Origin of the sequence: Paraburkholderia sp. WS6, assembly GCF_030464835.1 — a bacterium.
Classification (GTDB): domain Bacteria; phylum Pseudomonadota; class Gammaproteobacteria; order Burkholderiales; family Burkholderiaceae; genus Paraburkholderia; species Paraburkholderia madseniana.
Genome location: NZ_JALQCK010000004.1, coordinates 1 through 57,671, shown reverse-complemented (window position 1 = coordinate 57,671; position 57,671 = coordinate 1). Strand labels below are relative to the sequence as shown.

The following is a 57,671-nucleotide window of genomic DNA, read 5'->3' as shown; positions in this document are numbered from 1 at the left end:
GACATCGATACGCCGTTTCGCTTTAGCGCATCTGGAGCGCTCGTGATTGCGCTGATGCGTCTCATATTCGGGTAAAGGCCGCCCGTCTATCGGTTGACAGCGAGGGCAGATTCGTAAGATCATGCATGTAAGTGCATACGCACATATTGGGTGGGTCGCTGTGCTTCTACCTGTATAGCAGGCGAAATGGATAGGCAATTTTTCTACGGTTCGCGTCCTAAAGAGTGACGAATGGAGCAACAATCGTGAGCAAGCTTTTTGATCTTAGTGGTCGCGTTGCCGTAGTGACAGGTGCAACCAAGGGAATGGGTCTGGCGATCGCCCGCGCACTAGGTGCGGCTGGGGCGAAGGTCGTGATTTCCGGACGTAGTCAGGAAGTAGCCGATGCGGTTGCCATTCGACTGCAGAAAGAAGACGGCATCGCAATCAAGGCAATTTCTTGCGACATTACGGAACCAGAGAGCGTCGATCGCTTTGCGTCGCAGGCGCTAGCAGCATTTGGACGGGTCGATTCGCTCGTGTTGAACGCGGCAGGTACTTCGCCGGATGGATCGATACTTGATCATACGGTTGCGCAGTTTGACACCGTCATGGCTGGCAACGTACGCGGTAGCTTTGCACTTGTGAAGGCACTCGCTCCGCAGATGATTTTACGCAAGGATGGATCGATCGTCTTCATGTCGAGTCGGGCAGCAAAGCGCGGGTCGACAATGCTGGGTTTGTATGCAATGTCAAAGGCGGCCGTTGACCAACTGGTGCGTAATCTTGCGCTCGCACTCGGGCCGTCGAACATCAATGTTAATTCTATTAATCCTGGCGCCGTGCGAACCGATTTCTCAAGGGTGCTTTGGGAGGATCCCGAGCGTGAAAGAAAGATTGCCTTGGGTATCCCCATGGGTCGCATCGCCGAGCCGGACGACGTCGCTGGACTGGCCCTGTTGCTGGTTTCCGCGGCTGGTCACTACATTCACGGGCAAAACATCAGCGTAGACGGTGGTGCTACGGCCTGAATGTCCTGATTGACATCATTGGCGGGAATGCCACAGGCAGACGTCGCGTTGGCCATGTGGGTGGACCACGCACATTGACGTGCCAGCAAAAACCGCAACGTAGCATAGATCGGAGAGTCAAGATGACCAACGAAAACGCCCAAAGAATTGTCTTAGCGTCCCGTCCGAAGGGAAAACCAACCGAGGGCGATTTCCGCCTTGAGCAGTTACCTGTTCCGAAGCCAGGTGCCCAGGAACTGCTGCTCAGGACACTCTACCTGTCTCTCGATCCCTACATGCGGGGACGGATGGACATCGCGAAATCATATGCCCCGTCTGTTGCTATCGGCGATGTCATGACAGGTGAGTGCATCGCCGAGGTAATCGAATCCCATCATGCCGGGTACGCCGTCGGAGATATCGTTCTCGCTCACTCTGGCTGGCAGACACATGCCATTTCCGATGGCGAAGGCGTTCGAAAGATCGATTCCGCTGACGCGCCCTTGACAACACGTCTCGGAGTACTTGGCATGCCAGGCTTCACTGCCTATTCCGGCATGCGTGTCATCGGCCAGCCCAAGCCAGGCGAAACGGTGGTTGTAGCGGCTGCCAGCGGTCCAGTCGGGGCTACGGTCGGGCAACTGGCTCGCATGGCGGGCGCCCGCGCCGTCGGCATCGCAGGTGGGCCGGAGAAATGCGCTTTCGTACGAAACGAGCTCGGCTTCGATTCATGCGTTGACCATCAGGCGCCCGACTTCGCAGAACGTCTTGCCGAGACATGTCCGAACGGCGTCGATGTCTATTTCGAAAATGTCGGCGACGCCATTTGGCGCGCAGTGGCACCCTTGCTCAACAGGTTTGCAAGGGTGCCAGTATGTGGTCTCATTAGCCAATTCGGTGTATCTGAATTTCCGGGACCAGATCGACTGCCCGGCACCATGCGCGACGTCCTGAGCAAAAGCCTCACCATCCGCGGATTCATTAACTACGATTTCGCAGAGTTATACCCGGACTTCCTTCGCGAAATCGGCGCCCGCGTCAAGAGCGGTGAGATCAGGTACAAGGAAGACATTGTCGACGGATTGGAGAACACGCCGACCGCCTTCATCGGCATGTTGAGCGGTCGAAATTTCGGCAAGCTGCTGGTTCGGGTTGCGAGCTGATCTCAGGCTTATCGTTCACCGCACGCCCAGATTGAATCTAGTCCCGATGCTTGTGAGCATCAAGGGATTCAGTTATGGGAGTGAACCGTCCGGTCGCGACCCCGCCAATCGATTCATGATTGTTACCGCCAAGATTATGGATGACACGACCTTGATTGATGTCACTAAACCTACACTAGGATCAAGAAGATCTCCCATGAATGTCGGTTATTCGATTTCAATGTCATTCAGGCGACAACAGTGCACGTTTGATGTATCACTGCCAGTTATCCGAAGACTCGTCGGCCATCCTCTTTCGAATGGACCTCGTGGTCGGTCATGAAAGTAGGTACGTGTGCACCGGGACGCGTGCGCGTATCCGATCGATGCCAAGATTTTCTGGCGATTTGTTTGGCAAAGACAGGGCGACGAACATGACCGATACAGAACATTATCCGCACCGCGGGACAGGCGTGGATACCTCGGCCGGAATCGAGCGACGCCGGTGGCAGATGATTGACGGCACCTGGGTGCTGTTGCGTCCGATTGAGCCAGGCGATTTTGAACTCGAACGCAATTTCGCCGACGGCTTGTCGCGGTCGACGAGGTACATGCGGTTGATGTCCGGAAGGTGGCCGTCTGACGACGAGATATATCGTTGGACCCACATCGACCGGCAACGTGAGGGTGCTCTCATCGCGACTATCTCAGTCGACGGACGGGAACAGCAGATTGGAGTTGCGCGATACGTGGTGGATTTGGGTAAGAGCGAGGCCGAGTTGGCGATCGTCATCAGCGATGCTTGGCATGGAAAAGGCCTTGGCATATGTCTACTCTCCAGCTTGATTGATCTTGCTAAGCAATCAGGTGTGAGGCGGTTGTACGGTACGACGTTGAGCGAAAACAACGCGATGATCGGCTTGGGGCGACGGCTTGGGTTCATGCTGTCTTACGAAACGGGGGCGGAGGCCATCACGAAGTTGTCCCGTGACCTGCATTCGCGCGACTAGATTGAGTTGACTTGCGCGATCGAGCCAGCAGCGCCACCGATGCCTGACACCAGCGTTAAATCGCACATTGCGTCGAACTAGCGCAGTCCTGCCATTCATTGTTGCGCGGTGGCTGGCGCTTACGGCAGCCGCTTTATCCTTGGAAGAGGTAACACATGTCTAGCCCATCCCATATCAGAGTCGCCGTTCTCGACGACTATCAGAATGTCGCGCTCGACGTGGCCGACTGGTCTCCGCTGAAAGACCGCGCGGAAATCACGGTGTTCAACGACCACGTGACGGAAACCACGCAGGTTGTCGAACGTCTAAAACCATTCGAAGTGTTGTGTGTGATGCGTGAACGCACGCCACTCACACGTCAGATTATTGAGTGCCTGCCCAGTCTCAAGCTGATTACCTCGACGGGCACGGGCAACGCGTCAATCGACACGGATGCGGCGGCTGAGCACGGCATCAAAGTCGTCCACACGGGATACTCGTCCACGCCGACCATCGAATTCACCTGGGCGATGATTCTGGCCATGGCCCGCAATATCCCTGCTGAGAATCAATCCGTGCGTGAAGGCGGTTGGCAGCTCAGGCTCGGAACGCAACTGGCTGGCAAAACCCTGGGCCTTCTCGGGCTTGGGCATATTGGTTCGGCGGCCGGTGTGATAGGCCGCGCGTTCAGGATGAATGTGATTGCCTGGAGCCAGAACCTGACGGCAGAGCGCGCGGAATCGAAAGGCGTTGAACTGGTCGACAAAGATACGCTGTTCTCCACTTCTGACTTTCTGTCGATCCACACCCGCCTGAGCAAACGGACCCGAGGTCTTGTCGGCGCTGCGGAGCTTGCCAGAATGAAGCCCACGAGCCGCATCGTCAATACGTCCCGCGGTCCGATTGTCGATATGGTGGCGTTGCTCACCGCACTGGAGAGCGGGCGGATCGCAGGCGCCGCCATCGATGTGTACGATTCCGAGCCGCTCGAACTGACGCACCCGCTGCGCTCGCTGGACAACGTGCTCGCTACGCCGCATATCGGCTATGTGACGCGTGAGATGTACCAGACGTTCTACGGCGATACGGTGCGCAACATAGTGGAATGGCTCGATGAGCCGCAACGGCCCGCCCATGCATAACACGCTGCAAAGCCTTGTGCGCAAAGTGGCTGGGAGCGCGCATTGAAGCTCGATCCTGTTTCTCTCAAGCTTTTCGTACGCGTAGTGGATGAAGGCACGATCGCCGGTGCGGCCGAGCTCGAGCATATTGCCGCGCCCGCTGTCAGCAAGCGCCTCAGAGAACTCGAAGAGGTCTTCGGCACGCCGCTGCTCACGCGGACAAACAAGGGTATTGCGCCGACGGCGGCCGGCGTCAACCTGTCGATACTCGCGCGCGACGTGCTAGACGACTTACGCAATATCGCTCTGCAGATGAAAGCATACTCGGACGGTCTGCGAGGATCCGTGCGCGTGCTCGTCAATATCTCGGCGATTTCGACCTTCATGCCACCCATCGTCAAATCGTTTAGCGAGCGCTATCCGGACGTCAATATCTCGCTGTTGGAACGCGATAGCCTTGCCATCACCGAGAGCGTGGCAGAAAACGTTGCGGAGATCGGCGTCTTTACGCGCCTGCCGCGTAGCGCCGACATCGAAGTTCATCCGTTCCGCACCGATGAGCTAAAGGTTCTCGTCCCGTCCGCTCATTCGTTGGCGAAGCGCCGGCATGTCACGTTCTCGGAAACGCTCGACTATGAACATGTGGTGCTCCGCGCAGGCACGCATCTGCGCTTCCAGATGATGACGGAGGCGAGCAAGGCAGGAAAAACGCTGCGGGCGAAGGTCCAGGTATCGTCGTACGACGCGCTGAGCAGGATGGTGCAGGTCGGCATGGGAGTCGGCATATTACCCGCGAGCAACGCGGACCTGTACCGCTTGCCGGGTACGCGCGTATTGAAGCTCGATGAGACGTGGGCGAAGCGGGAACTTGTCGTATGCGTGCGCCGCGCGGATGCTAGTGATAGGGTTATTGAAAGGTTGTTCGGAGAAACCTGAACACGCTGTAAATCAGACGCAGCCGCTTTCCCGCCAATGTACTGAGGATGTGTTCCATAGGGGAGGTCGACGGACCCGGCGGTAGTCATCCACGATATCCGTCAGAGAGGCATCGTTTGAGGAATCCGCTAGCCGGCAGTAGTGCGGGCGTGTGCATCGTGATGCCGGTTGTGTCATGTAGGCGTGGCGTGCACATTCCGTGGGAACGTCCGCGCTGTCTTGGAGGACGACACTATTATGTGCTCCACTTCGATCGGTCGCCTTGCTATCTCCAGTTCCACGTCCACCGCCGCTGGATTTCGACGCGCTTATACAGTCACGACGATCTTGCCGAACTGACCGTTCGATTCAAGGTAGCGGTGCGCCTCGACCATTTCATTGAACGTGAATGTCTTGTCAATCATCGGCTTCAACGCGCCGGATGCGAGACCAGCGAGGATGAAGTCAACTGCAGCCTTTTGACGGACTGGGTCGCTACTGGTGTTCCAGATCGTGTAACCGACAATAGTCGGCAGCTTAATCAGCAGATCCAAGTAGGACAGCTGCGATGGCTCCTCGCTCAGCGCGCCGTATACGAGCAGAATACCGTTCGTCGTCATAGCCTCGATCAGCTTGCCGAGGCTAGGGCCGCCGACGGGATCGAACACTACGCGCGCGCCAACACCGTCAGTGATGCGCAGCACCTCGGCCACCATGTCTTGTTCTTCGGTGGCGATGACGAAGGCGGCACCGGCGTCGAGGAGTTGTTCGCGCTTGGCGCCGGTGCGGGTCAGCGCGATCGGTGTAGCCCCGACCATATTTGCCAGCTGAATTGCGGCTAGGCCCACGCTACTCGATGCCGCCGGAATCAACACCACGTCGCCCGCACCCAGCTTGGCTGCCTCGATGAAGGCACCGTAGACGGTGATGAACATCATCCAGATCGACGACGCCTGCTCGAACGTCAGCGATGGCGGATGTGGCACGACGGCCGACACCGGCGCGAGGACCAGTTCACCGTACATGCCGTACTGGTTCTGCGAAAACGCTGGCACTGTGTTGACGGCGTCGCCAACTGCAAACTGCGTGACGCCAGGACCCACGGCATCGACGATACCGGCCGCCTCGTAACCAAGTCGGGCCGGCAGCTTGACTTCCTCGATATATTCGCCGGCGCGCCACATGGATTCGGCGCGGTTCAAGCCGATGGCCTTGACGCGGATGCGTACTTCGCCGGCTGCCGGCTCCGCGACGTTCACGTCCTTGTAGGAAAGCACTTCAGGGCCGCCGGTGGTGGCAAATTGAATAATACGTGACATGGTAAGCCTGTAATTTGGTGGTATGCCGCAGCTAATTGCACGAGCCGAGCCGGAAGCAGGGGCGCTTCCATCACAGCCATCTCTTTCTCGATCAAGCTGTTGGCCCGATGAACCAATGAAACAGCGGGTTATATTGGACCTGCTCCATCAACTGCCGCTCCGAGCGAACGCTGTAGAGCACTTGCAGCAGCATCGCGCGCAGTGGATGATCGGCCGGAACAAAGTCCTTCAGCTTGCGCAAGGTGAATAGGTTCTCGGTGAAGGTGGTACCGCGCATGCTTCGCTCAAAGTGGTCTGCTCAACAGTAACAACGTTTGAACGGACCGTTCGGGTGATTTGGTGGGGAGGTATTTCCGCAGCCTGCTAGGTGAGGCAACGGTAATGCGTTCAGGCAGCATCTGCGTAGAACGGATAGTCCGTGTAACCAACTTCCGTGCCGCCGAAGAAGGACTCGCGGTCATATGGATTGAGCGGCCAGCCTTTGCGCAGGCGCTCCGGCAGATCGGGATTGGCGATGAAGTGGCGGCCGAATGCGACGAGGTCAGCGTCACCGGCTTCCAGAATGTCATTAGCAGATTGCCCGTCGAAGCCACCAGCGACGATGATAGTGCCGCTGAAGTACTTTCGGAGCAGGCGCGCCGCCGCAGGCGTTTGACTCCATTTTTCGTCCTCGATCACCCCCAGGATGCGCGGCTCGATCAGGTGTAGGTACGCGAGATCCAGCTTATCCAGTTCGCGCGCGACGTGGGTGAACAGCACTTCCGGATCACTGTCGCCCATGTCGCCAAACCTGCCACTCGGACCGAGGCGCACTGCTACGCGATCGCTGCCCCAGACCGAAATCACAGCATTCACGATTTCCAACAGGAAGCGGCTACGGTTTTCAATTGAGCCACCGTAGTTGTCAGTGCGCTTGTTGCTACTATCTTGCAGGAACTGATCCAGCAGATAGCCGTTAGCACCATGCAGTTCAACACCATCAAAACCAGCTAAAATGCCACGCTTAGCCGCTAAGCGGAAACTTTCCACCAACTCCTTGATTTCAGCGATGGTCAGTTCTTTGGGGGGAGTGTTTTCCATCCAGCCCGCTTTTCCAAAAGCGACTCCACCATGCTCGACGACGGAAGGCGCCACCGGCTGACCGCCCCCTGGCTGCAGTTCACTGTTGGACTGACGACCTGCGTGATAGAGCTGCAGGAAGATCTTCCCACCTTTGGCATGAACTGCATCGGTCACGAGTTTCCAGCCTGCAATCTGGCTATCGTCGTAGAGTCCGGGAGCACCCAAGTAGCCATTGCCGTTGGGCGCGGTAATGGTGGCTTCGCCAATCAGGAAGCCGCCTTCGGAAGTACGTTGGGCATAGTATTCAGCCATCAGCTTGCCTGGAATGGCGCCTGGTTCGGCGCGCATGCGGGTGAGCGGTGCAAGGACTACGCGATGGGCGATTTTGTGTGGGCCTACTTGGACGCTGGTATGCAGTTTCGACATGACGTCGGTTCCTCAAAGTGATTCGTCTTGTGCAATGTAGGGCTTCGGCCTACTTAGAAAAATACCCTGCGATGCCGAACACATCGGAAAAAATGTCCGCAATGTTGGATCGCAATACACTGGATGCGCTAAAGCAGCCGCCATTTCGGACAGGAAGTGCTTATGGACAGCATGAGTGGAATTTCGATGTTTGTGCAAGTTGCTGAGACGCGCAGCTTTACCGCAGCGGGGCGACAGCTGGGTGTTTCATCCTCTGCGGTTGGCAAGGCCATCGCCAGGATGGAAGAACGGTTACGCGTGCGATTGTTCAACCGCAGCACTCGGAGCATCACTCTGACCGCAGAGGGAACCGTTTTCCTGGAACACTGCCGCCGCATCCTGAGCGAGGTTGATGCTGCCGAGGCCGAGCTGTCGGGTCTGGCTGGCAATCCGCGTGGGCGCCTGCGCGTGGGCACGCCCCAATTGGCCGGTTTGATGATGCCGGTCTTCGATGGCTTCATGGAACGCTATCCGGAAATTGAACTGGACATCGAAATGTCCGACCGCATGGTTGATGTCATTGAGGATGGCTTCGATGCCGTTATCAGGACCGGCGAACTAAACGACTCGCGCCTGACGGCGCGCCGTTTGGGTTCTTGTTCGTATGTGCTGGTTGCATCGCCCACCTATTTCAAGCGTCATGGCGTACCTACCGGACCGCGCGAGCTTGAGGGCCACTTCTGCTTGCTGCACAAATGGACTTCCACGGGAAAGCTAGACCGCTGGCACCTCCGGTTTGATGCATCCGAGTCCGAGTTGGTCCTTCGCGAGACCATGACGTCGAACACCATCGAGCCACTTGCTCACGCCGCCATTCTGGGCAGGGGCATTGCGTGCCTGCCAGCCTTCCTGGTGCATGATGCGTTGCAATGCGGTCAGCTAATAACAGTGCTGGATGACTATGTGGATCGCGAAGTTGTCTTCTGGATACTATGGCCGGCTAGCCGCTATGCTTCGCCCAAGCTGCGCGTTTTCATTGAGTACATAAGCGAGCACTTGCACATCTGATGCCTTTATGGTGCGAGTTGGATACGCACGCGTTCACGGTTGGACTTATCGGTGCCGTCGATGCGCATGTAGAACCGGATTCCGCGCGCCTGAAGTGCAGCCATCAGCCACGAGGCGGGATAGCCGCGGTCAAGCACGAGCAGATCATTTTCGCCCAGCAGTTCGAGATGCTCGAACAGCATCTGCCGCTCGCCGGTATCGGTGCCATACAACGTCGCCCGCAGTATCATCTCGATTAGTTGAAATGTACGGATGTTTGGTCCGCAAGGTGAAAGGTTGGATGTTGGTTTGGTTACCAAAAGGTTGCGTGGGGACGTCGTCGACAATGCTGATACGTTTCTGACTTGCGGACTCGTAGGCCTTGGTCTGATTCAGGGATTACGCCCGGCACTGCAGCCGTACATTCACTCGGGTGGGGTTACGGAGATCCTGCACCAAGTAAAGGTTCCGCCGAAGCCCATCTCGGTGGTAATCACAGACCGACGGCACAGAACGCCGAAAGTCGATGTCTTCATGAGATGGTTGGAAGAATTGCTCGCTGAGCAAGAGCTCAGCTGATGCAATTGTTATTGCCTAGGAAACAATGTAGTTCCTGACCGCCCGTTTACCGTGGCAGTGGTCGCACATAAAGTAGTCGCATCACAAATCTCGCGCGCAGCAGGTCCGGGCCCGCTGCGCGCATCTTGATCCGGAGGGTTAGATGAATATCAGCATTATCGGTGCAGGCAATATCGGCAAGGTGCTCGCGGGCCGCTTCGTTGAAAAAGGGCACGCGGTACGTATCACCAATGCGCGCGGCGGCGCATCGCTGCAAGCCGTCGCGCAGGAAACGGGCGCGACGGTAAGCAACGTGCAGGACATGATCGAGGACGCGGACGTGATCGTCGTCACGATACCTCTCGTCAACGTCCCGCAACTGCCGAAGGGATTCCTCGACAAGGCGAAGCCTTCGGCCGTCGTGATCGATACGTGCAACTACTATCCGCGCCATCGCGATGGGAAAATCGAAGGAATTGAGGCAGGCACCACCGAAAGCCGTTGGGTCGAGGAACAGATCGACCATCCCGTCGTCAAGGTGTTCAACAACATCTACGCCGCGCATCTCGAAGGCATGGGCAAGCCGGCGGGTGCGCCTGGGCGCATTGCATTGCCCGTCGCGGGCGACGACCCGAAAGAGAAGCAGATCGTGTTCAAGCTTGTCGACGACATGGGCTTCGACGCGGTGGACACTGGCACCATCGCCGAGTCATGGCGTCAACAGCCGAACACGCCGGTCTACACGGGAGACTTCGACGCGCAAGGCGTAAAGGACGCGCTCGTACGCGCATCTAAGGAGCGAACCGTGGACTGGAAGGCGACGCCGTCCAGTCCCGGCACGTTCGATCGCCCGGCCTGAACGTCGTGGAGTAGAGCAGGCGCGGCTTTCAATTCGACGTTGGGTCGCGGATCATCCGCACTCAAGCCAGCGCATTGCCGCGCTTGCCGACAGGCAATTCGCGCGCGACGACATACTCGGGATCGCGCGACTGCTTTGCGAAGATCGTCGGTTTTGTTATTGCCCAGGAAACAATGTAGTTCCTGACCGCCCGTTTACCGTGGCAGTGGTCTGTATCGGTCAGCGGAGCCCGTGTTGACGGCGCGCGCGGTTAGATGTCAACAATCTTCCGCAGCAGAGCGTATGAGACCCGCCAATGGCCTTCCGAATCATTGACGGCGATAGACGCAGTTTTCGCGTTGAGCCGGACGATGATGCCGACTCGCTCGCTCAGATGTTTGTCGGTGAAGCCAACGGTGTCTCCAACGAAGAATTCCTCTCGCTGAGCTCGCGGTGGCGGCGACGGAGGCGCGTGAGTCGGACCGCGCGCAGTGTCAGGGACAACTGCCTCGTATAGTACCGACCAACGCTGACGGCTCTGGTTGTCTTGGATCACTGCCTGGGTTTGCCGTAGCTCCACCACGGTTCCATGCGAAAGTGGTGCGAGCGGGTCGCCCCCGATATAGCTGACTCAATGCAATGTGACGTCGGACGTGGCCATTGCGTTTCGCGTTACGGGCAATGCGCCTGCCACACAGCGTTTGCTTGACCTGTGCGGCGAAGCCGGTCAGCGAGCCGTAAAAGAGCGTCGGTCGACGTCCCGATAAGACGAGCCGCCGCCCGCTTCGAGCAGGTATCGCGCGTGCGCCTGCCGGCGTTTTGAGTGGCACGCGCACCTCCAACCGATTTCCGCTTGCTCGCCGAACGATCCACGCAGTGTTCCGAGTGCAGCATCGTGGACCGTGCATTGGAAATGCGAATGGTGATTGCTGACGCCCTCACTGTCGCGTACAGGTACCGTCGGGACGCGGCGATTCCATCGCTTATAGAGGAAATCGGATAGATTGCGGATACCCGTATGGGATGACCTCACCGCAGAGCAGGTATATTTCGACCGACTTTGATCCGGATCGGCGCTCTCCGTGAATCCAGCATGGCGGTGAGGCGGGTGGCAACGTATCACGGAGTGACGGTTGCGAGTCCCGCATACTTTGCCCAGTACGGCACGCTATAGACACTTGAAGACTTGGGAATGCACGTACATTCGTGATTAGTCTCGAGCGAAATTGACGGAGTAGTGGACTAGCCTTGCCGTCGTTGAGCGGTCGCGCGGTCCAGTTCGCAAAATTCACGGTCAGACAAAGTAATCGCGCCGGCCGCCACGTTCTCTTCCAGATGCGTGACCCGGGAGGTGCCCGGTATCGGCAGTATCACCGGACTGCGCTGCAATAGCCACGCGAGGGCGATCTGCCCGACGCTCGCGTGATGGTTGCGCGCGATTGTGTCGAGTAGCGATCCGGGGCGGGTCAGCTCGCCCGCAGCCAGCGGAAACCACGGGATAAAGCCAATGCCGTGGGCCGTGCAGTAATCGAGCACGTCTTCACTACCGCGGTCACCGAGGTTGAAGCGGTTTTGCACGGTCGCCACCTTGAAATATTTCGACGCAGCCTTGATGTCGGCAACCGAGACTTCACTCAGGCCGGCGTGCCGGATCACGCCGCTGTCGATCAGGTGGCGCACTGCGCCAAACTGCTCATCGCGCGGCACTGCGGGGTCGATGCGATGCAACTGCCATAGGCCGATCTGTTCGATACCGAGGCGCTGCAGGCTGCCGTGCGCTTGCTGAATCAGGTACTCAGGCCGGCCGTGCGGGGTCCACTGGTTGGGACCTGTGCGCACGAATCCCGCCTTGGTCGCCACGAGCATCTCGGCGCTATACGGATGCAACGCCTCGCGGATCAACTCCTCCGAAACGTTCGGCCCATACGAGTCCGCCGTGTCGATGAAATTCACTTCGAGTTCGGGCAAGCGGCGCAGCACGCGAATGGCTTCGGCGCGATCGGTGGGTGCGCCCCAGATACCCGGGCCAGTGATTCGCATTGCGCCAAAGCCGAGCCGCCTGATTTCCGTGTCGTCGCCAATTTTGAAAGTAGGATTTTGGATATTCATGTTCGCCTTTACTGCTTGTGTTAGACCGATTGAGGGTGCACTACCCGCCGGGACAGGGATAGTGCCGGTTTGAAGCAGGCTGTCCCGGCGCCAGCATTTTCGTCGTGGACATCTAAGACATCCGAAGCACTTTCCCCTGACTTGACGATGTGGCCGATAAGTGACCGATAAGCGCCCCGTGATCTGTGGCAAACGTCTGCCGCGCGGTAGCGGTACCTTATGCGGCAGTGACCGCACCGTTTTGCACCCGAACCAACTGCTTGCCGACGCTGGCTGTCAGGATCAGCGCCGCGACCTCGCAGAGAGCGGCGGTCCAACCCAGGTTGTTCACCGAGGTGAAACTCAAGGTCAGGGAACCGAGTGTGGCGCCGAGCGAAAAGCCGAGATACATGAACGAAGCGTTCAGTGACAGGGCAATTGGTGTGCCGCGCAACCCGGTGAGATTGATCAGTCCTGCTTGCTGAGCAGGGTAGAAGGACCAGTGAGCAATGCCCCAGGCCACGACACCGATCAGGATGGGGACCAACGCCAATTTCTTAGGTAGCCAGTGCGCGCTAGCCGACATGAGCGAGAACGCGAGGATCGACACGCTCAGGCACGGGATGATCACGCGGCTCGGACCGAGGCGATCCACTGCCTTGCCGCCGATGAACACGCCGATAGCTGCCGCAACGCCCCAGGTGAACAGCACGTAACCGATTTGTGCCCCGTGCAACGGCGTGGTCTTCGCAACGAACAGTGCCAGGTACGTGTAGATCGTATAGGCGCCCGTCGCCCAAAGCGTGGTGACGAGCAAGGTCATCAGAATGACCGGCTGGCGCGCGACCTGGCTACGCTCGCGCAGCGTGGCAACCGGCAATCCTGCGCCGATGCTGCGCGGCAGGCCGAGCAGCAGACCTGCCGTGGCCGCGGCCGACAGGGCGGCGACGCCCGCGAAGGTCATGCGCCAGCCGAGCCGATCCCCGATCAATGCGCCCAGCGGCACGCCAAAGGCAACCGCGATCGTGATGCCGCCGTTGACGATGGCGAGCGCCTTGCCACGCTGTTCCGGGCCGGCAATGGCGCCAGCCAGCGCGTTGGCGCCGGGCACATACAGACCGGCGGCTGCGGCGAGCAGGACGCGCGCCGCCATCAGTTCCCAATAGTTCTGGGCAGCCCAGGCGAGGATATTCGCCACCGTGAAGGCAGACAGCGACAGGATCATAAGCGTGCGCCGATGGAGCGTGCCGGTCAGTGCCGTCAGGATCGGCGAGCTGAGCGCGTAGGCCAAGGCAAACACCGTGACGAGCTGGCCCGCCGCGACAATGCTGATATGCAGGTCTGTGGCAATGTCGCGCAACAGACCTGCAATCATGAAGCTCTCTGTGCCGACCGCGAATGTCCCTAACGCGAGCCAGAAAAGCGGCGAGAGGGACGTAGGCTGGGCCGTGGCGGTCATCGCGTGCTCCGTTTACGCTGCTACCGTTTCGTCGCTATAAAACGGATAGTCGGTATAGCCGACGTCGGTGCCGCCAAAGAAGGTGGGGCGGTCGTACGGGTTCAGCGGCAACTGAAGGCGCAGGCGCTCGGGCAGATCCGGGTTGGCGATGAAGTCGCGTCCAAATGCGACCAGGTCGGCGTCGCCAGCCTGCAGGACGGCTTCGGCGGTAGCGGCCTTGAACCCGCCGGCGGCGATGATGACGCCCTTGTAGTGCTTGCGGATCAGTTGCGCGGCGACCGGGTTCGGATCCTTGCTGTCGTCGTCGACGTTGCCCAGCACACGCGGCTCGATCAGGTGCAGATAGGCCAGGTTCAGTTTCGCCAGTTCCTGTGCTACGTAAGTGAAGAGTGCCTTCGGGTTGCTGTCAGACATATCGCCAAAACTGCCGCTCGGGCCAAGGCGCACGGCGACGCGGTCGCTGCCCCACACCGAGATGACGGCTTGCGTCGCTTCCATCAGGAAGCGGGCACGGTTTTCGAATGAACCGCCGTAAATGTCGGTGCGCTTGTTGCTGCCGTCCTGCAGGAATTGATCGAACAGATAGCCATTGGCGGCGTGCAGTTCGACGCCGTCGAAGCCGGCCTGTTTGCCGCGAATCGCGGCCGTGCGGAAGCGCTCCACCAGTTCGGCGATTTCGGGGATGGTCAGCGCGCGGCTCGGCGTGTTCGGAATCCAGCCCGCTTCAGTGTAGGCAACGCCGCCATGCGGCACGGCGGAGGGCGCCACCGGCTGCCCGCCACCTGGTTGCAACTGGCTGTTGGACTGGCGCCCGGCGTGATACAGCTGCAGGAAGATGCGCCCGCCTTTGGCGTGCACGGCGTCCGTCACCTGTTTCCAGCCGACGATCTGGCTGTCATCGTAGAGGCCGGGCGCACCGAGGTAGCCGTTGCCATTGGGTGCGGCGATGGTGGCTTCACCGATCAGGAAACCGCCTTCTGACGCGCGCTGCGCATAGTACTCGGCCATCAACGGGCCGGGCCGGGCGCCTTGTTCGGCACGCATGCGGGTGAGCGGTGCCAGCACGACGCGATGGGCAAATTGGTAAGGACCGACTTTGACTGCGGAATGAAGTTTGGACATGACTGCCTCGAGATTGGGTGGCTGGTGACGCTTGATCATCAGCGGGCTTTCGACCTTGAGGAGCAGTGTATGGACGAACGGGGATAAGAAAAATGGGCTAAGGTTCCGAATATATCGGACAATGTAGTCCGCAATCGGCTCGTTCGCTGCTGCAGAACGAGTCGCAGTTGGGTTTCGAACGCTCGCGTGCATCGCCTGCTGGCACAAATCGGCCTCAGGCCTCGGGATGCGGCAATGGATAGCCTCAGCGGTATTTCGGTGTTCGTGCAGGTGGCGGAAACCCGCAGCTTTACCGAGACGGGACGGCTGCTCGGCGTATCGTCTTCGGCGGTCGGCAAAAGTGTTGCGCGCACTGAGGAGCGCCTCGGCGTGCGGCTCTTTCACCGCAGCACGCGCAGCATCACGTTGACGGCCGAGGGGGCATTGTTCCTGGAACGGTGCAGGCGCGTCCTCGGCGAGCTCGAAGCGGCGGAAGCCGAACTGTCCGATGCCGCTGGCAGTCCGCGCGGCAGATTGCGGATCAGCACGCCGCAACTGTCCGAGCTGATCATGCCGGCGCTGGACGGCTTCATGCTGCAATACCCGGACATCGAACTCGACGTCGATCTGTCCGATCGCATGGTGGACATCATCGAAGAAGGCTTCGATGCGGTCATACGCACGGGCGAGCAGCACGACTCGAGGCTGGTGTCGCGGCGCCTCGGTTCCTGCGGTCAGGTGCTGGTCGCTTCGCCCGGCTATCTTGAGAAGTACGGCGTACCCAAGCATCCGTCCGAACTCGCTAAGCACGCCTGTCTGCTGCATAAATTCCCCGCGAGCGGCAAACTGGAACCTTGGCCGTTTCAGCTCGCTGCGTCGGAAGCGGAGCCGGAGTTGCCGCAAACCTTCGTCGCCAACACCATTGAAGTGCTGGGCTTTCTGGCGCTTCAGAACAAGGGGCTTGCCTTCGTGCCGACCTTCCTCGTGCGCGACGCGCTGGCGAGCGGTGCGTTACAGATCGTGCTCGACGATTTCATCGACCAGACCGTCACCTTCTGGATCTTGTGGCCGGCAAGCCGTTACGCTTCGCCGAAGCTGCGCGTCTTTATCGACTACGTCAGCCAGAATCTGCGGATTTGACCCGACAGGGGCGGCAAAGAATCGGATAAAAGTCTCGACACAGGACTGAAGTGTCCGAAATGATCGGAACCTCAGCCAGTTTATCTCCAATCTCCTGAACTCTACTATCGCCCTGTCGCTGCACAGATGGTCTGCCCAGCGTCAAACTGGAGAGTTCTTGTGAACAGTATCGTCAGTCGAGCTACAGGCTCCGGTAAAATCAGGGTCGGCGTCGTCGGGCTGGGCAACTGGTCGGAATATGGGCACCTGCCTTCGCTGCAACTGCTGCCGGAATATGAACTGACGGCCGTGTATAGCCGCAGCGCGGAAAAGGCGGCAGCGCTGGTCGCGCGTCATGGATTCAAATACGCCGCAGCCTCGTTGCAGGAACTGGTATCGCATCCGGAAGTCGATCTCGTGCTCGTGTTGACGCCCGCGTTCCAGCACGAAGAGGGCATCCGCGCGGCCATCGAGGCCGGCAAGGACGTCTACTGCGAATGGCCGCTGACGCCGAGTACAGCGTTGTCGAAGGAGTTGCTCGCGTTGGCCGACAAAGCAGGCGTGCGCACCATCGTGGGCCTGCAACGGCGCCTCAATCCAGGCTACCGCTATGTGCACGATCTACTGGACCAGGGCGAAATCGGCGAAGTCCGTTCGGTGCGCCTGCATGTGAGTGTCGAGTACTTCCAGCGCGAACGGCCCGCTTCGCTGTATTTCACGATCCCCGAAAAGAATTTCTCCAGCCTGCTGTCGATCTACGGCGGCCACTTCCTGGATGCCTTGTTCACGACGATGGTTGGCTATCCTCAGAGCTTGTCCGCGCTGACTGTCAACCAGTTCAAGGAAGTCACGCTGGTTGAAACCGGAGAAACATTTCCGCATACGAGTGCCGACCAGGTCGTGCTGGCAGGGACTTTCGCCAATGGCGCCGTGCTGACGGTCCATATCGAGGCGGGGAAGCGCAATAACTTCGGTATGCAGCTCGACGTGACAGGCAGTAAGGGCGACCTGAAAATCTGGAACACCACCAGCTTCGGCGACGCCTTCAACCGCTTCGAAATCGCGCAGGGCGACCGGCAGCCGCTTACTCAACTGACGATTCCTGCGGAATATGACTGGCTGCCGCCAAGCGAACTTGGCGCGAGTGTGCTGGAATTGGCGAACCTGTACGCCGCCCATGCACGCGATGTCAAAACTGGTTCGACGCTTGCGCCCACTTTCGCGGATGCGATCCGGATGCATGAACTGATGGACCAGATCGCGGAATCGAATCGCACGGGCCAGCGTGTCCCGCTTTCGTTCAGCAGGCCTGGTTAAGCGGGGCAGCCGGCTCAGGCGCTGACGCCGGTTTCAGTCTTTGAGCGGCTCCGTCGTCCGTTTTCGCAAACTTCACTGAGGAAACACAATGTCTACCCATCCCGTTGTTCTGATCACTGGTGCGTTGACTGGAATTGGCCGCGCCACCGCGCTGGCTTTTGCCCGTGGAGGCGCCCATGTCGTCGTCTCCGGACGTCGCGCGGACCAAGGCCAGCAGCTGGCTGAAGAGCTTCGCACGCTCGGTGCAGAAGCCGAGTTCATCCAGTCCGATGTCCGGTTCGAAGACGAGGTACGCGACCTCGTCGACAAGACGGTTACGCGCTTTGGCCGGCTCGACGTCGCTGTCAACTCCGCGGGCACCGAAGGTCAGAACGGACCAGTAACGGAGCGCACGCCTGAGGGCTATGCAGCCGTCTTTGATACTAATGTGCTCGGCACGTTGCTCAGCATGAAGCACGAGATGCGCGTCATGCTGGCGCAGGGCAGTGGCAGCATCGTCAATATTTCATCGACGATGGGTTCACGCGGCGCGGCAAACGCCTCTCTTTACGTGGCAAGCAAGCACGCGGTGGAAGGTCTGACAAAGTCGGCGGCGATCGAGGGTGCCGCTTCAGGCGTGCGCGTCAACGCCATCGCTCCGGGTCCGGTCGAGACCGCGATGCTCGAACGGCTAACCGGCACCGCGGAGCGAAAAGCCGCTTTTCTCACGAACGTTCCGCTCAAGCGCGCGGGAACGCCCGAAGAGATCGCCGACGCGATCGTGTTCGTCGCGTCTGACAAGGCGAGCTTTATCACCGGCGAAATCATCAGGATCAACGGCGGAAAAACGGCCTCCTAAGGCTAGTTATTCATCACCAGACTGTTCTGTCCATGAACAAGGCGCTGATTCTTGATGTGTTCGAAAGACGCTTCAATAGGGCATGCGTTAATATCAACGACGTGGGGAAGCCCGCGGCATCATTCACGAGGTGAAACTTGTCCACTACACTCTTTGATAGCCTTCCCGCACCACTTAAAAGTGTGCAGACCCGCCCATTGTTTGTCATGCGACTCGACGTCAAGCCGATCGTTGTTGTCGGCGCTACCCCGGGACCTTTTCGTCGTGTGGGTATCGTCCCATCGGGGTCGTTCGAAGGCGACCGATTGTCCGGAAAAGTGCTGGATGGGGGCAGCGATTGGCAGGCCGTACGTAGCGACGGCAGTACTACGCTTGACGTACGCCTTCTTCTGCAGACTGACGACGATGCGACGATCACCATGTCGTACCGCGGCGTTCGCCATGGGCCAGCCGAAGTGATACAGCGACTCGAGAAAGGTGAGGTTGTTGATCCATCAAGCTACTACTTCCGGATCAACCCCATCTTCGAAGCGCCGCCCGGTCGATACGAGTGGCTGAACCGCATCATGGCTATTGGCACCGGCCATCGGTTCGCAAACGGACCCACGTACAGCGTGTTTGAAGTTCTGTGAGCTGAAGTCGCGACTGACCTCCGCAGCGTTGTTCGAACTAATGCGGGCCCTGCCGGCCATCAGTCAAGGTTTGTAGCCAGGGCCGTCTATCAAAGTCCAGTCTTCGACCGGGATGCGCGGCAAATCGACGATGTCGGAGGTGCGAACGTATGCGCTCGCGTGCATACGCCCCACTAGATGAAGCTTGTCCGTATCGATCCAGGCACGCTCGGCGTCAAGCACAGCTTCATCATCAACGTGCATGGCCAGTACTTCGCCGAGGACTAGAGAACGCATATCGCCGAGCGGAATGATCTGCATGAGCCTGCACTCGAACGCGACGCGGCTCTGCGCGATACGCGGTGTCTTGATGTGCTCGGATGGAGCGGGGATCAGTCCCGCCTCAGTGAATTCGTCGATCTCGGGGGGGAACTCGATGGCAGAAATGTTCATCTGTTCGAGATTTTCGTCACTCACCAGATTCACGACGAATTCCTGCTGCATCCGGATATTCTGCCCCGTGTCCTTTAGGTCGCTTGCCGAACGGTGAAGAATGGAAAATCCCACAACGGCTGGCGCTTCGCCAAAGACGTTGAAGAATGAAAACGGCGCGGCGTTCAAGGTGCCGTCAGCGTTGAGTGTCGACACCCACGCGATAGGGCGTGGTACGACAGTCGCGCCGAGCAGCTTGTATCGTTGTTGTCGGTCCAGTTTTGCAAAATCAAAATGCATTTCAGCCTCAATTCGGTGATTTGTGTCGATACAGTATCGGAACGAATTGCAGTAGAAAACACACTGCGGTGAATTCACAATTCAGGTTGCGCCAACAAATTCACGTAGCTCAGTCGTTGTTCGCGCCGGGCGAATAGTAGGGTAGCATTCTGTTTTTGCGTATTTGGCGCAGCCGGTATACATCGGCTTGACGAGTTACTTCCCTAACCATGACTTTGCGTATGACTCCAAGCAAGCAGGAAATTCTTTCGGTCGCGGCCGAGTGCTTTATGGAGCAGGGCTACCATGCCACCAGTATCGACGACGTAGCGCGCCGACTCGGTGCAACCAAGGGGCGGGTCTATCACCATTACGCGTCGAAGATCGACTTGTTCTTCGATGTACACCGTGAAGGGATGGCAAGGCTGTTCGCCGCGGTCGAGCCCGCTCGCGAAACCGAAGGTGACGGCGCGACCGTTCTTGCGGCCATGCTTTACGCGCACGCGCTGGCAGTTCTCGAGAATCATACGTTTGAAAGCGTCGTCGCGCAGGGTGTGCAAATGCACCGGTTCGGCGCAACCACGCCCGGGCAGCGCTCGACACTTGACGAACTGATCGCGAGCCGGGACCACTTTGAAGCCTTGTTCAAGAATCAGGCGGCGATTGCGAAGAAAGATGGTTCGCTGGCGGACGTCGACATTTCCATTGCGGTCAAGACGATGCTCGGCGGCGTTCAATGGTCGCTCATATGGTATCGACCCAACGTCGATTCCTCGGCGCGCACACGCGCCAATCTCGCGAAGCAGATGGTCCGCACACTGATTGACGGTGTCCGGACGAGGGCAGCTTTGCAGCAGGATAAGCCTGAGCGACGGCCGTCTCGCGCAAAATAAGTCGGCCGCCGGCTAACCTCCTAGCGCGGGAAATCCGTGCGCTGACGTGCCTGCTATGCCGAGGGCGTGTGCATCCTGATGCCTCCTGTTTCTGCGTTTCAATGGCGACCACGTGACGCATCATCACCGCACAATCGGCCCGAAATTAGAAAAGATCTAACCATTTGGCCACTTGGCGCCGCGATTGTCTTGTTTGTACAAACAGTGAATTCGGAAGTTAAGTATTTACCCTAGATATCCGGTTCTCTACACTTTACGTATGGGCTGCGAACAAAAGTGTTCGCAGCAAACACCATCGAACCAGACAATCTTTGCAGGTAGTCATCATGAAATCGCTTATCAAAGTTGCGGCATTCGTCGCCGTGCTCGCTGCTCCAATCGTTTCGTTTGCGCAGTCTAGTGAACCTGTTAGCCGCGCGCAGGTTCGTGCCGAACTAATTCAGGTTGAGAAGGCAGGTTACAACCCCGGTGACTGGATTCACTACCCGGAAAATATCCAGGCGGCTGAAGCGCGTGTTGCTGCGCAAAACGGCACAGTGCAAGCCGACCACGCTGGCTATGGGGAAGGCGCTACCGGCACTTCGGAGTCGGGTCGACGGGGTGATATGACCGAGAGTACCTACTCGCCGCCGGTTTCTGTCGTCCGTTAATTGACTGGCAGATTGGGGCGACATGTCGCCCCGTTTGCACTTCCTTTCAAAGTCTCCCGCGTCGTGAATTCACAGGGCAGCAGGATCGGTCATTCAACCGCTCTTGGTCGAGGCGAGGAGAATTCGCCTCCGACGAGAGGCATCGCCCCATCGACAGTTGCTTTGCGTTCTGCATAAGCACTTCACCGCAAAGAAAACAACGCGGCTGCACAGCCCAGCCGGCTTTGACGAGACATCGGTTGCGGCGCTCAAAGCTTGGCTTTGCAAGTGCCGGCACTCCCGGCACTTTGTCGACTCGACTTGAATGATGAGAGGCAAACCAGTGATTCTCGACATGAGATCAATATTCCTGATCCGTTCCATCAGCCAACATCGTAGCTAAGCAAACGTCTAGGTCATAAGATCAGTAATCGAAATCTGATGCCAGCTATCGAGCGACGCACAGGCTTACGGACTGGAGCAGCTAAAAATGACCTATCGTCTTCTTGTCGATGGCGAACTTGTCGCGGGCGCAGAGACGCTCGACGTCATCAATCCCGCCACGGGTAGGGTATTTGCCACCGCGCCCCGCGCGGATATGCCCCAGGCTGAGCAAGCAGTTGCTGCTGCGAAACGTGCTTTCCAAGTCTGGTCGAAACTCAGCTTCCCACAACGTCGAGCATATCTTGATCAGTTCGCTGATGGGATCGAGGAGCGCTTTGACGAATTTTCGCGCGTTTTGACGCAGGAGCAGGGCAAGCCACTTGAAGAGGCGAAGTTCGAAGTTGGCGGGGCTGTCGCTGCGCTGCGCTACTTCGCGTCTCTTAAACTGGAGTTCCGCGTGCTGCGCGAGACCCGGAAGGAACGCATCATTGAGCAGCGGTATCCGCAAGGTGTGATAGTGGCGATCAACCCGTGGAATTTCCCGCTCATTCTGCTGATGCAGAAGTTGGGGCCGGCGTTGATCACTGGCAACGCAGTAATCGCGAAGCCTGCACCTACCACACCGCTCACTACACTCATGCTGGGAGAGGTTGCATCAACGGCATTGCCGGCCGGTGTGTTCCAGACTATCGTAGACCAGAATGACTTGGGACCATTCCTGACCAGTCATCCAGACGTTGCTCACGTGAGCTTCACTGGCTCGACGCCGACCGGGAAGAAGGTGTTGCACAGCCTCGCGGATACATTAAAGCGCTTTACCCTCGAACTCGGTGGCAACGACGCTGCAATCATTCTCGACGACGCGGATCTCGACAAGGTCGCGCCAAAGGTGTACCGATCGGCAACAGTCAACGCAGGTCAGGTTTGCTTTGCTACCAAACGAGTCTATGCCCCGCGCGCGATGGTTGATGCGCTGTGTAACGCGCTTGCCCGCCTGGCAGGCGAGTCCAAGGTCGGGGACGGTCTCGAAGACGATACGACGATTGGCCCGATCCAGAATCGAGCTCAGTACGAAAAAGTGCTTGCCTTTATCGAAGATGCGCGGACCAACGGAACGATCGTCGCTGGCGGCGAACCGATCGCAGGCGATGGCTATTTCATTGCACCGACAATCGTGCGCGATTTGCCGGACAACGCGCGCCTTGTGCGGGAAGAGCAGTTCGGACCGATTCTGCCAGTGCTTGCCTACGACGATATCGATGAAGTGATTGCACGCGTTAACGATAGCGATTATGGCCTCGGCGGAACGGTGTGGACCTCAAACCCGCAGCGAGGTATTGAGATCGCTTCGCGCATTGAGACCGGCACAGTCTGGGTCAACCAGCATCTGGCGCTGCCTTTCGATGTGCCGTTTGGAGGTGCCAAGCAGTCTGGCATTGGTCGTCAGCAAGGCGTCGAGGGATTGGAAGACTTTACCCAGATCCGAATAATCAACGCCGCACTCGTCTGATTAACCGGCAACCGGCGGTGCGTGTACGGATCTCTCCTTCGATCCTTGATGCCGACAGACAGAATACAGACGCAAAGAAACCTACTTACACCCGGGCGTGGACCCGGGTGCGCCGCTTGATCGCGCGGTGACTCTGTTTCACAGTGTTGTTCGGAAACTTTACCTGGCTGATCTTGATAAGTGTTCCGCGCTCGGCTGTTATGGCTTCGAGCGCGGTGGCCAAATTGCAACAGAACTGAGCCTTGCGAATCAGAACAGCTGTTGAAGGCCAGCCATCACACCCAACTGTCCTTCTCCGCGAGGCGGCGTAGTGCCGCCCGCGCCGGAAACCGCATAGGCGGCGTGCGCACTGTTGCTGAGATAGGCCGACTGCAAATAGACGGCCGTGCGCTTGGAGAGGTGATAGGTGCCACGCAACGTGACCATGGTGGCGCGCGCGTCCTGAACGTGATTGATGATCCGGAACGCCTCGCCGTCGAGCATGAACGCAGGTGTTGCCTGCCACGACGCGCCGACAGAATAGATATTGGAACGCACATCGGGCCCTGCCGCCACGGTCGTCACGCTACGCCCTACAAACCCGGCGGAGACCTTAACGGAACCCAGCACGGCGTACGTGCCTAACCACGTATGAGTGTCCTTGTCGGCACTGCTGGTGAGCGGAAAAGCCGCATTCCCGTCATAAAAAATTGCCGAGGCATTGGTGCCGCCGCGCTGTTCGTCGTATGCTCCTGCAACGCCGAACCACGAGGTGTCGTATTTCACCATGCCAGACCATTGTCGACACTGAGTCGGCTGTCCGGGTACGGATCCCGCACAGGTGCCCTGCCCAGGCGTATTGCCTGTGCCCGTCGAGTCACGACCGAACGAATAGGTGGCGCCGAGGGTGAGCCCATGGAACTTTCCGCGATAGGAAACCGTATTGTCGCTTCGATCGGATGCGAGGTAAGGATCAAGGGCCGCCATCCCGTAGATATCCGGTCCAAGGATGTCACTGTCCGCCATCGCCCAAAGCAACATGGTGTATTGACGCCCGAAGGACAGCAAGCCATACGGCGAGTTGATTCCGACCCATGCCTGGCGACCGAACAGCCGACCGCCTTGCCCTAAACTTCCGTTTGGCATGTTGATGCCGCTTTCCAGCACGAACTGGGCTGACAGTCCGCCACCCAGATCTTCATTGCCACGAAAGCCCCACCGCGACGGCAATTCGCCAGTGATACCTGGCATGCGAAGCACGCTATTGCCGTTGGCATTGGCGTGCGTGACGTATTCCACGCCGGTGTCGACGATGCCGTACAGCGAAACGCTGCTCTGTGCATATGCTGTAGCTGCTGCGAGAGAAAACCCTAAACCGAACCCAGCGGATATCAGATTCCGAAATTTCACGAAAATCTCCTAATTTTTTCAATATGCTTTTGCAAGCAATATAAATACGGGATGCTAAGTTTTATTCCGAAATTTCTATTCTGCAGACGGAATAATTCATTCAGGGTAAAGATCGCTTTGTCAGCGCTACCCAAATTTTCGTACCGTTTCAGGTTACCAATCTGATGTAGGCGATCCTCCGCCAGACACTGGTCGTGAACGCCAGCCGGCCGGGAGGTCAGGCGGACCAAGCCACTCGCCGGCCTGTGCGCACAGTTGCAAGCTTGATTGCGTGAATATTGTTGTATTTCGGCCAGCAGGAATGCCGCGAATTTCGCTAATAAGTTGGTTTTGAATCTTCGTTTAAGTCTCTTTTTCGCGCGCTAACTCAAGCGACCCTTTCGAGCCGCAAATGACCCTGAGGACGTCCATCTTTTAGCATCAATGACCCGAGGAAGAACAAACCTTCGACACAGCAGATGAACGCAAACGCTGCATGAAAGTCTCCGCGGTAAATGTCGACGAGCCATGCGAATATCGTCGTTGCCGCTGTTGCGATGACATAGCTCACCGACCAGAAGATGCTGAAACGGACGGAGACGCGAGCCCAAGTCATTCCGGGTTGATCCTGTCCGAGTGTGAATACCGTGGCCAACGGCAGAATCAAAAAGATGCCCAGCATAATGGCGCTAAGGAACACGATTGTCGGGTTCTTCGAGAAGCTCAGGAGGCAGGCGAAGAGTACCTGAAATGCGCCACTTATCCGGAGTAGTCGCATTCTGTCACGCACCCGACTGGCTACGACCATGCCTGCTATGCCTCCGCCGAGTCCGGACAACAAGACGGTATGCGTCTCGTTGATGCCGGCGGCAGGGTAAAACGTGAACATGACGATGTAAAACGAGAGCATTCCCGAATAGATCGTTGCCAGCTTCCACGTGAACGGATCACGCAGGCCCTTGCTGAACGGATAGTGCTCATCTTTCACGGCTACATCGTCAGCTTTGACGGGACCTGCTTGCCCGAATATCAGCCACAGGAGTGTCAGAAGTACGCTGGCAAAAGATATGGCAGTCAGTACGTGCCCCCAACTTCCCAGCACGGAAACCGCGGGCTGAAGCAGGAACATGGTCAGGACGGCACCCAGATTGAACGTGATGTTGTTCAAGCCGTTTACCACGGGGCGTTCCGAGGGCGCGAACCAACTGACCACGATGGGGTTGAAGTAAACGATCATCAGTGCTCCACCAAGGCCCATCAGAAAACGAGATGCAATCAGCAAACTGAAGTTCGTCACAAGGGGCGTGCAGATCCCGAAGCAGACTAGCAATCCCGCTAAGAACACAGCGCGGCGTAATCCGATCTTTCCGACAATCGCCGCCGCAATCGCCGTACCGACAATCTTTGCAATCGTGACCGCGGTACTGAGACTACTTGCCTGCGTCAGACTGTGGATTCCCACCTGTTTCATGATGTCCTGCATGAAGGTGGACGCACCGACCCACGACATAGCAAATGTCAGGTAGCTGAAGAAAATAATCGCCTCGATGAGGTACTTCTTTTTCACCGTCGTCTCCAGTAATTTTTGTTTGGTGCTTGTCGATATCTTCGATGCTGGACGTTATCGCTCCTCTCCTGGCAGGCGCAATATCCACCTGCACCGACGAGGACTGAGGTGCGGATTCACCGATCACCCAGTTTCTGACTTCACGATTCGTTGACTCGTTCATCGTAAGTTCCGATTGGGGAGCGGCCCGTGACGTCATGTTCAGGTGTGAATCTAAGGCCGGTCGAGGCGATCCTGCAGCGACATACAGTGATGGACCGCATTAGGAATACTGATACAGGTGGTCAGCAGGGCGATCGATAACTCCTCTCCAGACTGGCGGCGCCATCCTGTCACCCAAGCAGAGTCAGGGCTTGAGGCTAGTCGGACCACGCCCGTCCCGAGAAATACAAACGACTACGACGGGTGAGCAATCGCCCGTGGTATAGGGGTAAATCGGGATAGGTAAGCTTTCCTGCGACGAGAAAATTGAGCGTTTCTGTGAATGAAGGCGACCAAGTTTTGCTCTCTTTGCACGCAATGAGGATTGCACTTCATCGGACCGGACAGATTGAGCACCGATTGACCAGAGGGATTGGCGACGACGCAAGTAGTCCTTGCGGGAAATAAACATACCGAGTAGTATGTTTTCCATCGACTGACAAATCCGATGTCATAGCAGCGGCAATGATACGGTGATGAGGGATTGAGCACTGGTGCCAAGCCCAGCTAGTCGAAAAGTAGTGCACAGATTTCGCGATCTTTACTGGACTGGTGAGGTTGAACCATGCGGGTACTGCTTACGGGCGCGGCGGGATTTCTCGGGAGGGCCCTAACCAAGGCGCTGCTGACCACGGGACATTTGACCTTTCCCGACCGAGGCGATAGCGCCATAACAGAACTTATCCTCGTCGATCGAGTGTCAACGCCCGCGCCAGTTTCACCAGATTCACCGATACGGGTGCGCGTACTGACAGGCGATCTGGCCGATGCTGGTTTCGTCGACCATCTGGCGTCGCTCGACAGTGACAGCATCTTTCACCTCGCTGCTAGTCTTACTCTGGACGCCGAGCGCGATATGGAGTCTGCCTACCTGATCAACGTCGAGTCGCTGCGGCGTCTGGTCGAGAGCTCGACCACGTCAGCTAAATTCGTGTTCGCCAGTTCGATCGCGGTGTTCGGTGGGGACCTGCCTGCATCCGTTGACGACTCGCTTCGGTCTGAGCCGGACACGACCTACGGTGCGCATAAGGCGATTGCCGAACTGATGGTCGCCGACTACAGCCGTAAGGGCAGAATTGACGGCCGAGGTCTGCGTTTGCCCATTGTTCTGATCCGCGATGGCGCACCCACACCGGCCGTTTCCGATCGGATTGCGGCGATCGTCCGGGAGCCATTGATGGGCAGGGACGTCGTGTCGCCGCTTGCTCCGGACACGCGGCTTCCTGTTGCTTCGGCGCAGGCCGTGGCAACGGCGTTGATCGCGCTGCATAACCTCCCCGAAGACGCTCTGCCGCACGGACGTGCAATGAATCTGCCCGCACTGACGGTGAGCGTAGCTGATATGGTCGCGACGGTTGAGCGGCGGCGCAGCGGCGCCGCAGTGGGCCGCATTCTTTTCGATGTGGATAGCGAACTTCAGCACATCGTCGATAGTTGGCCCAAGGAATTCACCTCGGCGAATGCAGTCCGACTTGGCCTACGCGCCGATGCTAATTTCGAGTCCATCGTGGAAAACTACCTCGCCGGTTTGACATAGGGGACTCGTGGTCGGAGCAAGCAGAGTTCGATCAAGACTATTTTATTTAAAATATATAATTAATACTACATACTATTTGGAAACGTGTGGAGATCGATAATCCGCCACGGAGACTCGAGTTCCGCGCAGTGAGTAACTTCATCTATTCATTAGATAAGGCAATGAAAGAAATCATGAAAAATCCATCGAATTCCTCGAGTCATCTCGATCAACTTCCCGTGTGCATCATTGGTGCCGGGTCATCGGGGGTTACGGCTGCAAAATCGCTGAAGGAGAAGGGCGTCGCATTCGAATGCTTCGAGATCGGTTCGAATATCGGCGGCATGTGGCGATATGAGAACGACAACGGGCTTTCGTCTGCGTACCGCAGTTTGCATATCGACACGAGCCGCAATAACCTCGGCTACTCTGACTATCCCATTCCGGATCACTATCCGGACTTTCTCTCTCACTTTGAAGTTCTTGACTATCTGGAAGAATACGCAGAGCACTTCGGCGTACGGCCTCATATCCGGTTCAATTCTCGCGTGGATAAAGTCGAACAGGAATCTGACGGGAACTGGCGGGTAACGCTGGCGAGCGGGGAATCCAAGCGTTTTCGTGCGGTGATCGTCGCCAACGGTCACCTCTGGGATCCGCGCTGGGCCGATTTCAAAGGCGACTTCGAGGGGGAGCAGACCCATTCACACCATTATCGGACAGCCGATCCATTCAAAGGCAAGAATGTGCTTGTCGTTGGCATCGGAAATTCGGCGGTTGATGTCGCGGTCGACCTGTGTAAAAGCGCCGCAAGCACCTTGTTGTCGACACGGCGCAGCGCGTGGATTATGCCGAAGTACATCATGGGCATTCCGACTGACCGTTGGTCTACGCTTTTCTCACGACGCTTGCGTCTACCGACACGCGTCTCGCGCACGTTGGTTCGCTGGCTCGCCTTTATGGTGACGGGGGACCAGGCGCGATTCGGCGTTCCTCGTCCCAAACATGCGGTCTGGCGGGAGCATGCCACGCTCAGCCAGGAATTGCTGCCTTTTTGCGGTCATGGCTGGATTCGCGTGAAGCCCAATATCAAGGTATTGGACGGAACACATGTCATCTTTGAAGATGGCAGCAGAGAGCCTGTCGACGTAATCATCCACGCAACTGGGTATCGAGCCAGCTTTCCGTTCCTGGACCGTACCGTTTTCGAAGTGGCCGATGGGCAGGTCGAACTCTATCGACGCATGGTGGCGCCGTCCCGTCCCGGTCTCTATATGTTGGGGCTCGTTCAGCCAATCGGACCGACCATCCCGTTGGTGGAAATTCAGGCGCGTTGGCTCGCGTCCGTACTGGCGGGGGACACAGTTTTGCCCGGCGAGCGTGAGATGAAGAATGAAATTCGCGCGCATCAGGCGGAGATCAGCCGTCGCTATGTCGGTTCTGCCCGCTACACCCTGGAGGTCGATTACCGGAGCTACGCGAAACAACTGTTCGGCGATATTGCGAACGGACGAGCTGCAGCGTGACGTCGCAGAAAGCACGGTCAGAAGTGACGTTTTTATCAGATCGTTGAGCAAAAGCTACGCATCCAGCGCCGGCTATCCGGATCCACGAAGCGATATTCGGGAGATTAGAGGAGGATATAGATGGACCGCCTGCAGGCAATGAAGGTTTTCACGAGGGTGGTGGAAACCAGCAGTTTTTCGCGCGCAGCGGAGGCGCTGGATTTACCGCGTGCATCGGTTAGCAACCTCGTCCAAAACCTTGAGGCGTACCTCAAAGTGCGTCTCTTGCAGCGTACTACGCGCCAGGTGAGATTGACATCAGATGGGGCCGCGTACTACGAGCGGTGCGTGAGCATCCTCGCGGACGTCGAGGAGACAGAAAGTTCGTTGTTAAACTCATTCGCTTCTCCGCGCGGCAAACTGCGGGTCGACATACCTGTGGCGCTGGGAAAGCTGATCGTGATGCCGAGACTTTTTGAATTCCATGCACGCTATCCGGACATCGAGTTAATGGTTGGCTTCGGAGACAAGCGGGCCGATCTGATTCAGGACGGTGTCGATTGCGTGATTCGCATCGGCACGCTGCAGGACTCAAGTTTGGTAGCGCGCCGCATTGGCATCTTTGAACGTGTAACGGTGGCGAGTCCGGCATATTTGCAGCTCAATGGCACGCCTCAAACGCTCAAGGATCTGGACGATCACGTTGCGGTGAATTATTTCCTCGGTCGAACGGGGCGCATGATGGACATGACCTTTGTGGTGGACAGCCAAACCGTCGGGGTGAAGATGCGCGGTAATATTGCGGTCAACGATGCGGAGGCATATGTTACGTGTGGTCTGAATGGCGTAGGCCTGTTGCAGGCGCCGCGTTTTATGGCGCTGCCGCATTTGCGTTCAGGCGAACTGGTCGAAGTGCTGTCGCAATGGAAGCCATCGCCAATGCCTATCTCGGCAGTCTATCCCCACAATCGGCATCTGTCTCCGACCCTTCGCGTGCTCGTCGACTGGCTTAGCGGGCTTTTCGGAGAGTACCCGCTGTTCTCGGGCCGGCAGGATTCGGAAGAACAGTGTTTGCCAACTGTCGCATCGACATCGTTCACCCGACGCATCATCGGCAAGTCAACTGAAGCAATCGATCCGATTGCCTGATATCACGGTATCCAGACGATCCGCTATCCCGCAATCACAGGGTGGTTCGCGATAACCAACTTAAAGTAGAACCTCGCTCTTCACGCACAGCCGCGGTCGGATCAGAAACGCTGATTCGGCGCATCAGGCGATATCGCACCTCGGCCTGCCATGACCTTCTATATTGGTGGCTGCGTTATCCTGCAACGGTCACATTTCTGAGGCGTTCTGAACAGGGCGATGACCAGTCTGTAGAAACAGCGCGTGATTTAACGCACGACCACAAAATCAATTGAAGGAAAGGGCGGCCTGAGGCTACTTGGCGCAACTGGCAGAGTATGTGAATTTCGCTCAGGGTGCAGCGCCGTCGCTGATTGACGTTGTGGTTGTTGCGAGCGACTACACGCTGGCGCCTGGCATTCACATCGATTCTATGCGTGAGTCGCAAGCGACTCAATTCACTAGCCGTGCGATTTGGACGACACGCTATTGTCGCCTAAGTCGTGCATCACATCCTGGAAGCCAAGCAATGAAGAACGCGACGGCGAAAGACTTAATGCTTAATTCGGAGATTCCCATGGAGACGATTCAAGAGTACCAATTATTTCGCCCCTATCTGTTGAATGACCAGCAGCTTCTGAATCGCGTGGTCATGGCGCCGCTTACACGGGCTCGGGCCGAGAACACGGGCTTGGTACCGACAGAGTTGCATGCCGAGTACTATGCCCAGCGCGCGGGTGAGGGCTCTGCTGGCGCAATTATCACTGAGGGAACCTGGGTCAGTCCGCAGGCGGTAGGTTGGGCGGATGTTCCAGGTATCTATACCGAAGAGCAGGTTCGCGGATGGCGCCTCGTCACGGATGCGGTTCATCGAAAAGGAGCGAAAATCTTCGTTCAGCTTTGGCACACAGGCGCGACTTCGCATCCGGATTTCTTTGGCGGTCAGCCTCCGCTTGCTCCGTCTGCCGTCAACCCTCGTCTTCAAAGCCCCACGGCATCGGGCCGCAAGGATACGGTAGAACCCCGCGCAATGAGCACCGAGCAGATCAAGACGACAGTCAAGGATTTCCAGAGGGCGGCGCAACACGCGATCGATGCGGGCTTCGATGGCGTCCAGATTCAGGCAGGGTACGTCTACCTGTTCAATCAATTTCTTAACCCGCTGACCAATAATCGGGAAGATGAATACGGCGGGTCGGTTGAAAACAGGGCGAGATTTCTCTTCGAAGTACTCGATGCACTGTCCGATGTGATGAATACCGGCCGTATCGGGGTAAAGACAGGTCCGATAACGGGGGAGTTGGGGCAATTCATCTCGACTGACCAGACGCTGCCTACCTCCGATTACGTCATCAACCGCCTCAATGACTACAAGTTGAACCACTTGCTACTCATGAGCGCAATGAGCGACCTCTCCAGCACGCCAGTGGCTCATTTGCAGGGCGATGCAATCTACCGGCACTACCGGAAAATATACAAGGGAAATCTGATTGCGAACGTTGGGTTCGATTTTGAGCGAGCAAACAGGGTCCTCGCGGAGGATCTTGCCGATCTGGTTGCTTTCGGACGAGCGTTTATTGCAAATCCAGACTTGACTACTCGCTTCCAGAAGGGGCTGAAAATCGATCAATCGAACCCGGCAAGTCACTACGGCGGGGGCTCTGTGGGGTACACCGACTATAGACCGGCTGCGTGAAGCAGCGATCGCGGTTTGACCTCAACACTCGGGTGGCCATGCCCGGGTGTTGAGTTTTTTTTGACTCCACTGCTCCGAAGTGAGTACAGGTTGACAGGTCTCAATATCTTAGCCGAACACGTCTGTCCCGCCCCGGTTATTCAATCGCCTTTCCCATCTCCTCGACCACCTTTTTGGCGTCCCCAAAGACCATCATGGTTTTGTCCATGTAGAACAGGTCGTTGTCCAGCCCAGCGTAGCCTGCGGCCATTGAGCGCTTGTTGACGATCACGGTTTTGGCTTTGTACGCCTCGAGAATCGGCATGCCGTAAATCGGGCTGCCCTTGTTGTGCGCAGCCGGATTCACCACATCGTTGGCCCCGAGGATGATCGCGACATCAGCCTGGCCGAAATCGCCGTTGATGTCCTCCATTTCGAATACCTGGTCATAAGGTACTTCGGCTTCGGCCAGCAGCACGTTCATGTGTCCTGGCATACGCCCAGCCACCGGGTGAATCGCGTACTTCACAGTTATCCCCTTTTCAGTGAGTTTCGTTGCCAGTTCCTTGACGGCGTGCTGTGCGCGGGCGACAGCCAGCCCATAGCCGGGCACGATCACCACGGTTTCAGCGTTGCTCAGTACGAAGGCGGCGTCGTCCGCACTGCCGCTTTTGACGTTACGCTGCTGTTGTGCGCCAAGGGCCTGTGTGCCGACCTCTCCGCCAAACCCGCCGAGGATGACGTTGAAGAACGAGCGGTTCATCGCTCTGCACATGATGTAGCTGAGGATCGCGCCGGAGCTGCCCACCAGGGAACCCGCAATGATCAACATGGCATTGTTCAGACTGAAGCCGATGCCCGCGGCGGCCCAGCCTGAATAGCTATTGAGCATCGACACGACGACAGGCATGTCGGCGCCGCCGATCGGGATGATGAGCAATACGCCGAGCGCGAAGCCCAGCATGATCACCAACATGACGTCCATCCAGCTTTGGGTGTGCCAGAAGGCGAAGCAGAAGACAGCGGCGATGATTCCAAGTATCAGATTCAGTGGGTGCTGGCCGGCGAACTGCACGGGTGCACCCTGGAATAGTCGAAATTTGTAGCGGCCCGAAAGCTTGCCGAACGCGATGACCGATCCGCTAAATGTAACTGCTCCGATGAAAGCACCCAGCGCGAGTTCAACGCGGTTGCCGCCAGGAATAGCTTCGCCGTGGCCGACGATGCGGAAGGCCCACGGCTCGGCGACGGCCGCCACCGCGATGAACACCGCGGCCAGTCCGATCATGCTGTGCATGAACGCTACCAGTTCGGGCATTTTGGCCATTTCAACGCGGCGCGCCATGATGGCGCCCGCGGTGCCGCCGACGAGGAGTCCAAGCAGAACCCACGCCACACCAACGATGTGACCGCCCGCAATCTGGACGATCAGTGCTGCAGTTGTGAGTGTGGCCACCGCCATTCCGCTCATCCCGAAGAGATTGCCGCGAATGGAGGTGGTCGGATGGCTCAATCCCTTGAGAGCCTGGATGAAGCAGACGCTGGCAATCAGATACAGCAGCGTGACGAGATTCATGCTCATAATTGGTTTTCCTTCAGGCTTGTCGCCGCACGCATTTCGTTAGTCGACAGATCAAGACTGGACGTGCGTTCGAACTGCAGGCAGGCGTTCATGCTTTTTTTCCTTCGGTCCGAGTGGCAGGCTTCCTGTCTTTCTTCTTGAACATCTCGAGCATGCGCCGGGTGACCAGGAAGCCGCCGAAGATATTTACGGCAGCCAGCGTTACGGCGAGCACGCCCATGGTCTTTCCCAGGTAGGTTTCGGTTAGCGCTGCTGCGAGCATGGCGCCAACGATGACGATGGCTGAGATGGCGTTGGTCACGGCCATCAGGGGCGTGTGCAACGCCGGCGTGACGGTCCACACCACGTGATAGCCTACGTAGATGGCCAGCACGAAGATGATCAGATTGATAACTGTGTGATTGACGATGTCCATGATCTATTTCTTCCTCACTTCACCGTTATGCGTTACGAGGCAGGCCGCCACAATGTCGTCTTCCAAGTCGATCCTGAAGTCGCCTTTGTCGGGGCAAATGAGTTTAAAAAAGTCCAGTACGTTGCGTGCGTACAGGCTACTGGCGTCGGCGGCTACCAATGCCGGCAGATTGGTTTCACCCACGAGCGTGACGCCATGTTTGACAACTGTCTTGCCGGGCTCGGTTAGCGGGCAATTGCCGCCTTGCGGTGCCGCGAGATCGACGACCACCGAACCGGGCTTCATTGCCATCACCATCTCCTCCGTAATCAGCCGGGGCGCGGGACGGCCCGGGATCAGGGCGGTCGAAATGACCACGTCGGCCATCGCGACGCGTCGCGCGACCTCGAGTTTCTGACGATCCAGCCAACTTTGGGGCATGGGGCGAGCATAGCCGCCGACGCCTTCCGCGGCAGCCTGTTCTTCAGGCGTTTCGTAGGGGACGTCGATGAATTTCGCGCCTAACGATTCGACTTGCTCCTTGACACTCGGGCGCACGTCGCTCGCTTCGATGACGGCGCCCAAGCGCTTCGCGGTGGCGATGGCTTGCAGACCTGCCACGCCGACGCCCAGAATGACGACGCGTGCGGCCTTGATGGTACCGGCAGCGGTCATGAGCATCGGGAACAGGCGCTGGTACTTCTCGGCGGCGATCATGACCGCCTTATAGCCGGCAATGTTGGCCTGCGATGAGAGAACGTCCATGCTCTGTGCACGAGTTGTGCGCGGCGCCGCCTCGAGCGCAAAGCCGGTCAGGCCGGCGGCCGCCAGACGTTGCAGTCCGACTGGGTCGAAGGCATTGAGCAGGCCGATGACTACCGCGTCACGTCGCATCAGCGCGGTTTCGCTATCGACGGGCGCGCGAACCTTTAGCACGATGTCCGCGCTGAAAGCACCGGCCAAATCGGTGATCTCCGCGCCAGCCGCCTCGTAGGCCGCGTCGGTGACACTGGCAGCAACGCCAGCGCCAGTTTGAACACGCACCGTGTGGCCTTGATCAACGAGCTTTCTAGCTGTCTCCGCAGTGACCGCAACACGGGCTTCGTCCGGTGCGGTTTCGGTGGGAACCCCTAATATCACGCTTTAGCTCCTTGACAATCTGATGCATTCACATTGGAACGGCATACAAGCGCTAATGCGCCGCCGTGACATGTCGTTGCCGGCATGGCGTCCTCTTGACTATGGTGTGGGTAAGAAGCTGAAGCCTGCGGACGCTGCAAAGCGCCGCAAGGCGTGGGAGATCAGTGGTCTGATTCGCGTTATCGGTGGGTGGGTACGCTACGCGACGGCGTCCTCGCCGGTGTACTTCGGGTTGCTCAACCAGCGATCGAGATGATCGACGGTATCGCCGTAGAAGGTTCGGTACAGACTGTTTGAAACATACCCGATGTGCGGCGTAGCCAACACGTTACTCAATGACCGGTACGGATGCGCCTTCGCCAGTGGCTCTTCGTCGAACACGTCCAACGCCGCACCGGCTATCCGGTTTGTGGCTAGCGCATCGATCAGGTCTGCCTCGCGAACAATGGGGCCGCGCGATGGGTTGATCAGCCGCGCGGTCGGCTTCATCAAGGCGATCTCTTCTGCGCCAACCAGCCCCCGTGTTCTATCGCTCAGGATCAGGTGTATGGAAAGGATGTCGGCCCTTCGAAAGAGTTCATCCTTAGAAACGTAGCTGACTTGAGCCGCCGCCGCCTTCTCGGGCGTGAGGTTCTGACTCCATGCGATTACCTGCATGCCAAATGATCGACCGATCGCTGCAACGCTGGTACCGATATTTCCGAGCCCGAGGATCGCTAGCGTCTTACCGTACAGATCCTCTCCCACTTTGGTCTGCCACTCACCCTTACGAAGGGACGAGGACTCTGCGACGAGATGGCGGGTGCTTGCCAGAATGAGGGCCCACGTCAGTTCAACAGTGGGAGTCGAGGCATAGCCGGTGTTGACAACCGTGATGCCCCGTTCCTTCGCGGCCTCCATGTCGATGGAGCGATTTCGGGGCGCGGTCGATGCAATGAGCCTCAGGCGCGGCAAATTCTCAATGATCGAGCGCGGCAACGGCGTGCGTTCACGCATGACGCAGAGGACGTCGAATGGGGCAAGACGCTCTATAAGGGCCTGAGAATCGGAGATGTTGTCATAGAAGACGGTGATCTCCGCTCTGTCGCGAAGGCGGGACCAGTCGGCCATCTCCAAGGCGACGCCCTGATAGTCGTCCAGGACTGCAATTTTAACGAGCTCACCGGTGCGCACCACTTTTCCTCCTTGAGTGCTATGTACATTGAGCAGGCTATTCGACTGTCTATCCAGAACGACGTGTTGGCCGGAAACCTGATTCCAATAGTGGGTATTTTGTATCGGAAGTCAGATTTCCCGCCAACCGCATTTCATATGCTGTCGTCGATGGAAATGTCAGCAAGTGTTCATCGGCTTAGAAAAAGGCGATATCAACACATGCTGCGTTGAAGCCGAGATTATTTTGAAGCCGCCAAGGCTTCGGCCACGGCGGAGTCCCCGGCGAGGATCGATTTCTTGATTTCTTGCAAAACGGGACCACCTACCTCGCTTTGCTTCTTGATTTCAAGCCATTCCGGATCCGCCAGGAACGCGGCCCATGCAGCGACACGCGCGGGTTCGCTTTCGAAACTGAGGACATACCAAAGCTGCCGTGGATCTTCTACCGGATTCGTTGCGAAGACGAGTGTGAGGCCATGTTTCTCGAAGAGCGGTAGCGTCTTCAGGAAGCGCTCGCGCATGATCGACTCTTTTTCGGGGTTCGGGGTGTATTGACGCAGTTCGTAGATCATTGATGTGTCCGCCTGGTTGATGGATATTGAAAGATAACGGTCCGGCTCAGGCGGAGGCAAACGAGTTATTCAGATGGGGGTGATCACGCTTTTTGATGTGGGCGGATTATCGTCATCGTCAATATTTTGCCCCTTTTGTGCTATCAAGATTCCTGATTGCCTACATCAATCGATATCGCCGACGAACTGAGTTGCTCCGACTATGCTTGCATCTCCTCAAGATAAAGGCCCATTCGGAGTAACCTATGACAAGTCCATTCGATGCAGCCGTTCGCGACGAGCGCGCGCTAACCTCTGCTCTTGAAACAGCAGATTTCGCCCCGGCGCTGATGACGCTGGTCTATCTGACTGGAGACTTCACACTTCTTGACGAAGTGTCACCCCACATCAAGGGCGCCTGGAGTTTTCTGGAGTCTGTTCCGGAACCGTTGAAGAAGAAGGTTCGCACGCGGTTGGTGACAGCGCTCAAGGAGTTTGCCGCAGAGGGCGCTCAGTTGCCGCCTCTGCCGGATCCCAAGTCTTTGCGCCGCATGATGAGCGCCAGTGTAGGCGCCGAGGTCCCGGAGGAGTACGTTCCGCTCTTCGTTGAAGAACTGCGTCTGGGCAATGTCGATACACGCGCGCTCCAGTGGCGAAGCGATCCGGGGTCGTTCCGGCGTGACGCATTCAAGGTTGTAATCGTGGGCGCTGGCTTGTCGGGCGTATGCGCAGGTATTCGGCTCAAGGAAGCCGGCATTCCCTTCGTCATCCTGGAGCGTAATACGGGCGTTGGCGGCACCTGGTTCGAGAACCACTACCCGGGAGCGGGCGTCGACACGCCGAATCAGTTTTACTCGTATTCATTTAATCCGAATCCCGACTGGTCTCGCCATTTCTCCCTTCAGAATGAGATCTGGAAGTACATCGACGACACGGTCGACAATTTCGATCTTCGTCAGCATATCCGCTTCGGCGTCGAAGTTACCGGTGCGAATTTTGACGAGGCAGGCGCGCGCTGGCATGTCTCCTGTCGTGCGTCAGATGGGGAAGCCGAGGTGCTGCAATGCAATGTGCTCATCACGGCGGCAGGACACAATGTGGCTGCAACACCGAGTTTCCAGGGCCTGGAGACGTTCGCTGGTGAAAAGGTGCATACGGCGCATTGGGATCACCGGGTCGACCTGAGCGGCAAGCGTGTCGCAATGATCGGTACGGGCGCGAGCGGGATGCAAGTGGGTCCTGCCGTTGCCGGCGCCGTTGACAATCTCACCATATTCCAGCGCACGCCACATTGGGCCATGGGCAATGCCAACTACCACCGGCCGACGTCGGATGGGCAGAGGTGGGCGCTCAAGAACATCCCACTCTTTAACGAGTGGGCACGGTTTCTGGTGTTCTGGGCCGCATCGGACGGATTCCACAAGACCTTGCACATCGATCCCAACTGGCATCTGCCTGCGCAATCTCTCAATAGCGAGAACCATGCGATGCGCGAAAACATCATCGCCTACATGCGCAATGAGTTGGATGGCGATGAGGAACTCCTTCGCAAGTGCACGCCGGACTACCCGCCATACGGCAAGCGTCTCCTGCGTGATAACAATTGGTTCAAGATGTTGAAGCGTCCAAACGTGGACCTGGTTACCGACCCGATCTCACACATCACCGAGTCGGGCGTGGTGACGAAGGATGGTTCGGAGTACAAGGCCGACGTTCTTGTCCTTGCTACAGGCTTTCACGCATCGAAGCTATTGTGGCCGATGGAGATCCGTGGGCTCGGCGGCACGTCGATTCGTGACGTCTGGGGTGATGACGATCCTCGCGCATACAAGGGTATGACGGTACCGGGCTTCCCCAATCTTTTCATCGTTGCCGGCCCCAATACCATTCTGTCGCATGGCGGAAGCGCAATCTTTCACACGGAGTGCCAGGTGACCTACATCCTGCAGGCCGTGCGGGAAATGGTCGAAAAGGATGTCGCGACGATCGAGGTGCGCGAGAATGTCTACAGAGACTACAACGACATCGTTGATAACAAGCTTCAGAACATGGTCTGGTCACACCGTGGGGTCACCAGCTGGTACAAAAACAAGCGCAATCGCGTGACCATGACGTCGCCTTGGCGCCTGGTCGATTTCTGGCAGATCACGCACGCGTTCGATCCGAACGATTTCATGCTGGTCACGAACGCGGACCATGACGTCTCCGAGCAGCAACCTGTTTGACGATTGTTTCTTTCTGGGGTGATCGAATGGCTTACGTTCAACGTGACACCATGGTGTCTGGGGTACGGTCTCGCATGTTTGAAGGGGGCGAGGGGGAGACAGTCCTTTTCTTGCATGGCGCAGCCGGATTGACTGGCTGGCTTCCTTATTTTGAATCCTTGTCGCACCGCTTTAAGGTATTGGCGCCTGAACACCCTGGCTACGGCGAAGTTGTAAGGCCGGATTCAATTGTCTCGATCGCCGACCTGGCCGAGTACTACAAGTCTTTTACAGCCGGTTTGGGACGCTTTCACCTGATCGGGAGTTCATTGGGTGGCTGGCTCGCCAGCATGCTTGCATTGCTGGCGCCGGCGGAGGTTCAAAGCCTGACACTCATTGCTCCCGCCGGTATGCGCGAGAGGCCCGATGGATCAGGTCCGGGGACTTTGCCGTCCCGCGGGGAACGCCTTCGCAGGCTGTATTTTGACCAGGGATTTGTGGAGCGCATCCTGGCACAGGATCCGCCGGACATTCAACAAATCGAAACCAGGAACTGGGCGACTTCTTCTCTTCTTGGTGGCCCAGGCTTCTACAATCCGATGATGCAGTCAGAGTTGGCAAAGCTGGCTTGTCCGACACTCATTCTGTGGGGAAAAGAGGATCAAGTCGTGTCGGTCGAGCAGGCACGTCTCTGGGGCAATGCGATCACGGGAGCCGATGTTCGCATTTTCTCGCGCTGCGGTCATTTGCCCCATCTGGAAATGGCGACCATGGCTGCGGGCCTTACACAGGACTTCATCAACAAGCGGAATATCCCGGCGTAATCTTCGCGCGACGCGCACCCGATTTCGCGTGGAGTTCCTGTGCTGCCGCCGCTCCCGATTCGTGCCAGATTCAGATGGAATATTTCACGTGGACGTGTCTGTGGAGCGCGGCAACAAAAGGTTTTCGTACAAAAACCGCATGAATTGTCTGTGGCTTTTGAGAACGAAGTAGCGATGTAAATCAGGCGGAATGGAGGCTGCAAAGAATGGCTGAAAAACGTTGGAAACGTCGTCCCGAGAGTTCGAATTGGGGCGACTTCGGACCAGACGATCAATTGGGGCGCCTAAACCTCCTTACGGCGGAGCAGGTTTTGAAGGGACATGAAGAGGTTCGGGTGGGAGAGACGTTTTGCCTGAGTCTGCCGCTCGACTATCCCGGGGGCAACGCGCTTCATGCGAATCGATATCCGCCAGTGATCCGCCCCACGTTGCGAAAGGGACACGTGAATTTCAATTGCGTGCTCGATGAGTTCGATCCTGGCCGAACGGATGTCCTTTCCGACGACCTGGTGGTGCTTCACTTGCAGTATTCGACGCAATGGGATGGACTGTCTCACGTCGGTTCGCGGTTTGATGCAGACGCCGATGGACTGCCCGAGTCAGTCTATTACAACGGTTTTCGTGCGGGCAGGGACATCGTGGGACCAAGCAGCCCAACTGATGCGGGCGTGTTTGTTGATCCCGGCAGCTTCTCCACGTCGTCTGCAAAGGCACTCGGAATCGAGAACATGGCTCAAAAGTGTGTTCAAGGGCGTGCTGCCATGGTCGACTTGCACCACCATTTGGGCTTTGGTCGCACGGTGGTGGGTTACGATGCCTTCATGCGCATCCTTGACGCCGACTCGATAGAAATCGAGACGGGTGACATTCTATGCCTTCATACTGGATTCTCGGAATCCATCCTCAAGATGAACCGGGATCCCGACCCGAGCAAGATGCACACCACGGGAGCGGCGCTGGACGGACGCGATGAGCGACTTCTGCAATGGATAACCGATAGCGGTGTGGTCGCGATCGCCGCTGATAATTATGCGGTGGAAGCTTATCCTGCGAATGGTGACGATCCCTGCTGTGCGGCGTTGCCGCTTCACGAGCACTGTCTGTTCAAACTCGGGATTCATTTGGGTGAACTGTGGCGGCTTACGCCACTGGCTCAATGGCTTCGCAACCACAAACGCTACCGTTTCCTTCTTACCGCGCCCCCCCTCAACCTACCAGGTGCGGTCGCTTCGCCTGTTACCCCAGTTGCGACAGTGTAGGCATGTAGGTATGCCAGGCTTGCTCTAAAACGATGTCTGAACACCCGACGCAGATTCGTGAATGCCAAGGTGATGGTATCGCTATACCTGACCGGCAGAGAGTCGCGGGGAAAACCGTCCTGCACCTTGATCAAGGGCCGCGTCGATCCGTCGACGCGGCCCCCTTCGTCATTCACCAGTTAGGATTGTCGAACTCACTCAAGGACACCCCGTAGCGGAACAAAGCCGGGAATTGCCTCGACTCGGGGTAACCAGGCGCGAATTGCAGGGTAGTTGTAGAGCGGGACACCACTGCCGGGCAGATGCTTCGTATAAGCATACATGGAGAGATCCGCCAGGGTGGGTATGCCATCTACTAGGAACGCCCCGTCCCCGCCCGATTCCAGAGCCTGCTCCATCAGACTACACAACGTTGTCGCGCGCGCTATTTCTTCGTCGCAGGGCTTCGATAGCTTAAGCAAGGTGACGAAGCGCAAGACAGCCGCACCAAAAGCCAACTGGCCTGCGGCGGCCGAAAGCCAGCGATGTATGCGGGCGGCCGTGGCTGAGTCATCGGGCCACAACGATGAGCCAGGCGCGTAGCGTTGCACAAGGTAAATCATGATCGAATTCGAGTCGGCGAGAACTACGCCGTTGTCGTCGATCACTGGGACCTGCCCAAAGGGATTCAGCGCAAGAAAGGCGGGTTGGCGCTGATCACCTTGGCGTAGGTCGATTTCGATCGGCTCGAACGGCAGTCCAAGGATGCCCATTAAAGCTTCTACTCGATGACAGTGGCCCGACGTGGCCATTCGGTAGAAGCGAATGGGGCGAACTGGAAGCGTATTAGACATGTGTTGTTACTTACGTGGATGGCCGGGTGAACGGCACGTGGTCAAACTAAGGAGAAGTTGCTGCCAGACTTTGGATATCGATGGCGTGGCGCATCAGGTTTTCCCGGTCAGATCGTAGAGGCTGGCCACGGCGCCGATTCAAACGCAAAGCCGCTACCGGCGCGTCGGACATAGCCACAATGCGGATTGCCGAAATGCGCGGGAAGCAATAGCGCGTTGCGGTCGGCCGCCAGGCCGAGTAAATGCCGGCGAGTATCCCGAGCCAGTTCAGGGTGGCTATCGAAGCATGAGTTCCAATCAGGGCGCAAAACCTGAATAGGATGGTGAATCATGTCGCCGCAAAACATGGCGTGTTGTCCTTCAGACTCGAAATGAAGACTGGCTTGTCCCACCATGTGCCCCGGAGCCGGTTCGGCCTGAAGACAATCTACCAGTAAGTCAGTCGATTCGAAGACGTCCACCAGGCCGCGCTCAAGCAACGGCACTACGCTGTCCGCATAAGCGAGGCTGTACCCGTGAGTCGGGTTGTCTTTGTAAGCTTCACTCATGTACTCAAGGCATTCACGAGGCATCAAGTAGCGCGCGTTAGGAAATGTTGGTACCCATTCGTTATTGACGTATTGCGTATTCCATCCGACATGATCGGCATGCAGGTGCGTCGCAATGACGTGTGTAACCGATTCAACGGGAGCGCCAGCCGCCTCGAGCCATCCGAGATACTGCGTGTTGAGACGGTGCAGCCGCTCGAAGGAAGGGCGCTCCTTGCCGTTTCCGACGCCCGTATCGATGAGAATGACTTTATCGTCAACCTGGAGCAGCCAGCTATGCAGCGCCACGACAAACTTGTTTACTCTGGGAATCCAGAAATCGGGTGCGAGCCAATTTTTGTTGGCTTCAAGGACCGCCAGGTCTACCTCAGGAAGCAACTGATTCGGACCATGTGAGGGACCTGAGTACTCTCGCACCACGGTGAGCGTGGCCGATCCAATCTTCCTTGTATGAATCATGAAAAACTCCTTCCTTGAAACTAAAACGTTCTACCGGTTTTGCCACATTTCTTAAAGTAAGCCACGCTTCGACGCGCGTAGCTTGCCGACAATTCCACTTGGGAAGAAATAGACGGAGAGGACAAATGCGATGCCGAACCACAAGAGCCAGCGGTCTGGATCAAATAGCCTGGCCATCAGAACATGTGAGGCAAGGGATGGTGCCAGGCTGGTCATCAGACTCTGCAAGTAGTTTTCGGCTATGACAAACAATGCTACACCCACGATCGGGCCGTAGATCGTACCGAGTCCGCCAATGACGGCCATCAGCAATATATTCAGAACGACGTCGAAGCCGACAATGGACTGTGGACCAACGTATTGAAGCCACAAAGCCATCAGAACTCCGCCGCATGTCGCGATCGCAGCGGCCACACAGTTCACCGTGACACGGTAAGTCAGAGCGTGATATCCGATTGCTTCAGCTCGAAATTCATTTTCACGGATTGCCTCCATGACACGACCGAAGCGCGAATTCACGATGCGTAGCATCGCAAAGACGAGGATCACTGTGCTGAAGAAAATGATGTAGTAAACCGCCACTTTTCCGTTTATGGTTGTTGCGAGGATATCGTGGTCGAAAAATCGAAAGCTTGGGGTCAATGACTCCGGCAGACGGAAGTTGAGTCCGTCGTCCCCTCCTGTTATATCGCTCATACGAGTCACCAAGGCCCCGAAAGCAGCTGATATTGCCAGAGTCATCATGCTATAAAAAATCGCTTTCACCCGTAACGAAATGAGTGCGATAAGAAGCGCCACAACGACAGATACTGCAACCGAACCCAATGTTCCTAGTGCGATCGCGCTCCAGGTCGGCCCCATCCTGGATATCGCTATCGCCGTCCCGTAGGCGCCGATGCCATAGAACATGGCGTGAGCAAATGACACCACGCCACAATATCCGAGAAGTAAATCGAAGGACGCAACGAGGACAATGAAAACGCACGTCGTCGCGGCGACGTTGATTGGGCGGACGCCGGAAAAGAGAAAAGGCGCAGTCCCCAGATAGAGAAAAATCACAACCAGCAGGACGCTGAGAAGTCGACTGCGCGGAAAATCGCCGGATAGGACCTGGTTAAACATTCTGCATCACCCGTGACTAGTGTTTACTGAGAGGCAGTAGGCCTCGCGGACGCCAGAGCAGTACTAGCATCATGACGGCGATATTCGAAATCAGCGCCAGATCCGGCAGCAGAAAGTTGACGTAGTTGCTGACCAGTGCTACCAATATGGCACCAATAAAACAACCCGTGATGGACCCCGGACCACCGATGATGACAATGATCAGCATTGGTACCAATACATCCGATCCAATTGCGAAAGTGAACTGCTCATTGTAGAACCCCCACATCGCTCCGCCGAGTCCAGCGAGTGCCGATCCTGCAACGAAGACTGCGACAAAAATTCGACGGGTGCGGTAGCCGAGTGCCTCGACCATTTCGTAGTTCTCAACGCCGGCACGGATCAAAAGTCCGATACGAGTGAAGTTGAGCAGGAGCGTTAAGAGCGCGAAAACGACAGCGCCGAGACCGACAGCAACGAGCCGGTATCGCTCGATAGAAACGTTCCCGATGGCGAGCGAGCCGCGAAGTGTCTCCGGCCTTGGAAGCAGCATCTGATTCGAACCAAAGATTACCAAGAGCGCCTGTTCGACAATGATGAGCGCGCCGATGGTAATCAGAATCTGCTTAAGATAGTTTCCGTAGACCGGCTTGATGAAAAGGCGTTCGAAAATCCATCCGACCAGCGCGGTAATCGTCATTGAAGAAAGCAGGATGATGGCAATTTTTTCGAAGTCGGATAAGGTGGACGAACGCGTCAGCAAATTATTCACAGGGCCGACGAGGAGAGTGGCGCTATATGCACCCACCGCAACGAAACCTGCGTGGCCGAAATTCATTACATCCATCAAGCCGAAAACCAGCGTCAGACCACTTGCCATGACGAACAGCATCATGCCCATCGCGAGCGCGGCGACGGTCAGCGTAATCCAGGTGGGAACACTCCGGACGACCAGAAACGCGACGGCGATCAACGCAAGGATCAAAAATTGAGGAGCCCAGTCGCGAGTGCGGCCTGGAAGCATCAGCGTGGAATCCGCAGCACGATTTGAGGATGTCAATGGTGCGGGGGAGGTGTCATATGAAGTATCAGGGACGGCCATCGGTACTCCGGAATGATTGGGTCGCAAGAGGGGATGCGTGAGGGCAACGTCAGGCCTGAAGGCTAAGTAGCGTCTCTTGCAGTGTCTCGTCAGTGGATAACGTCGCCATGCTGCCCGAGTGTATGATCCGGCCGTCGTCCATGACCGCAACATGGTCACCAATGGAGCGGACGAAATTGAAGTTTTGTTCGACAAGCAGGATGGTGGTGTCGTGCGTCTTCAATTCAATGAGCGCTTCCGCCAGGTTGTCAACAATGGACGGCGCAAGACCCTTGGTCGGTTCGTCTATGAGCAGCAGTTTGCGCGGCTCAATAATCGCGCGTGCGATTGCAACCATCTGCTTTTGGCCACCGGAGAGCGTTCCTCCTGGGCGTAGCCAGAATCGCTTCAGGGCAGGGAACAGCTGAAAAATCCAGTCCAGACGCGCGTGATTTAGCCGGCCCGAAATTGAAGCAAGGCGAAGGTTATCCTGAACGGAAAGATCCGAAAAAATACCCATATCTTCAGGCACGAACGCGATGCCGCGGCGAGCTATATCTGGTGTCTGCACGGCTTCGATGTTTTCACCGTCGAAATGTATGGTTCCGGCGCTCGCGGCCCACAGATTCATGATGGTTCGGAGTGTAGTGCTCTTGCCCGCGCCGTTGCGTCCTAATAGCACTGTGAGTCCGGACCTCGGGACGCACATATCGACACCCTGAAGGATGTGATACTCGCCGATGTGCGTATGGACGCCACGCAGCTCCAGTAATGGGTTGTCGGCGGCTACGACGAACTCATGCATATGACTGTCCCTCCTGCGTGCCGCGCTTTGCCACAGGGCGTTTGGCTCCGAGGTATGCCTCCTGGACGATTTGCGACCTCATGACAACGGCCGGCGGTCCATCTGCAAGTAGTTCGCCGTTGTGAAGGACGATAATGCGGTCAGCCAGGGAGTGGACGATGTTCAGTTTGTGCTCCACAAGCAGGATTGTCTTGTCGCCTTGTTGCTTGAGTCGCTTGATCTGATCGAGAATCAATGGGACTTCGTCTGCACTCATTCCAGCAGTCGGTTCATCGAACATGAAAATCTCGGGTTCCAACGCCATAAGGATGGCGACCTCAAGTCTTCGTTTCCCGCCGTGGGACAATTGGGCGGCGAGTTCGTTGCTTCGTGGCGCTAGCCCTACCTGTGCGACGTAGTGGTTCGCCTGTTCGATCAGGTCAGCACGGTTTTTCCACATCGATGTCATGTTGAAGCCCGCCCTGTGCCGGCTTTGCACGGCCAGTCGGACGTTCTCGATGACCGAGAGCTGCGGAAACAGGTTGGTCAACTGAAAGGCGCGGCCGATGCCCATGCGTGTACGTTTCGCTACGTTGAGCCGCGTAATGTCTTCGCCCTTGAAATGAATCTGTCCGGAAGTGGATTTCAGCTGTCCAGAGAGGAGGTTGAAGAACGTGGTCTTTCCCGCACCATTCGGTCCGACGATCGCCGTGAGCGTGCCGGGTGAAAACTGAGTCGTAACGCTGTTTACGGCGACGTGACCTCCGAAGCGGATGGTCAGCGACGTCGTGGACAGCGCTGGGACGTCGCTTTGCTTTGGCACTGCGTCATGTGGGCTGCTGGAAGTCATGAGATCACTGCCTCGTAGTGATCGGAACAACAATTTCCGAAGCGGGAATTTCGCGCGTAAGTTCCAACAAATCCCATTTACCGGTGGAAGCTTCCTTCGTGCGGAACTGATACTCGGACTGCATTGCTTGGTGGTCCTGCCGGCGGAAGGTAGCTTTCCCTTTTGGCGAGTCGAATTCCATTCCTTCCATCGCCGGAATGAGCTTTTCGGAATCGGCAGACATGGCCTTCTTCAATCCTGTCACAATGGCCGAGGCAGTCATGAACCCTCCCGCAGCCATCATATCTGGCGGCATGCCATAACGCTTCGTGTGCGTGGCAACAAGCCAGTCATTCATCGCGTTCTTCGGGAAAGCATAGTAGTAGAAGATTCCGCCGCTGACTTGAAGTCCTCTCCATGTCTGCAGGTTATCCAGGTTTGCCCCGCCAATGGATAGGAATTCAATTCCGTAGCGCCCTGGATTCAGGTCGGAGAGCTTGCGTATCGGGTTGGGGGAGCGCCATATCACGACGATGTATTTGCGGCCGTTAAGCGGCTTCATCGCGTCAAATATGCGTTGCATGGGCGCAGTGAAATCGGAAGTCGAAAGCGGCACGAATTCGTCCTGGACGATCTTCGCTCTGCTTTTGCTTGCTGCGAGTGCGGCCTTGAATGCGTTCACACCGTCGTGGCCGTAGACGTCATCCGTCGCGAGGAAAGCGATATTGTCGCCTTCCTTGAGTCCGGCTGCACTGGCGAGTGCATCCTGAGTTGAATTTCGGCTCGCGCGAAACAGGTAGCGATTCCAGTCCTTACCTGTCAGCGAATCCGCGATCGAAGGCTCGAGTATCAGAATCTTCTTGTACTCAGCCGCGACCGGTGCCATGGAGAGCCCGCCACCTGACCACGAAGTGCCCACGCCAATGTCGGCTTTGTCGTCGGCATAGGCTTCGGTTAGAAGCGACTTCGACAACTCGGGTTTCATCTGATCATCTTTGACGATGATTTCAATCTTTCGGCCCAGAACCGTCATGGTCCCTTGAGTCGCGTATTCGAAACCGAGACGTAGCCCTCGTTCGGTGTCTCTGGCATAGGACTCCAACGGCCCCGTCTTGCTCGCGATCAGCGCGATCTTGATCGGTTTTTCTTGACCAATCGCGACCGATGCTCCACCGATTGTCATCGTGGCTGCGGTGGCAATTGCGCCACAGAGTTTCCAGATCTGTAACATGAGTGTCTCTTTGGTTATTTGAATCGCTTGGCCTGATGCGCGGCGGACCGTGAGTGGCTGTTTAGGCGTGAGCCTTACCGCAAGATGAATGTTCCGGAGACTTTCAACAAGCGATTTAGGCTGATGCACCGCATCAGTCTTGATGATGCGTCACCGCGCGACCTGTAGCCGGTGTTGCCTGCGTGTGTAGGCTCAACTCTGACCGAAACGTCTTCTTGCAAATCTAAAACATACCAAGTAGTATGTTTTTGGCAGGCTAAAACGACATCGGCCTCGGCTCCGACCCCAGGTGCGCCGTGCCGTATTCGGCAGGGGGTCTGATGCTTGATCGCGAGCACGCGCGGCGTGTGAATGCCGATCATGTCAGTACCGCTGTGACAGTTCATGGAGACATACACATGCGTTGGAAGAACAGGCCGGATGGGGCGAACTGGGGCGATTTTGGACCGGATGATCAACTTGGACGCCCCAACTTGATCAGTGCGGATCAAGTATTGAAAGGCGCTGCCGAGATACGTGCGGGGCTTAGTTTCTGTCTCTCGTTGCCGCTCGACTACCCCGGGGAGAGCAAGCTAAATGTTCGCCGTCGACCTCCAGTTTTGCGGCCGACCATGAAGGACGATCTGGCGTACGTGAACTTTCCTTTTGCGCGTATCGATGAGCAGGCAACCGACGTGATCAGCGACGACCAGGTTCTGTTGAGTCTGCAGTATTCGACGCAATGGGATTCGCTCGCGCACGTCGGCGCGCTCTTCGACGCCGATGGCGATGGTGTTGCCGAAAGCGTTTATTACAACGGCTACAAAGCGAACGTTGATATCGTCGGGCCGGTGGAGTATCGCGCTGACGACGCATTCAATGCGCACGCCTGCGCCAGCGAACACAGCCATGCCGACGCACTCGGAATCGAGAATCTGGCGGTAAAAGGAATGCAAGGGCGGGGTGTATTGCTTGATCTCGTCTCTCATTACGGCCGCGAGTATCGGACAGTTGGATACGACGATCTCATGTCTGTAATCGAGGCCGACGGGGTTCAGATCGATCGAGGCGACATGTTACTGCTGCGCACCGGCTTCGCGGAGATGGTGCTCGAAATGAACCGTAGCCCTGATGTGGCCGTTCTCGACACGCATTGCAGCGCGCTGGATGGACGAGATGAGCGTCTCTTGCAATGGATCACTGATTCCGGGATCGCCGCGCTTGCCGCTGACAACTACGCGGTCGAGCGCTATCCGGTCCGGCCGGTAAGCGGTAACCACCCGTTGTTGCCGTTGCATCATCATTGCCTCTTCAAACTGGGCTTGCCTTTGGGCGAGCTCTGGTATTTGCAGGAATTGGCTGAATGGCTACGCGCTAACAAGCGTTCTCATTTCATGCTGACTGCGCCGCCGCTGCGCCTACCGGGCGCCATGGGGTCGCCGGTCACGCCGATTGCCACTGTCTAGCGTTTCTGATATCAGCCGAGCAGAGTATGACTAAAGAAAGAGTATTGATCACGGGAGGCGCTGCCGGAATCGGCGCAGCGTGCGCCGAACGATGTAGAGACGATGGCTATGAGGTTGTGATAATCGACCGGATCGGCGATGGTCTTATCGCGGATCTGACGGACCCGGTGGCAACCGCACATGCGCTTGACGAGGCGTTGAGGAATGGGCCGATTACTCGACTCATCAACAACGTCGGTGTGGTATGTCCCGCGAGTGCGAATGAGCAGACGTTTGCAGAACTCGAACTTGCCTGGTCGCTGAATGTGCGCTGCGCGATGCAGTGTATGCAAGCAGTCCTTCCGGGGATGATGGCGGCCGGTTTCGGACGGATTGTCAATATGTCTTCGCGCGCGGCGCTCGGAAAAGAACTGCGTTCGGCCTATGCCGCAACCAAGGCCGCATTGATCGGCATGACCAGGGTGTGGGCGCTTGAATTGGGACGGCATGGCATCACCGCCAACGCAATTGGTCCGGGTCCGATTCGCACAGACCTGTTCGACCGGGCAAATCCTCCGGAGAGTCCACGCACCCAGGCGATCATTGACAACGTGCCTGTCAAGCGAATGGGAACGCCCTACGACGTGGCACATGCAGCCGCATATCTATTGGACCAGCGCAGTGGGTTTGTGACCGGTCAGGTGCTGTACGTCTGCGGTGGAATGACGGTCGGTGTGGCAGGAGTCTGATATGAGTAATAAATTGGCAACTCAAGCGGCCGTTATCGGAGCGGGTAGCATTGGCGTAGCGTTCGCGATCGTTTTTGCGAGAGCAAAGTGGATCGTCCGGATGTATGACCCGGACACGGAACGGCGCGAACGCGTACCTGAGGAAATCATAGGACGCCTGCGGGAGCTCGACAATTTTGGATTGTTGAGCGAGCCGGTAGACGCGCTGATGGGCCGCATCGAGATCGTTGCAACGCTTGAACAGGCAGCCGCGGGTGCTAACCTGATTCAGGAATGCGCCCCGGAGCGCGTCGAGCTGAAAGAGGTGTTATTCGCGGAGCTCGACGCGATCGCACCGGTCGACGCGATTCTTGCTAGCGCGTCATCTGCATTGACCACGTCTTCGTTTGTTGGGAACTTGAGCGGACAGCACCGGTGCCTCGTTGCCCATCCGGGTAATCCTCCGTACCTGATTCCCGTGATCGAGCTTGTACCGGCGCCATTTACATCATTGGACGTGGTCGAGCGCGCGTTGTCGCTGTATCAGGACTGCGGACTCAAGCCGATTGTGGTCAAAAAGGAACTGGAAGGCTTCGTCTTTAATCGTTTGCAGGGTGCGTTGTTGCGTGAAGCGTATTGTTTGGTGAGGGACGGCGTAGCGACTGTTGACGAGATTGATACGGTAGTGCGGGACGGCCTCGGCTTACGTTGGTCGGTTATCGGACCGTTCGAGACGGTTGACCTGAATACTCGGGGCGGCATAGCATCGCACGCTCTAAAGATGGGCCCGGCATATGAGCGGATGGGGGCTGAGCGGGGGCAGCATGACCCGTGGACCCCGGCTCTGGTCGAGAAGGTTGCCGCCGCCCGGCGCGCCGTATTGCCGATCGAACAATGGGACGAGCGCGTTGTCTGGCGTGACCAGAACCTGATGGCCTTGATTCGCAATCGCAATAAAGCTGATTTTGGATGACGAATTGTCGTTGGGTGACTTGCCAGGGAACCTTGGTCCTGAGTGAGTTACCCGCCGCCAAACACATCCTTCAAATGTCTAGCGCATTACTGAGGCGGGAGGGCATGTGGTCGGACGTCGACACGGGACCCGAAGCGAACGCGCCCTGAGCGAGCTGTTTGAAAATTGCCGTGTTTACTCGCAAACGACGTGGCAGTAATACTGCCGGCCCCAGAGCAGCAGTTTCGACACATTGAATAGTCCCAGTTTGTGAGCCAATTGCGTTTTTGTTTCGCTCCGGTGCACGCTGCGGGCGACGATTGGGTTAGTGGGTCCTATGCTCGGACAGGGGGCGCCTGACACTCAACGGTGAAGAAGCACCACTCCAGAGTGTCCTGACTTCTTTGAGCCGGTTTCCAAACATTTCAATAAAAATGCGAGCTGCGGGTGTTAGTGGCTTCCGAAGATCGTGCAGCAGGTATAGATCGAAAACGGTATGTGGATTTGTGATGGGATAGATGTATGTGTCTGCATTTTCTAGCTTGTCCACGACGGAATTCATCAGGCACATAGCACCCCAGTCCGAACGGCGGACGCTCTCGAGAGTGGCCACCATACCGTTAATTGTGACTACACTCTTTGGCGAAATGCGCCCACTGGCAATATGGCCGCGCATCGTCGTGCCCAATAGGTGGCGGTCGGATGGGATAACGAGCGTAAGGTCTTTCATCAGAGAGAGGTCGCAGGGTGTGAGCGACGGGCCGTTTATGGGGTGTCCGGAGACCAGAACGTATTCGTCCGTGAAACCGAGCCGACACGATAGACTGTTGCTGTCCAAAGGTAGGGCGCCTAGGCCAACATCGAGTTCTCCGGCCTGTACCAGGTCCGTGATGTCACGCGCGTACGCTTCAGTCACGATGATCTCGACCTGCGGATACAGCGCATGAAAGTCGCCAAGCACATTTCCCAGAACGTTTTGACACATTGATGAAGTCAACCCGATTCGCATTGACCCGACAACTGACGTTCCCTGTGCCAATTCGACCAGCTCCTGCTTGGCAGCGGCGATACTACGCGCAATCGGAACGCAAAGTTCATAGAATCTGCGCCCAGCAACTGTGGGTTCCAATCCACGTTGTGCGCGCTGAAAGAGGGGGGTTTTTAGCTCTTCTTCCAGATTTCGAATTTGCATGCTCAATGCTGACTGCACGACATGCATCCGCTCGGCTGCCTTGGTGAAACTGCGTTCTTCAAAAACGCTGATGAAATAGTGAATTACCCTTACGTCCATGGCCGTCTCCTTCTCCTTCTCTTACTCTTGTTGCCGCGACGACGCTCGTGGTCGACGCAATCTGGACATCTCCAGGTTGCTGCTTCACGAGCCGCCTCTGCTTGGAATGGCACTTATGCCAATCTTTGTCGGCATTCGCGACTTTCGTGCGATTTCGCAGAGCGTATAGTCTGGTCGAAACACTTGGATTCAACTTGCGCTCAGTCGCGTGGAGGTCCGTTGAGGAGGAAACCGGCGGGGCGCCCGTGGGGTCGGACGACGTGCAGGCGGACAATCGGCAGCTCGGTTCGATTTGCTTCAACGCTTGCCGCACAGCGCGAAAGGCGGGCCGTTGTGGTGACGGCTTTCTACGAACGACTTCGAGCGAGACAATAGCGTCTAATCGATGCATGTCCATTGCACGCCACACGTTGGTGTATCACTCTCATCGATAGTTTGGCGAGAACAGTCAAAGAGAGGGGCACGTCATCAATCGGCCTTTGCCCCCGTCAACTCACGTATCGACCATCTACATTCGCGACCTATGCGCCGACAGTAACGCTGCGCAAGCTATAGGCGATGCTCCCTTTAATGATGCTTCGATGGTGCTGCAAAGATTTCCACCTGAAATGTCTCATTGGATGGTTTATAATATGACCGGTCGTCTTAAAAGTCAACTCCTCTCGTTGAGGTCGGGGTTTGGTGGCTGCGTCAGACTGCTCGCCGGTTGTCGAAGTCAGCCGGACAGCGGCCGCCTTGTGAGTCAGGACTGAAGCGACCCTTCGAGGCGGCATTAGTGGAGCAGGACCAGGGGCTAAATGAATACGTTTGCGTTCTGCATGGATGTAGGTGCCGCCCTTGGTCGCTGTCATGGAGGTAGCGATATTGTTGAAATTCATCGAGTGACCGCATCGAGAGTGCAATTGCCTCATCTGAAGGCGTAACGGTCAAGCTTCCGCAACCACGCTCGCGAGTGGAGCGGATGGAGGTGCCTATGATGAGCGCTGCGGGCCGAGCAGGCGTCGCGACCGCTAACGTTTAAGGCGCCACCACAATCCAGGTGATATTCCGCCCGACTGGCAAGCCGCACACCGCGGGACTGCGTTGTTCGTATGCGGTCTGTCGATGCGACGCTGGAGAGAGTGGTCGCAACAGTTGTATGCTCTGAACATGGAGAGGTTATGTATGGTGTCTAAAGTGCGCGAGAAAATTGTTAGCGCGGCCTTGGAATGCTTCCACGAACTGGGCTTTAGCGCATGCAGCGTTCAGGACATAGTTGATAGGGCGGGCGTGCCGAAGGGTTCGTTCTATAACTATTTCAAGGCCAAGGAATTGCTGGCGGTCGAAGTGCTCGATATCTATACCGCAGGTTCCCGGCGAGAGTTGCTTTCCGATATCTCCGTTGCACCGGTTGGGCGTCTGCGCAGTCATTTCGAATTTCTGGCGTCGCGTTATGCCGGCTTTGGCTACGCCAAAGGATGTCTAATCGGGAACTTGGCCGCAGAATGCTCCGACAACATGCCGCTGGTGCGTCAGGCTCTAGCCGAGTCTTTGACACGCTGGGCAAACACCGTCGCCGCTACGATTCGAGCGGGACAGAGCGATGGCAGCATCGTGCCCGGACTGGATGTTGATACGACCGCACGTTTCATGATTAACAGCTGGGAGGGCGCTGTCGTTCGCATGAAAATTGCTGTTAACCGGGAGCCTCTGGATGATTTCTTTGCCGTCATTTTTCCGCTGCTAACCCGGCCAACCGTAGAAATCGAGAAAGCCGGCACAAATCGACCGGTCGCTTCCCGGGTCCAGCGCCAGACGACCCGTGGCGCTTCCCAGTAACGCTCATCAAGCCTGCCGCTCCTTGATTTGAAAGATGACGACATACCTAGCCGTTGTACATAAGGGTTGGGTCTGTCCATAGCCAGAAATTGAACAGTAACAAATCGCTGAAGAGGATCACGCTGTTTCCTCGCAACTTCTCGTCAGTTCGGGCAGAGGCAAAGACATGGGCGGAGACACTGGGGTGAACTACGTTCGAAATATTCATTCAGTTATCTTGCGCGCAGGACTACAGCAACGCTGCGAGACGCAGCGCTGATCGGCCGGTGGCCGTGCGTTAGCACGGCACAGTCAGGCAAACCGCGGAGCCGTTATATCAACGGAGACCAGTAGGGGCTCGGGCAGTGCCTGATTCCCTTCTGCCAGCGGGAAAATGCGGCGTCGCGTTGGCACCATGATGCCGTTCGCTTCGACATAGTCACCAATGTATTGTGCGCCAAACGTCCCACCGAGCACGTCCACCGCATAGTCATGCCGACGCATCAGTCCGTCAGGGCCAAAGTAGGTGACCTGCTCGCGGGTGTGGCTTGTCACCGAGTCAGGGAACGTCACTTTGAGTCTGCGCCAGGTTTCACCGTTTTCATGCCACGGTTCCAGTTCTTCTGTCACAAAACCCGGCCAGGTATACAGAAACGGCTGATTAAGATAGGTCCAAAGCGCATAGCTGTCGAAATAGGCAGCATGAAGGACATCCCAGGGCGTCTCGTTTGCGTGACCCTGAAAGGCAGCGCGCGGATCGTCGCGTGCCTGAATGAGTTCGCCTGACTCCGTTTCCAGAGAAAGCCGCTGTGGCGTGAAGTGAACAAGGCGGTCTGGCGCACCGACACGATAGATTGTCGCCTCTTGTACGTGCGTTTGCGCCTCATAGCGGTTGTCATCAAACAGATTCGGTTGCCCCTTGAGCGCCCATAGGACACCACCCACTGACACGTCGACCGTCAAACGCTGGAACGCGTTCCAGCGCTCCATGCCACCGTGCGACTGAATTGCTAGCTCAAGAAGGTCGGACATTTTCCTGTTCCTTTTTCGAAACATGATCGCGCGGGCAAACCCGCGGTAGAAATTGCGTCTAGCGCAGCGATCGCAGAAGATGCAACTAGCTGCTTCGGGTTACAGTTTCCAGCGACGAATCCGTTGGTCATGCTCGCCGCGGCTCGACCGGCCCGATCAGTTCGCCTTGCCGGGCGAACCTAGTAGAGCGAACCCGAGGATTGTTTCGCGCTGCCGGTTGCGCCTGACGGAGAAAGTACCTGAACTGGCCAAGCGACGACATGGCTTTGCGCCGGGCCTGCCCGCTGCTCAAACAACGCTCAACCGGTGGCCATCAGGTGGTTGAACTGGTTGACTCAAGCATGTTCGGCGAAACCGGGATTCGTGCGCATCGCGACGGCCTGACCCACGAGGGAGGCGCCTGCCTACAGTGGCACTAAGGTTACCTCCAAGTCCTCGGAAAGACAGCAGTCAACTTTGAATTCTGAAGTACGCTGCGCTAAACAATCGCACTGTTCCTTTGATAGCGCGTCGGTGAACCCAGCGTGAGATGTCAATCGCACCCGCGCGCTCGCTGGTCAAGATTCCTGACCGGTTGGATTTTGTCGAGGCGGCCGCCATCTGGTCCGCTTTTGGCACGGCGTGGAGTGGTCTGGTCTGGTCGCGGGCGGACGTCTGCAGGAAGGGCAGGTAGTGTTGATTCCCGCCGCGTCTAGCAGTGTCGGCCTCGCGGCAATCCAGATTGCCAACCTTCTGGGTGCGCGGCCAATCGCGCTCACGCGCCGCTAAGACGGAGGTGTTGCGTAGGTTTGGTGCCTCCCTGGTGTCGGAGTCGCAAGATGTGGCGGCGGAAGTCAGGCGTCTTACCGGTGGCCGCGGCGCCGAACTCGTGTTCGATCCGGTCGGAGGCCAAGGCTTCGCGCAACTCGCGAAAGCGACCGCGAATGGCGGCCCGCCGGCGTTGTACGGCGCGCTCGCGACCGATGCAACCGTGATTGATCCGTTCGACATCTTCGCCCGCCACCTGACAGTTCGTGGCGCCGCGCTGACTGCTCGAATGCGCGACGACGCGCAGTTCGCACTGAAGAAGCGCTTTGTCGGCGACCGCATTGCGGATGGATCGCTGCGTCCCGTCATCGCGCGAACCTTCCCACTCGACGAAATCGCCGACGCTCATCGGTTCATCGAAGCCCGCGAGCAGATCGGCAAGGTGGTCGTTACACCTTGAGCGAGCTTGGCGCCAAAGTAATCTCTAGGTCGGGATGCCGCAAGCCTTGGGCGCTGCATTAATGATTCTGGTGCTGCGAAGACTCGTGAGTTAGGGATAAGGTGAAGGTTTTTTGGGGCTATGCGCAGCGAAGCTGTTCTCAATTGAGCGAAATCAACTGTCGCCTATATTTGTCAGATCGGTACAAGGACGGCGGAAACAGCGCAGCTATGTGGACGGTATGTTGTCGCCACGCCATTTCGTGTGTGCGACTGTGGCGATCGATCACAACAAGTTAACGTGGCCGAAATTCGATGGGTTGCGTGCTGGCCAGAAAAGAGTTCTGCCGGCGCTTCTGCTGTGAAACTACACAGCAGGAGCTTTGTCACGACGACACGTGGCGTGTTATCAGACTGCCTGGAAGGCGCGGAAGGTGATGGTCCGGCCGTAACCAGAATCGGTCGCGAGTCGAACAGTGAACATTCCCATGGCCTCAGCGTACAGTGCCATGGCGAGCTTGCCACCGTTAATCGGATCAAACCCAGCCTCTTTGACGAGCTCAACTATTGTTGCCTTCGCTTCTTCATCGTCTGAGCACACGAATACGCTAGTCTTTTCGAGTTTGCCAGGCTCCCGAACGACATTGGACCAGACGGACGTGAAAGCATTGACAACCCGGGCTCCGGGCAGCGCCTTAGCGATATTCTCAGATGAACTTGGCAGACCGTCGCGCCCAACATCACCTGAGACAGATACAGAAATCACAATGCCCCTGTATCCGGATAGCGTGGTAGCCGCCTGAGGAATCGCTGCAGCCGGCACGACTACAAACACAACATCGCTGTCGAGGATATCTTGTTCCGTCGCCTCCGAAACACCGAGCTCCCCGCTCAGCTTGATCGCAGAAGCGCTGCCTGCTTTCGAGCCTCGAACGCGAACCGAATGACCGGTCCTCTTGCTCATGGCGGTCGCGATGGCACTTCCCATGTCACCGGTGCCAAGTACCGAGATATTCAACTTTTGCATAACTCATGCTCCAGAACACTGTTGCAGGTTCGATGCCTAACTACATACTTTAACTTCGGTGATAGGGCGTACCCCACTGTGATAGCACCGGCTTTGACTGCGCTGTAAGCGGCTCGCGCCGGCCGTTATAGGCGGTGACTGAGATAGACACCAAAGTAATGTCCATCATTCCGATTTGATGGGCACCACTTTGTCACAGTCTGAAGAGAAGAAGCCGGGTACCCGAACGGGGCGCCCGAATTACGCCCGGGAGCT

At 57.2% G+C, this 57,671-nt stretch carries 50 protein-coding genes and 2 pseudogenes; 26 read left to right on the top strand and 26 right to left on the bottom strand.

Going from position 1 to position 57,671, the window contains the following annotated elements:
• Positions 1-245 precede the first annotated feature (245 nt).
• The 5 genes from M0D64_RS06475 to M0D64_RS06455 all read left to right on the top strand — a co-directional run bounded on the left by M0D64_RS06475 (position 246) and on the right by M0D64_RS06455 (position 5,177).
• The gene (locus M0D64_RS06475) at positions 246-1,010 is read left to right on the top strand and encodes an SDR family NAD(P)-dependent oxidoreductase (protein WP_266240117.1); all 765 of its coding nucleotides are present in this window, start codon (positions 246-248) and stop codon (positions 1,008-1,010) included.
• Positions 1,011-1,132: 122 nt separating this feature from the next.
• A complete protein-coding gene (locus M0D64_RS06470; protein ID WP_266240116.1) occupies positions 1,133-2,152 on the top strand; it encodes an NADP-dependent oxidoreductase in 1,020 nt (339 codons plus the stop codon).
• 413 nt (positions 2,153-2,565) lie between these two features.
• Entirely contained in the window at positions 2,566-3,141 is a 576-nt protein-coding gene (locus tag M0D64_RS06465; RefSeq protein ID WP_266257045.1) for a GNAT family N-acetyltransferase, read from the top strand.
• A gap of 155 nt (positions 3,142-3,296) precedes the next feature.
• The gene (locus M0D64_RS06460) at positions 3,297-4,262 is read left to right on the top strand and encodes a D-2-hydroxyacid dehydrogenase family protein (RefSeq protein WP_266257044.1); all 966 of its coding nucleotides are present in this window, start codon (positions 3,297-3,299) and stop codon (positions 4,260-4,262) included.
• 42 nt (positions 4,263-4,304) lie between these two features.
• On the top strand, positions 4,305-5,177 hold the full coding sequence (locus M0D64_RS06455) for a LysR family transcriptional regulator (RefSeq protein ID WP_266257043.1): 873 nt from the start codon (positions 4,305-4,307) through the stop codon (positions 5,175-5,177).
• Positions 5,178-5,485: 308 nt separating this feature from the next.
• Here the strand turns inward: M0D64_RS06455 and M0D64_RS06450 are convergent, their stop codons facing one another.
• The 3 genes and pseudogenes from M0D64_RS06450 to M0D64_RS06440 all read right to left on the bottom strand — a co-directional run bounded on the left by M0D64_RS06450 (position 5,486) and on the right by M0D64_RS06440 (position 7,963).
• Entirely contained in the window at positions 5,486-6,475 is a 990-nt protein-coding gene (locus M0D64_RS06450) for a zinc-dependent alcohol dehydrogenase family protein (protein ID WP_266257042.1), read from the bottom strand.
• Between the two features lie 103 nt (positions 6,476-6,578).
• Positions 6,579-6,752 (bottom strand): annotated as a pseudogene (locus tag M0D64_RS06445) (transposase); the annotation flags it as partial.
• Between the two features lie 110 nt (positions 6,753-6,862).
• Positions 6,863-7,963, bottom strand: a complete 1,101-nt coding sequence (locus tag M0D64_RS06440; protein ID WP_266240111.1) for an alkene reductase — start codon at positions 7,961-7,963, stop codon at positions 6,863-6,865.
• Between the two features lie 162 nt (positions 7,964-8,125).
• On the opposite strand from M0D64_RS06440, the gene M0D64_RS06435 reads away from it, so the two are divergent.
• Entirely contained in the window at positions 8,126-9,010 is an 885-nt protein-coding gene (locus M0D64_RS06435; RefSeq protein ID WP_266240110.1) for a LysR family transcriptional regulator, read from the top strand.
• 5 nt (positions 9,011-9,015) lie between these two features.
• Here the strand turns inward: M0D64_RS06435 and M0D64_RS06430 are convergent, their stop codons facing one another.
• Complete coding sequence (locus M0D64_RS06430) at positions 9,016-9,336, bottom strand: hypothetical protein (RefSeq protein WP_266240109.1); 321 nt, start codon at positions 9,334-9,336, stop codon at positions 9,016-9,018.
• A gap of 374 nt (positions 9,337-9,710) precedes the next feature.
• On the opposite strand from M0D64_RS06430, the gene M0D64_RS06425 reads away from it, so the two are divergent.
• Positions 9,711-10,406 carry an NADPH-dependent F420 reductase gene (locus tag M0D64_RS06425; protein WP_266240108.1) on the top strand — a complete coding sequence of 232 codons (696 nt, stop codon included), beginning with the start codon at positions 9,711-9,713 and terminating at the stop codon, positions 10,404-10,406.
• 1,221 nt (positions 10,407-11,627) lie between these two features.
• Here M0D64_RS06425 and M0D64_RS06420 read toward each other — a convergent pair.
• The 3 genes from M0D64_RS06420 to M0D64_RS06410 all read right to left on the bottom strand — a co-directional run bounded on the left by M0D64_RS06420 (position 11,628) and on the right by M0D64_RS06410 (position 15,054).
• A complete protein-coding gene (locus tag M0D64_RS06420) occupies positions 11,628-12,494 on the bottom strand; it encodes an aldo/keto reductase (RefSeq protein WP_266257041.1) in 867 nt (288 codons plus the stop codon).
• Between the two features lie 217 nt (positions 12,495-12,711).
• Complete coding sequence (locus M0D64_RS06415) at positions 12,712-13,932, bottom strand: MFS transporter (RefSeq protein WP_266240106.1); 1,221 nt, start codon at positions 13,930-13,932, stop codon at positions 12,712-12,714.
• 12 nt (positions 13,933-13,944) lie between these two features.
• Positions 13,945-15,054 (bottom strand): alkene reductase, encoded by a 1,110-nt coding sequence (locus M0D64_RS06410; protein WP_266240105.1) that lies wholly within the window; start codon positions 15,052-15,054, stop codon positions 13,945-13,947.
• 234 nt (positions 15,055-15,288) lie between these two features.
• Between M0D64_RS06410 and M0D64_RS06405 the strand changes: the two genes are divergently transcribed.
• The 4 genes from M0D64_RS06405 (at position 15,289) to M0D64_RS06390 (ending at position 18,939) form a co-directional block, all read left to right on the top strand.
• A complete protein-coding gene (locus tag M0D64_RS06405) occupies positions 15,289-16,173 on the top strand; it encodes a LysR substrate-binding domain-containing protein (protein WP_266240104.1) in 885 nt (294 codons plus the stop codon).
• Positions 16,174-16,332: 159 nt separating this feature from the next.
• The gene (locus M0D64_RS06400) at positions 16,333-17,469 is read left to right on the top strand and encodes a Gfo/Idh/MocA family protein (RefSeq protein WP_266257040.1); all 1,137 of its coding nucleotides are present in this window, start codon (positions 16,333-16,335) and stop codon (positions 17,467-17,469) included.
• Positions 17,470-17,557: 88 nt separating this feature from the next.
• The gene (locus M0D64_RS06395; RefSeq protein WP_266240102.1) at positions 17,558-18,307 is read left to right on the top strand and encodes an SDR family NAD(P)-dependent oxidoreductase; all 750 of its coding nucleotides are present in this window, start codon (positions 17,558-17,560) and stop codon (positions 18,305-18,307) included.
• Between the two features lie 137 nt (positions 18,308-18,444).
• A complete protein-coding gene (locus tag M0D64_RS06390; RefSeq protein ID WP_266240101.1) occupies positions 18,445-18,939 on the top strand; it encodes a DUF3237 domain-containing protein in 495 nt (164 codons plus the stop codon).
• Between the two features lie 63 nt (positions 18,940-19,002).
• Here M0D64_RS06390 and M0D64_RS06385 read toward each other — a convergent pair whose 3' ends face one another.
• Entirely contained in the window at positions 19,003-19,650 is a 648-nt protein-coding gene (locus M0D64_RS06385; RefSeq protein WP_266257039.1) for a flavin reductase family protein, read from the bottom strand.
• A gap of 221 nt (positions 19,651-19,871) precedes the next feature.
• Here M0D64_RS06385 and M0D64_RS06380 point away from each other — a divergent pair, with 221 nt between their 5' ends.
• From M0D64_RS06380 to M0D64_RS06370, 3 genes are all read left to right on the top strand, one after another.
• Positions 19,872-20,522, top strand: coding sequence for a TetR/AcrR family transcriptional regulator (locus tag M0D64_RS06380; RefSeq protein ID WP_266240099.1), 651 nt, complete (start codon positions 19,872-19,874; stop codon positions 20,520-20,522).
• A gap of 326 nt (positions 20,523-20,848) precedes the next feature.
• The gene (locus M0D64_RS06375) at positions 20,849-21,172 is read left to right on the top strand and encodes a DUF4148 domain-containing protein (RefSeq protein WP_266257038.1); all 324 of its coding nucleotides are present in this window, start codon (positions 20,849-20,851) and stop codon (positions 21,170-21,172) included.
• 469 nt (positions 21,173-21,641) lie between these two features.
• On the top strand, positions 21,642-23,045 hold the full coding sequence (locus M0D64_RS06370) for an aldehyde dehydrogenase family protein (RefSeq protein ID WP_266240098.1): 1,404 nt from the start codon (positions 21,642-21,644) through the stop codon (positions 23,043-23,045).
• Between the two features lie 103 nt (positions 23,046-23,148).
• Here M0D64_RS06370 and M0D64_RS06365 read toward each other — a convergent pair.
• The 3 genes and pseudogenes from M0D64_RS06365 to M0D64_RS06355 all read right to left on the bottom strand — a co-directional run.
• Positions 23,149-23,271: pseudogene (locus M0D64_RS06365) on the bottom strand (IS6 family transposase); the annotation flags it as partial.
• Positions 23,272-23,294: 23 nt separating this feature from the next.
• Positions 23,295-24,419: a porin gene (locus M0D64_RS06360; protein ID WP_266240174.1), complete on the bottom strand. Its 1,125-nt coding sequence runs from the start codon at positions 24,417-24,419 to the stop codon at positions 23,295-23,297.
• A 382-nt stretch (positions 24,420-24,801) separates the two neighbouring features.
• On the bottom strand, positions 24,802-25,980 hold the full coding sequence (locus M0D64_RS06355) for a CynX/NimT family MFS transporter (RefSeq protein ID WP_266257037.1): 1,179 nt from the start codon (positions 25,978-25,980) through the stop codon (positions 24,802-24,804).
• 766 nt (positions 25,981-26,746) lie between these two features.
• Between M0D64_RS06355 and M0D64_RS06350 the strand changes: the two genes are divergently transcribed.
• The 4 genes from M0D64_RS06350 to M0D64_RS06335 all read left to right on the top strand — a co-directional run bounded on the left by M0D64_RS06350 (position 26,747) and on the right by M0D64_RS06335 (position 32,026).
• Complete coding sequence (locus M0D64_RS06350; protein WP_266257036.1) at positions 26,747-27,718, top strand: NAD-dependent epimerase/dehydratase family protein; 972 nt, start codon at positions 26,747-26,749, stop codon at positions 27,716-27,718.
• A gap of 128 nt (positions 27,719-27,846) precedes the next feature.
• Positions 27,847-29,223 (top strand): NAD(P)/FAD-dependent oxidoreductase, encoded by a 1,377-nt coding sequence (locus M0D64_RS06345; protein ID WP_266257035.1) that lies wholly within the window; start codon positions 27,847-27,849, stop codon positions 29,221-29,223.
• Between the two features lie 120 nt (positions 29,224-29,343).
• Entirely contained in the window at positions 29,344-30,351 is a 1,008-nt protein-coding gene (locus tag M0D64_RS06340; RefSeq protein WP_266257034.1) for a LysR family transcriptional regulator, read from the top strand.
• Between the two features lie 508 nt (positions 30,352-30,859).
• Positions 30,860-32,026, top strand: coding sequence for an alkene reductase (locus M0D64_RS06335; protein ID WP_266257033.1), 1,167 nt, complete (start codon positions 30,860-30,862; stop codon positions 32,024-32,026).
• Between the two features lie 136 nt (positions 32,027-32,162).
• Here M0D64_RS06335 and M0D64_RS06330 read toward each other — a convergent pair whose 3' ends face one another.
• From M0D64_RS06330 to M0D64_RS06310, 5 genes are all read right to left on the bottom strand, one after another.
• Entirely contained in the window at positions 32,163-33,587 is a 1,425-nt protein-coding gene (locus M0D64_RS06330) for an NAD(P)(+) transhydrogenase (Re/Si-specific) subunit beta (RefSeq protein ID WP_266257032.1), read from the bottom strand.
• A gap of 88 nt (positions 33,588-33,675) precedes the next feature.
• Positions 33,676-34,002: an NAD(P) transhydrogenase subunit alpha gene (locus M0D64_RS06325; protein ID WP_266257031.1), complete on the bottom strand. Its 327-nt coding sequence runs from the start codon at positions 34,000-34,002 to the stop codon at positions 33,676-33,678.
• 3 nt (positions 34,003-34,005) lie between these two features.
• Positions 34,006-35,121, bottom strand: a complete 1,116-nt coding sequence (locus tag M0D64_RS06320; protein ID WP_266257030.1) for a Re/Si-specific NAD(P)(+) transhydrogenase subunit alpha — start codon at positions 35,119-35,121, stop codon at positions 34,006-34,008.
• A 198-nt stretch (positions 35,122-35,319) separates the two neighbouring features.
• On the bottom strand, positions 35,320-36,297 hold the full coding sequence (locus tag M0D64_RS06315) for a D-2-hydroxyacid dehydrogenase family protein (RefSeq protein WP_266257029.1): 978 nt from the start codon (positions 36,295-36,297) through the stop codon (positions 35,320-35,322).
• A gap of 218 nt (positions 36,298-36,515) precedes the next feature.
• The gene (locus M0D64_RS06310; protein ID WP_266257028.1) at positions 36,516-36,848 is read right to left on the bottom strand and encodes an NIPSNAP family protein; all 333 of its coding nucleotides are present in this window, start codon (positions 36,846-36,848) and stop codon (positions 36,516-36,518) included.
• Positions 36,849-37,093: 245 nt separating this feature from the next.
• On the opposite strand from M0D64_RS06310, the gene M0D64_RS06305 reads away from it, so the two are divergent.
• From M0D64_RS06305 to M0D64_RS06295, 3 genes are all read left to right on the top strand, one after another.
• Positions 37,094-39,052 (top strand): NAD(P)/FAD-dependent oxidoreductase, encoded by a 1,959-nt coding sequence (locus M0D64_RS06305; protein WP_266257027.1) that lies wholly within the window; start codon positions 37,094-37,096, stop codon positions 39,050-39,052.
• Between the two features lie 74 nt (positions 39,053-39,126).
• Positions 39,127-39,855, top strand: a complete 729-nt coding sequence (locus M0D64_RS06300) for an alpha/beta fold hydrolase (RefSeq protein ID WP_266257026.1) — start codon at positions 39,127-39,129, stop codon at positions 39,853-39,855.
• A gap of 206 nt (positions 39,856-40,061) precedes the next feature.
• Positions 40,062-41,114 (top strand): cyclase family protein, encoded by a 1,053-nt coding sequence (locus M0D64_RS06295; protein WP_266257025.1) that lies wholly within the window; start codon positions 40,062-40,064, stop codon positions 41,112-41,114.
• A gap of 194 nt (positions 41,115-41,308) precedes the next feature.
• Here M0D64_RS06295 and M0D64_RS06290 read toward each other — a convergent pair whose 3' ends face one another.
• The 7 genes from M0D64_RS06290 to M0D64_RS06260 all read right to left on the bottom strand — a co-directional run bounded on the left by M0D64_RS06290 (position 41,309) and on the right by M0D64_RS06260 (position 47,980).
• Positions 41,309-41,947 (bottom strand): glutathione S-transferase family protein, encoded by a 639-nt coding sequence (locus M0D64_RS06290; protein ID WP_266257024.1) that lies wholly within the window; start codon positions 41,945-41,947, stop codon positions 41,309-41,311.
• A 107-nt stretch (positions 41,948-42,054) separates the two neighbouring features.
• The gene (locus M0D64_RS06285; RefSeq protein WP_266257023.1) at positions 42,055-42,954 is read right to left on the bottom strand and encodes an MBL fold metallo-hydrolase; all 900 of its coding nucleotides are present in this window, start codon (positions 42,952-42,954) and stop codon (positions 42,055-42,057) included.
• A gap of 51 nt (positions 42,955-43,005) precedes the next feature.
• Positions 43,006-44,076 (bottom strand): branched-chain amino acid ABC transporter permease, encoded by a 1,071-nt coding sequence (locus M0D64_RS06280; RefSeq protein ID WP_266257022.1) that lies wholly within the window; start codon positions 44,074-44,076, stop codon positions 43,006-43,008.
• A 16-nt stretch (positions 44,077-44,092) separates the two neighbouring features.
• Positions 44,093-45,157 carry a branched-chain amino acid ABC transporter permease gene (locus tag M0D64_RS06275; RefSeq protein WP_266257021.1) on the bottom strand — a complete coding sequence of 355 codons (1,065 nt, stop codon included), beginning with the start codon at positions 45,155-45,157 and terminating at the stop codon, positions 44,093-44,095.
• Between the two features lie 49 nt (positions 45,158-45,206).
• Complete coding sequence (locus M0D64_RS06270; protein ID WP_266257020.1) at positions 45,207-45,941, bottom strand: ABC transporter ATP-binding protein; 735 nt, start codon at positions 45,939-45,941, stop codon at positions 45,207-45,209.
• Positions 45,934-46,770 (bottom strand): ABC transporter ATP-binding protein, encoded by an 837-nt coding sequence (locus tag M0D64_RS06265; protein WP_266257019.1) that lies wholly within the window; start codon positions 46,768-46,770, stop codon positions 45,934-45,936. The genes M0D64_RS06270 and M0D64_RS06265 overlap by 8 nt, the downstream gene beginning before the upstream one ends.
• Positions 46,771-46,774: 4 nt before the next feature.
• On the bottom strand, positions 46,775-47,980 hold the full coding sequence (locus M0D64_RS06260; protein ID WP_266257018.1) for a substrate-binding domain-containing protein: 1,206 nt from the start codon (positions 47,978-47,980) through the stop codon (positions 46,775-46,777).
• A 398-nt stretch (positions 47,981-48,378) separates the two neighbouring features.
• Here M0D64_RS06260 and M0D64_RS06255 point away from each other — a divergent pair, with 398 nt between their 5' ends.
• Genes M0D64_RS06255 through M0D64_RS06245 form a run of 3 tightly spaced genes read left to right on the top strand, consistent with a single transcriptional unit; the run spans position 48,379 to position 51,105 of the window.
• A complete protein-coding gene (locus M0D64_RS06255; protein ID WP_266257017.1) occupies positions 48,379-49,425 on the top strand; it encodes a cyclase family protein in 1,047 nt (348 codons plus the stop codon).
• 26 nt (positions 49,426-49,451) lie between these two features.
• A complete protein-coding gene (locus M0D64_RS06250) occupies positions 49,452-50,153 on the top strand; it encodes an SDR family oxidoreductase (protein ID WP_266257016.1) in 702 nt (233 codons plus the stop codon).
• Between the two features lies 1 nt (position 50,154).
• Positions 50,155-51,105, top strand: a complete 951-nt coding sequence (locus tag M0D64_RS06245; protein ID WP_266257014.1) for a 3-hydroxyacyl-CoA dehydrogenase — start codon at positions 50,155-50,157, stop codon at positions 51,103-51,105.
• Positions 51,106-51,409: 304 nt separating this feature from the next.
• Here the strand turns inward: M0D64_RS06245 and M0D64_RS06240 are convergent, their stop codons facing one another.
• Positions 51,410-52,375 carry a LysR family transcriptional regulator gene (locus M0D64_RS06240; RefSeq protein WP_266240071.1) on the bottom strand — a complete coding sequence of 322 codons (966 nt, stop codon included), beginning with the start codon at positions 52,373-52,375 and terminating at the stop codon, positions 51,410-51,412.
• A 1,164-nt stretch (positions 52,376-53,539) separates the two neighbouring features.
• Here M0D64_RS06240 and M0D64_RS06235 point away from each other — a divergent pair.
• Positions 53,540-54,193 (top strand): TetR/AcrR family transcriptional regulator, encoded by a 654-nt coding sequence (locus tag M0D64_RS06235; RefSeq protein ID WP_266257013.1) that lies wholly within the window; start codon positions 53,540-53,542, stop codon positions 54,191-54,193.
• 291 nt (positions 54,194-54,484) lie between these two features.
• Here the strand turns inward: M0D64_RS06235 and M0D64_RS06230 are convergent, their stop codons facing one another.
• The gene (locus M0D64_RS06230) at positions 54,485-55,204 is read right to left on the bottom strand and encodes a hypothetical protein (RefSeq protein WP_266240067.1); all 720 of its coding nucleotides are present in this window, start codon (positions 55,202-55,204) and stop codon (positions 54,485-54,487) included.
• 697 nt (positions 55,205-55,901) lie between these two features.
• Between M0D64_RS06230 and M0D64_RS06225 the strand changes: the two genes are divergently transcribed.
• Entirely contained in the window at positions 55,902-56,411 is a 510-nt protein-coding gene (locus M0D64_RS06225) for a zinc-binding dehydrogenase (protein WP_308101850.1), read from the top strand.
• 387 nt (positions 56,412-56,798) lie between these two features.
• Here the strand turns inward: M0D64_RS06225 and M0D64_RS06220 are convergent, their stop codons facing one another.
• A complete protein-coding gene (locus tag M0D64_RS06220; RefSeq protein ID WP_266257012.1) occupies positions 56,799-57,416 on the bottom strand; it encodes an NADPH-dependent F420 reductase in 618 nt (205 codons plus the stop codon).
• Positions 57,417-57,671: the final 255 nt, after the last annotated feature.

Bases quoted from the DNA above. Each gene is read 5' to 3' on its own strand.
- M0D64_RS06470 (WP_266240116.1), top strand. From the start codon at position 1,133: ATGACCAACGAAAACGCCCAAAGAATTGTCTTAGCGTCCCGTCCGAAG.
- M0D64_RS06465 (WP_266257045.1), top strand. From the start codon at position 2,566: ATGACCGATACAGAACATTATCCGCACCGCGGGACAGGCGTGGATACC.
- M0D64_RS06460 (WP_266257044.1), top strand. From the start codon at position 3,297: ATGTCTAGCCCATCCCATATCAGAGTCGCCGTTCTCGACGACTATCAG.
- M0D64_RS06450 (WP_266257042.1), bottom strand. From the start codon at position 6,475: ATGTCACGTATTATTCAATTTGCCACCACCGGCGGCCCTGAAGTGCTT.
- M0D64_RS06440 (WP_266240111.1), bottom strand. From the start codon at position 7,963: ATGTCGAAACTGCATACCAGCGTCCAAGTAGGCCCACACAAAATCGCC.
- M0D64_RS06435 (WP_266240110.1), top strand. From the start codon at position 8,126: ATGGACAGCATGAGTGGAATTTCGATGTTTGTGCAAGTTGCTGAGACG.
- M0D64_RS06425 (WP_266240108.1), top strand. From the start codon at position 9,711: ATGAATATCAGCATTATCGGTGCAGGCAATATCGGCAAGGTGCTCGCG.
- M0D64_RS06420 (WP_266257041.1), bottom strand. From the start codon at position 12,494: ATGAATATCCAAAATCCTACTTTCAAAATTGGCGACGACACGGAAATC.
- M0D64_RS06415 (WP_266240106.1), bottom strand. From the start codon at position 13,932: ATGACCGCCACGGCCCAGCCTACGTCCCTCTCGCCGCTTTTCTGGCTC.
- M0D64_RS06410 (WP_266240105.1), bottom strand. From the start codon at position 15,054: ATGTCCAAACTTCATTCCGCAGTCAAAGTCGGTCCTTACCAATTTGCC.
- M0D64_RS06405 (WP_266240104.1), top strand. From the start codon at position 15,289: ATGGATAGCCTCAGCGGTATTTCGGTGTTCGTGCAGGTGGCGGAAACC.
- M0D64_RS06395 (WP_266240102.1), top strand. From the start codon at position 17,558: ATGTCTACCCATCCCGTTGTTCTGATCACTGGTGCGTTGACTGGAATT.
- M0D64_RS06385 (WP_266257039.1), bottom strand. From the start codon at position 19,650: ATGCATTTTGATTTTGCAAAACTGGACCGACAACAACGATACAAGCTG.
- M0D64_RS06380 (WP_266240099.1), top strand. From the start codon at position 19,872: ATGACTCCAAGCAAGCAGGAAATTCTTTCGGTCGCGGCCGAGTGCTTT.
- M0D64_RS06375 (WP_266257038.1), top strand. From the start codon at position 20,849: ATGAAATCGCTTATCAAAGTTGCGGCATTCGTCGCCGTGCTCGCTGCT.
- M0D64_RS06370 (WP_266240098.1), top strand. From the start codon at position 21,642: ATGACCTATCGTCTTCTTGTCGATGGCGAACTTGTCGCGGGCGCAGAG.
- M0D64_RS06350 (WP_266257036.1), top strand. From the start codon at position 26,747: ATGCGGGTACTGCTTACGGGCGCGGCGGGATTTCTCGGGAGGGCCCTA.
- M0D64_RS06340 (WP_266257034.1), top strand. From the start codon at position 29,344: ATGGACCGCCTGCAGGCAATGAAGGTTTTCACGAGGGTGGTGGAAACC.
- M0D64_RS06335 (WP_266257033.1), top strand. From the start codon at position 30,860: ATGAAGAACGCGACGGCGAAAGACTTAATGCTTAATTCGGAGATTCCC.
- M0D64_RS06330 (WP_266257032.1), bottom strand. From the start codon at position 33,587: ATGAGCATGAATCTCGTCACGCTGCTGTATCTGATTGCCAGCGTCTGC.
- M0D64_RS06325 (WP_266257031.1), bottom strand. From the start codon at position 34,002: ATGGACATCGTCAATCACACAGTTATCAATCTGATCATCTTCGTGCTG.
- M0D64_RS06310 (WP_266257028.1), bottom strand. From the start codon at position 36,848: ATGATCTACGAACTGCGTCAATACACCCCGAACCCCGAAAAAGAGTCG.
- M0D64_RS06305 (WP_266257027.1), top strand. From the start codon at position 37,094: ATGACAAGTCCATTCGATGCAGCCGTTCGCGACGAGCGCGCGCTAACC.
- M0D64_RS06300 (WP_266257026.1), top strand. From the start codon at position 39,127: ATGTTTGAAGGGGGCGAGGGGGAGACAGTCCTTTTCTTGCATGGCGCA.
- M0D64_RS06295 (WP_266257025.1), top strand. From the start codon at position 40,062: ATGGCTGAAAAACGTTGGAAACGTCGTCCCGAGAGTTCGAATTGGGGC.
- M0D64_RS06290 (WP_266257024.1), bottom strand. From the start codon at position 41,947: ATGTCTAATACGCTTCCAGTTCGCCCCATTCGCTTCTACCGAATGGCC.
- M0D64_RS06285 (WP_266257023.1), bottom strand. From the start codon at position 42,954: ATGATTCATACAAGGAAGATTGGATCGGCCACGCTCACCGTGGTGCGA.
- M0D64_RS06280 (WP_266257022.1), bottom strand. From the start codon at position 44,076: ATGTTTAACCAGGTCCTATCCGGCGATTTTCCGCGCAGTCGACTTCTC.
- M0D64_RS06275 (WP_266257021.1), bottom strand. From the start codon at position 45,157: ATGGCCGTCCCTGATACTTCATATGACACCTCCCCCGCACCATTGACA.
- M0D64_RS06270 (WP_266257020.1), bottom strand. From the start codon at position 45,941: ATGCATGAGTTCGTCGTAGCCGCCGACAACCCATTACTGGAGCTGCGT.
- M0D64_RS06265 (WP_266257019.1), bottom strand. From the start codon at position 46,770: ATGACTTCCAGCAGCCCACATGACGCAGTGCCAAAGCAAAGCGACGTC.
- M0D64_RS06260 (WP_266257018.1), bottom strand. From the start codon at position 47,980: ATGTTACAGATCTGGAAACTCTGTGGCGCAATTGCCACCGCAGCCACG.
- M0D64_RS06255 (WP_266257017.1), top strand. From the start codon at position 48,379: ATGCGTTGGAAGAACAGGCCGGATGGGGCGAACTGGGGCGATTTTGGA.
- M0D64_RS06250 (WP_266257016.1), top strand. From the start codon at position 49,452: ATGACTAAAGAAAGAGTATTGATCACGGGAGGCGCTGCCGGAATCGGC.
- M0D64_RS06245 (WP_266257014.1), top strand. From the start codon at position 50,155: ATGAGTAATAAATTGGCAACTCAAGCGGCCGTTATCGGAGCGGGTAGC.
- M0D64_RS06240 (WP_266240071.1), bottom strand. From the start codon at position 52,375: ATGGACGTAAGGGTAATTCACTATTTCATCAGCGTTTTTGAAGAACGC.
- M0D64_RS06235 (WP_266257013.1), top strand. From the start codon at position 53,540: ATGGTGTCTAAAGTGCGCGAGAAAATTGTTAGCGCGGCCTTGGAATGC.
- M0D64_RS06230 (WP_266240067.1), bottom strand. From the start codon at position 55,204: ATGTCCGACCTTCTTGAGCTAGCAATTCAGTCGCACGGTGGCATGGAG.
- M0D64_RS06220 (WP_266257012.1), bottom strand. From the start codon at position 57,416: ATGCAAAAGTTGAATATCTCGGTACTTGGCACCGGTGACATGGGAAGT.